This window comes from Cupriavidus sp. MPR-AND1C (assembly GCF_058809705.1).
The window spans coordinates 1-57,671 of record NZ_JBXASU010000031.1 but is presented as its reverse complement, the minus strand read 5'-3'; the positions used below and the strand labels follow the sequence as shown (position 1 = coordinate 57,671).

The window sequence follows — 57,671 nt, the reverse complement described above, 5'->3', positions numbered from 1 at the left end:
CACGCCGGCGCCCAGCATCAGGATCACCTGCTCGATCAGCGCGTCGTGGAATGCCACCGCCTGCTCCGGGCTCAGCGCCACGTCGTTCAGGCGCGGCGCGGCATTGCCTTGGGCATCCACCACCAGCTCCATCAGCAGCACGCCCTCGAAGCACAGATGCGGCGTGGGCACGCGCACGCCGGCGGCGGCAAGGCGGTACAGCGCATCCACCTCCGCGTTGTGCCAGGCTTCTTCCGCCACCTTGCGCCCGTAGCGCGTGCCTTTTTCCATGGCGCGCGCCTGCCGGCTGTTCTTGACCTTGCGCCCTTCCTGGTAGGTCGAGGCCTGGCGGAAGCTGCGTTGCGCGGCATCCTTGTAGACCTTGGCGCAACGGATCTCGCCACCGCTGCGCACCACATAGACGGTGGCTTCCTTGCCACTCACCAACTGGCGCAACACCTCATCGACCAGGCCGTCTTCGACCAGCGGCTGCAGCCGCTTCGGCGTTTTCATCGGGCAGCACCAAGCGGGCAGGGCGAGCGCGCCATGCGCGGGGACAGCAGCGTCGCGGCCACCGTTATTCCGTCAGCATGCGCACTTTCACGCGCTTGCCCTTCACTGTGCCGTCATTCAGCTTGCGCATCGCCTCGCGCCCGATCGAACGCTCGACCGCCACGTAGGTGGACATGTCCATCACGTTGATCTTGCCGATCTGGTGCTTGGCGTAGCCTGCGTCGCCGGTGAGCGCGCCGAGGATGTCGCCGGGGCGCATCTTTTCCTTGCGCCCGCCAAGGATCTGCAGCGTGACCATGGGGGGCAGCAGGCGCTCGTTGCTGGCGGGAGTCAGGTCGGACAAGGGCTGCCACTCCATCTCGGCGCCCATGGCCTGCTCGATATTGCCCACGCGGCCCATCTCGTTCATGCTCGCCAGGCTAAGCGCCCAGCCATCCTGGTCCGCGCGTCCGGTGCGGCCGATGCGGTGGACATAGACCTCGGGGTCGGGCGTGACGTCGACGTTGATCACCGCTTCGAGCTGGGCAATGTCCAGCCCGCGCGCGGCCACGTCGGTGGCGACCAGCACCGAGCAGCTGCGGTTGGCGAACTGCACCAGCACCTGGTCGCGCTCGCGCTGGTCCAGCTCGCCGTGCAGCGCCAGGGCTTCGAAGCCTTGCGCGCGCAGCAGGTCGACCAGGTCGCGGCAGCGGGCCTTGGTGTTGCAGAAGGCCAGCGTGCTGACCGGGCGGAAATGGTTGAGCAGCAGGCCCACGGCGTTCAGGCGGTCGCTGTCGGCCACCTCGAAGAAGCGCTGGCGGATCTTGCTGTCGTCGTGCTGCTCTTCCAGCTTGACCTCGCGCGGCTTGCGCAGGAACTGCTGGCTGAGCTTGGCGATGCCTTCGGGATAAGTGGCCGAGAACAGCAGCGTCTGGCGCTCCTTGGGGCAGTGGCTCGCCACATAGGCGATGTCGTCGAAGAAGCCCATGTCGAGCATGCGGTCGGCTTCGTCCAGCACCAGCGTGTTGAGCGCATCCAGGTTCAGCGTGCCGCGCTCCAGGTGATCCATGATGCGGCCGGGCGTGCCCACGGCGATATGTGCGCCATGCGCCAGGCTGTCGGCCTGGGGGCGCATCGGCGAGCCGCCGCACAGCGTCAGGATCTTGATGTTTTCTTCCGCGCGCGCCAGGCGGCGGATTTCCTGCGTGACCTGGTCGGCCAGTTCACGCGTGGGGCACAGCACCAGCGCCTGCACGTCGAAACGGCGCGCATCGAGCCGGTTGAGCAGCGCCAGCGCGAAGGCGGCGGTCTTGCCGCTGCCGGTCTTGGCCTGCGCGATCAGGTCCTGGCCGGCCAGCGCGATCGGCAGGCTGGCCGCCTGGATCGGGGTCATGGTCTGGTAGCCGAGCTGCTCCAGCGTCGCCAGCGTGGCGGGCGAAAGGGGCAGTTTGGAGAAAGAGGCGCCGGCAGCGGCGGGCGCTGCGGATTGGGTAGGGCTTGAGGTCATGCCGGATTATACCGGGCTGGCTGCCGCGCTTCTGTCGTCAATTTGTCGCCTCCCGGCCTCTATTTACCCCTGGCGCGGACAACTCAAACAAAGCGCACGCAGTAAATCGGCGGCAGATGTGCCGAGAACAGCTTCCAGCGCTCCCCGCCGCTCTCCGATATCCACAGGCTGCCGGTGGTGGACCCCATGGCAAGCCGCTCGCCGGTATGGTCCACCGCCAGCCCGTGCCGGTAGATCAGGTCATACGACGGCGCCGCGGGCAGCCCCTCGGAGAATGCCTCGAAACTCACCCCTCCGTCGCGTGTGCGGGTGACCACCAGCTTGCCGTCCACCGGCACGCGGCATGCATCCTTGTCTGCCGGCACGAACCACGCGGTATTGGGCCTGCGCGGATGCGCCGCCACCGCAAAGCCAAAGCTCGACGGCTTGGCTTGCAAGCGTTGCCAGTGCATGCCCGCATCGCCGGAGCGAAAGATCCCGCCATGGTGCTGCACCCACATCGCATGCGGATGGCCGGCACATTGCGCCAGCCGGTGCGGATCCTGGATATTGCCGTCCTCCCGCCGCTCCGGTGGCATGTAGTCGGCCACCATGCCGCTCGCCGTGCAGGCCCAGTTCCCGCCACCATCGCGCGTCTGCCACACACCGCCGCACGACACGGCCACGGTGACGTGGCGGCTATCGTGCGGATCCACGCAGATGGAGTGGATGCCCGGCACATCGTAGCCGCCGCCGAACCACTCGCTGCGCTCGGGGCGGTCCCACAGCGGCCGGTTCAGCGCCCAGCTGGCGCCGCCGTCGCCAGAGCGGAACAAGCCACCCGGCAAGGTGCCGGCCCACAGCACGCCGGGCTCATCAGCCCCGCCGGTTTCCATCGACCAGATCTGCTGCAAAGACCACGGCACCGGCGGCGCGGCAACCGCGGGATCGCCGGTTTGCGCAGGGATGGGTACGCCCGGCACGGCCGCTTCCCTGGACGGATCCGGCTCTGGCTGGGGCGGATAAACCGGCACCGCGCAAGCCTCCCACGGCACGCCGCGCGCCCTGCGCCGCCATAGCTTAACGCCAAAATGCCCAAGGTTAAGTGCCGCATACAAGGCACCGTCACGCGGATCGGCCAGCGTCATGCTGACGGGCTCGCCCAGAAAATGCACCGACTCCTGATGCCAGCCGAGCGCGCTGTCGCGCCGCAGCATCAACAAGCCCTTGCGCGTGCCAATGAGCAGTTGATCGTTCATGCTGACCTCCACGCTTGAACGCCGAGCCTTCAGCGGCAAGCCGTCAACCGCCTGACAGCGCCTGCACCACAAAGATCTGGCTGCTGGCGCCCACGCGATCGCTCATGCGCCGGCGGTCGCGAATGGCCGAGCCATCCACAAACACCGCCAGGTGCCGGCGCAACTGGCCCTGATCATCGAGGATATAGCCGCGCAACTCCGGCTGCTCCCGAAACGCCATCTCCAGCGCGGCGCAGACGGTAGCCGCGGGCACTTCCCGCTCCGGGCTCGGGATATGGCGCTGGATCGCAGAAGCAAAGACAAGGCGCGGCATGGCGGAAGCGCCAGCGCGGGAGCGCCGGCCGTAATGGCGAGTGTCTTGCAGTTTAGGAAATACTGCGGGGGAATGGGTGTGCGGTTGCGCGCAGTGGCGGTGATTCGGCTGGTGGCGCGCCAGATCAGCAGATACCTCGCGGGCTGGCGCGCTGCACCCCGCTCCTTGCCTCCGCCCCCCACCGACCCGCGACGTGCCGAGCAAGAATCATCCAGGCCCCGCATACTGTCGGCTCCATGGAATCCGTAGCGATCACGTAAGGACGAAAAATGGCAAGCACCTTGTACGACATCCCCCTGAAACGCATCGACGGTACCGACAGCCGGCTCGCGGATTTTCGCGCTCGTGTGCTGCTGGTTGTGAACGTGGCATCGAAGTGCGGCCTGACGCCCCAGTACGAAGGGCTCGAAGCGCTGTACCAGGCCAAGCGCGCCGAGGGCCTGGAAGTGCTGGGATTCCCGGCCAACAACTTCAAGGGCCAGGAACCGGGCGACGAGGCGCAGATCCAGGAATTCTGCAAGCTGACCTACGACGTGCACTTCCCGATGTTCTCGAAGGTGTCGGTGCTCGGGCCGGACCAGCATCCGCTGTACGCGGCGTTGACGCAAGCCCAGCCGGCCGCCATCGGCGACGGCCCTTTCCGTGAGCGCCTGAAGGGCTACGGCGTGAACCCGGAGAACGCCACCGATGTGCTGTGGAACTTCGAAAAGTTCCTGATCGACCGGGAAGGCAAGGTGGTAGCGCGCTTCGCGCCGGACGTCGCGGCGAACGATCCGCGCCTGCTGGAGGCGATCGATGCGGCGCTGGGCAAGGGCCACTGACCTGTAGCCGTTTGCCAGCGGCGGCACAAGGAGGGCATCAGGACTTGCCCACTCCGGCCGCCGCGCGTTAGCTACGCGCCCAAGGTCACGTCCGCCTCCAGCGGATACACCGGCCGCGTCAGACGCGCAAACGGGAACTGCGCGTAGCGCGAACTCGTCACGCCACCGCCATCGCACTCCACCACCGCCTTTGCGATCGGCACGAACACCGGCCGGCAGTACATGCGCGACTTCAGCAACAGGAAACGCTGCGCCAGGGGATCCACGCCGATATGGGTAAAGATGCCCAGGTCCCAGTGCTCCTGCGGGGTCTCGGTCACCACCACCTGCGCCGCGCCGATATCGAGCAGCACGGTGCGGCCCATGCGGATGCGCGCGCCGGTGTAGGTCGGGCCGCTGATCACGTATTCACCATTGCTGATGGCGGCCACCCGGCCGCTCAGGCTCAGCGGCGTCGGGAAGATGCCAAGCTGGGTCAGCGGCACCTTGTTGCCCACCGGCAACGTCACGCTGGCATCCACGCCTGCCTCGATCATCGCGGCTACAGCCTGCGGGTCGCATACCGGCCCCACGGCGATGCCGGACAATCCCTGCCGCAAGGCTTCGCGCAGGACCTGCATATCGTCGCAGGTGCCGCCCGACATGCAGTTGTCGCCATGGTCCAGCAACAGCACCGGCCCGCTGCCGCCCTGCGCGGCCAGCTGCGCGGCGCGCGCAATCGATTCCGCCAGCGGCTCGCTCTCATAGACAAAGCCCGCGCGCTCCGCCCAGATCTGCGCGGCAAGCTTGTCGGCCGCCGCCTGCGCCGCAGCCTGGCCGCCGTCGGCCACCACCAGCACGCTCAGGCAAGGCGCCGCGATATCCGCCAGCCCGAAGCCGGCCAGCACCGACACCGCCAGCATGCCGTCGGCCTCGGCCTGCCTGGCCGCCGCCACCGCGCGCTGCATCGCGCCTTCGCCGGTATTGCTGCGCAGTGTGTGCGTGACCATCGGCAGGCGCCGCCAGGCCAGCGCGGGCCGCGCCTTTTGCTCGAGCATGCGCATCAGCAGGCGGCCGGCGTGCTCGCCGGTCTCGTACATGTCCACGTGCGGATAGGTCTTGAAGCTGACCGCGATATCCGCGTGATCGATCATGGCCTGCGTCACGTTGCCGTGCAGGTCCAGCGCAACGGCAATCGGCGCGTGCGGCAGCACGTCGCGCAGGCGCGCCAGCAGCTCACCCTCGCCGTCGTCGCTGTTCTGCGCGACCATGGCGCCGTGCAGGTCGAGCATCACGGCATCGCACCCGGGCGCTGCCGACACGATGGCATCGCACAAGGCCGCATACGCATCGGCCGCCACGCGCCCGCTCGGGTTGGCGCTGGCCGTGACCGGCACCACCAGCTCCGCGCCAGCCGCCTCGGCCAGGTCGATAAAGGCACCGATGGCCGTGCGCGTGCCCTTGCTCGCCCGATACGCGTCCTCGCCGTATTGCGGCTGAAAGGACGACAGCGGCGTCGCCACCGGCGAGAAGGTATTGGTTTCGTGGTTCAGTCGTGCGATCAGGATCTTCATGGCGGTGCGGGGGCTCCAGCATGGAAGCGGCCGGGAATGTCCGGCCGGAACGGGGGATGGGGACCAGCGATGCGGCATCGGCGGCGAATGACTGGCATGGCCCCGATGCAACGACCAAAGTCTACCGGCATGTGGCCCGGGATGGAACGGTGAGAAAGAGGGGCACCGGAATTGCATCGCGCGGCGCGTGGCGGGCAGAAGGCCTCCCGGGCGGCGCCACGGCCCCGGCGCCGCTGCCCTGGCGCCCCTCACCTCAATCCGTGCCGCCCGTCTTCGCCGGATACTTCACCGCATTCATCTCCATCTTGGCCTTCACCGCCGCGTTCAGGTCAACATCGAGCGCGGTCAGCAACTGCGCCAGGTAGATCGTGATGTCCGCCAGCTCCTGCTCCACGTGCGCGCGCTCGTCCGTGGACATGATGCCGCGCGCCTCCTCCTCCGTCTTCCACTGGAAGATCTCGACCAGTTCGGCCACTTCCACGCTCAGCGCCATGGCCAGGTTCTTGGGGCTGTGATACTTGCCCCAGCCGCGGGCCTCGCCAAATGCGGCGGCCGCTTGCTGGAGCGTCTTGATGTCGATCAGGGTCATGATGGTTCACTGCAAAAAAATAAGCACGGGGACTATTGAACCACGATTGCAAGCAGCCCTGACCGGTTCTGGCTGGCAAGGCAACACAAAGGCCTAGCGGGCGAGCCACGCCGGCAGCTGCGCGATCAGGTACAGCGCCGCGCCGATCAGCCCGCCGACCACCGTGCCGTTCATGCGGATGTACTGCAGGTCCTTGCCCACGTTCAGCTCGATCTGCCTGGACATGTCGCGCGCATCCCAACCGCGGATGGTGCTGCTGATATGCCGCGTGATGAACTCCGCAAAGTCCGGCGCCATGTTGCGCGCCGCATCGCGCAGGTGATCGTTGAGCGATGCGCGCAGGGACGCGTTGCGCGCCAGCTCCGCGCCGATCCACTGGCCCGCCGCCGCCACCTTGCGGTGCGTGGCGGAATCCTCGCGCGCCAGGTCGCGCTTGAACCCATCGCGCCACCCGGCCCAAAGCCCGCCGACATAGGCGTTCAGCGTCCCATCCTGCTTCAGGTGCGCCTTCAGCGCCTCGGCCTTGGCGTGGAATGTGGCATCGTGCTTCAGCCGTTGAATCAAACGCCGCACGGCCGCATCGAAGCGCTTGCGCAGCGCGTGATCGGCATCGCCCTCGATCTGGGTCAGCACACGGCTCAGCGCCGCGGAAATCATGTCAGCGCCATTGCTCCCGATCCACTCGGTGGGAAGCAGCCGCTCCTTCCTGGGGTGATCGCTCTTCAGCCACGCCACGATCCGCTCCGAGATAAAGGCACGGGCCGGGGGCTCGTTGAGCAAGGCGATCAACTGCGCGATAGTCTCATCGAGCAGCGCCTGGTGCCGATCGTTCGCGGTCAGGCTGTCGAGGATGGCCGCCGCGGACTCCGACAGATCGACCTTGTCGATCATCGCATCCACCGCCCGCTTCAGCAGCGACTGGATATTGCGCTCATCCATCACATCGAGCATGCCGCTCGCGAACTTCACCACCACATCACCGATCTGCCGCGCGTTGGCGGGCGACTCCAGCCAGCGGGTGACCACCAGCGCCGGATTGTGCCGCTCGATCAGCGCAACCACGGACTGCACGTCCAGGAACTTCTCCTTCACGAACACCGCAAGGCCATCCGCGATATCGTCGCGCTTGCGGATGATGATGTTGGTGTGGCGCGCAAAGCCCGGCAACGGAATCCGCCGGAACAGCGCCGCCACGGCAAACCAGTCCGCCAGCCCGCCAACCAGCGCCGCCTCCGCCGCCGCCCGCACGCCATCCGTCAAAGGCGCGCGCGGCAGCAGGACCGTGGTGACGAAAACGGCAAACGCGAACAGCAGCAAGGCCAATGCCTTGCGCTTTGCAACCCTGAGTTCTTCTTCCTGATGCATGGGATACCGGGCCCCGCTGCCGGGCTTGGAGATGGGAGCGCCATCATGGATTGCATTCCGGACAAGGCAATGTCCGGTCCCGCTTTCGGCTGTAGGCTTTCGGCTATCAAACTGCGCCGCCGTGGCGCCCAACATTCAAAGCCCAGGATACTTCGTCCAGATGCGCTGAACCAGCGCCTCGTCTGCCGGGTCGATGCCCAAGTTCCACTCCGGGAACACGCTCAGGTCGTCAGCCAGCTCGGTGATCACTTCACGCAGCTCCAGAGGCGCCAGCCACTCGGGCGGAATCGCCTCCACGCCAAGCAACGTGCCCAGCAGGTTTCCCGTGATGGCGCCCGTTGAATCCGAGTCGCCATCGTGATTCACCGCCAGCACAACCCCGTGGCGAAAATCACGCGCGACCAGCGCGCAGTAAATGGAGATGGCCAACGCCTCTTCCGCCACCCAGCCCTCGCCCAGGCGCGCGATGGCGTCATCGGCGGCCACGCCGGAGTCGGCCAACGCCTGCGCATGCAGGATCGCCAGCAGCGTCTGCTCGTGACCCGGCCGCGTGGACAAGCACGCCTTGGCGCTCGCCAAGGCATCAGGCAGCGCAGCACCGTCGGCCAGCTCGCGGATCAACACCGCCAGCACGCCGCCCGTCAGCGATCCGCTTGGATGTCCATGGGTAAGCGCAGCCAGCTCCGCTCCCAGGGCAAAGGCATCCTGAGGCGATCGCTGCCCGGCGCGCCGCCACACAAACAGGCCAGCCGGCGCCACACGCATCACGCCGCCGCAGCCCTTGCTGTCGTTGCGTGCGGGCTCGCCCAGCTTGAGCATCGCCTCCAGCGCCGACAAACAAGTGTTTCCCGGCGCGCGCCGGCTATGCAGTGCCGCCTGCTGGTAAAGCCATCCCGGCTGGTCCGACAGCACATCGCGATGAAACGCCGGCTGGATCCCCTGCGTCAGCAACCAGCGCAGATAAGCGCGCGAGGCCACGCCAGGCACATTGCCGATGCCCCCGCTCGCCTCGCCCACCCACGCCCGCAGCAAGCCCTCCGCCGTGAACAACGTCATCTGCGTGTCATCGGTGATGGTGCCGACGCCCCCGTAGGCCGGGGCGTAGCTGGTGATGCCATCCTTGCCGAAGCGCTCGCGGATCTGCGCGAGCGACAGGAACTCCACCGGAGCGCCCAGTGCGTCGCCAACAGCGCCGCCCAGCAGGCAGCCCTGGAAGCGGCTGCGTGTGATCTCGTGATCAATGACCGAAGCAGAAAACAAAAAACCCTCCGTGCAAGGAGGGTCGACGCATGGCCCGTTTGGTTGCTCCTCAAGGAGCCACATCCGCTTTCGCGATCCACCTTGCCCGGGAAGGCAGGTTGGCTTGGGCGTCGACCCAAATCAGAATGTGGGCGGATTGGAACATGGGGGGTTGGGGGGTGTCAAGATCAGAAGGTCGCCGGTGAATTGACCCACAACACCCGCGCCACGCCGGTGCCGGCATTGCGGTAACCGTGCGGCACGCTGCTCGGGAAGGTGAACGCATCGCCCACGCCAACTGTGTAGTTCATGTCGCCCAGCGTCAACTCAAGCGTACCCTCAAGCACATAGCCGACTTCCTCGCCGACGTGCTCGATCTGCCCATCGCTGGCTTCGCCCGGTGACACGATGTGGATATTGGCCTGCAGCAAACCGCCACGCTTGGCCAGCACAATGCGCTCCAGCGCGATGCCGCCCGCCTTGATGACCGGACGCTCGCCCTGGCGCTTGATGGGACTTTCGCTGGGGTTGTCCTCGCTCGTCAGCGCGGCGATGTTGGTGTCGAGCGCAACCGCGAGCCGGTGCAGCATGGCGAACGACGGGGAGGCCAGGCCGCGCTCCAGCTTGGAGATCAGGCTTTCCGAGCAGCCAGCCTTCTGCGCCAGCTGCAGCAGCGTGTAGCCCGACACCAGGCGCGCATGGCGCAACCGCACGCCCAGGCTGGAGGCGGGCGTCTTCTTGTCGTTCGGGTCGCTTTTATCTTTTGCGTCGATCGGGTCGACCGCCAGGGCGCATTTGGCTTTCAATTCACGTTCCGTGCAAGACAAGCTGAAGATGAAGAACCCTGGCTGAAGCCGGGTTATTGGTTTGCCAGCGCGGCCACCGTATAGGCCAGCGCCTGCGCCCCAAGAAATAGTTCGTGCGGCGCTGTTTCCTCTGCTGCGTTATGGCTGATCCCACCTTTGCTGGGCACAAAAATCATGGCCGTGGGGCAATGCTCCGCCAGGTACATGGCATCGTGGAACGCGCCGGATGTGAGGTGCAGCGGCTTGCCCTGCGATGCCTGCTCGCTGGCCCGCGCACAGGCCCGCTCGATCAGGCTCAGCATGGCAGCGGGAAAGTGCGTTGGCGGGCGCCGGAAAAAGCATTGGTACGTGATGCCGCCCTGGCGCGGCCGAGCCTGCGCCATCATGGCATCCAGCGTTGCCTCGAAACGCGCCAGCACTGCCTCGTCCACGCAGCGCACATCCATCGTGAATTCTACCTTGCCCGGAATCGTGTTGACGGAGTTGGGGCTGACCTGCCAGCGGCCCAGCGTCAGCCGCAACTGGCTGGCGGCCTCGGCAGCGGCGTAGGCGTACAACTGGTGGGCAATGCCAACGGCGGTAGCCATGGCATCGCTGCGCTCGTCCATGGGCGTGGTGCCCGCATGCGCCATCACGCCAGTGCATTCCACGCGGTACCACCGCACGCTCTGGATGCCGGTGACCACGCCCAGCGGCACGGCCGCGCGCTCCAGCACCGGGCCCTGCTCGATGTGCAGCTCCACGCAGGCCGACATCGGCCGCTGCATCGGGCGGCGCGGCACGTCGTCCGTGGCGGCAAGCGCGGCGTCCAGCGCATCGCCGAAGCGGATGTTGGCGCCGTCCACCGACGCACGATACGCGGGCAGGCAAGTCGGATCCACAAACGCGCTCGACCCCATGGCCCCGGGCCCGAAGCGGCTGCCCTCCTCGTTGGTCCAGGCCACCACCTCGATCGGGCGCAGCGTCTCGATGCCGGCTTCATTGAGGGCCGCGATGACTTCGAGCCCGGCCAGCACGCCATAGGCGCCGTCCAGCTTGCCCCCGACCGGCTGCGTGTCGGCATGGCTGCCGGTCAGCACGGGCGGAAGGTCCGCCTTGCCAGCGCGGCGGAAAAACAGGTTGGCGCAATCGTCCGTGCTCACCTCGCAACCCAGCGCGCGCGCCTGCTCGATCAGGTAGCGCCGCGCGGCAAGGTCGATATCGGTCAGCGTCTCGCGGGAGACGCCGCCATCGTCCCGACCGCCAAACGCCGCCAGCGCGGCAATGGCCGCCTGCAAGCGGCCGCTATTGACATGGTCCTGCGCCAGTTCTGCCGCGTGCCGCGCCAGTGAATCTTGCTGAGTCAATGGATTCCCCTCGTATTCGGATCGGTCATATCACCGCACGTCAAGCCACGCAGCGCTCAAGCGCCTGCGCAGCCGCAAGCACGCGCGCATCGCCCCGGCACGGGCCAATCAGCGTCACGCCCACCGGCATGCCGTGCGCACCCGTGCTGGTAGGCACATGGACGCAGGGATTGCCAAGCAGCGTCCACATGCGGTTGAACATGGGATCGCCCGTCGCGCCCAGGCCGGCCGGCGCCTCCCCCGGCGCGCTCGGCGCGAGGACGATGTCGACGGAATCGAACATCTGCCCGAAGGCCCTGCGTGCGGAACCGGCAAGCGCCTGCGCGGCAAAGAAGCGGCTGCCGTCGATGCCGCGGCCGGCCGCCAGCAACGCGGCAAAGCCACTGCTGAAACCATCGGGCCGCGCGCGCATTTCCGGCGCGAAGGCGGCTGCGGCTTCATACGCCATGATGTCGATCTGGGCCTGCGTCAGTTCGTCGAATTGCGCGGGCAGGATCAGGTCGCTCAACACGGCGCCACGGCCCTCGAGCCAGCGCGCGGCCGTGTCCAGCGCACGCCGGCTGTCATCCCCCGCGCGCTCCCAATGCGGGGTGCGGCAAATGCCAACGCGCAGCCGCGTCGCCTGCCCGGCCTGCGGCGGCGTGAGCGGCAGGCGCGCCATCGCGCCGATGAAGAAGGCCGCATCGTCGACGCAGCGCGCCAGCACGCCCACGGTATCCAGGCTGGGCGAGAGTGACTTGATGCCGGCCGACGGCAGCGTGCCAAAGGTCGGCTTGTAGCCGACCACGCCGCAATAGGCGGCAGGACGGATGATGGAGCCGGCAGTCTGCGTGCCGAAGGCGATCGGCACCATGCCGGCAGCCACCGCCGCCGCCGATCCGCTGGACGAGCCGCCCGGCGTGCGCGGGGCATCGGCGGGAGCGCGCGGGTTGCGCGTGGGACCCGGCTGGAACGTAGCGAACTCCGTGGTCACGGTCTTGCCCATGACCACCGCACCCGCGGCGCGCGCCATTGCCACGCAGGCGGCATCCATGACGGGCCGATGGCCGGCGTAGATCGGCGAGCCATAGGTGGTGGGCATGTCGGCGGTGTCCATCAGGTCCTTCACGCCGATGGGCAAGCCGTGCAACGCGCCCGAGGCAGGCCCCGCATCCAGCAGCCGTGCCTGCTGCAATGCCTGCGCCCCATCGAAATGCTGCCAGGCCAGAATGCCGGCCTCGGCGGCGTCGATGCGCGCGATGTACGCCCGTACCAATGCCTGCACGCTGAGTTCGCGCCGCGCCATGCGCGCCGCCAGCTCACGCGCCGGCAGTGCCAGGAAATCGTTCATGCCTGTTCTCCGTCAGCCGAAATACGCCGAGCGCACTTCGTCGTTGCCGGCCAGCGCTTCGGCCGTGCCCTGGGCCACCACGCGCCCTTGCGACAGCACGTAGCCGTAATGCGAAATGGCCAGCGTCTGCCGCGCATTTTGCTCGACCAGCAGCACGGTGATGCCCAGTGCGTTGATCTGCTTGATGACCTTGAAGTTCTCTTTCACATACAGCGGCGATAGCCCGAGCGACGGCTCATCGATCACCAGCAGCTTAGGTTCCGCCATCAAGCCCCGGCCGATCGACACCATCGCCTGCTCACCGCCCGACATCGTCCCCGCCAGCTGCGTCGCCCGCTCCTTCAGGCGCGGAAAGATATCGTAGACCTTGGCCAGGCGATCGCGCACCCGCGCCGCATCGGTCTCCAGGTACGCACCCAGCGCCAGGTTCTCCGCCACCGTCATGCGCGGAAAGATCTTGCGCCCCTCCGGGATGCAGGCGATGCCGGTAGCGATGATGTTGTGCGTTTTCTCGCCAGCCAGGTCCTTGCCATCCCACAAGACCTGGCCCTGGCGCGGCGGCGTGAGGCCCAGGATGGCGCGAATCAGCGTGCTCTTGCCCGCGCCATTGGCGCCGAGGATGCAGGTGATCTTGCCAGGGGCCACGTCGATGGAAACGTCATGCAGCACGTTGACCTTGTCATACCCGGTGGTGAGCCCTTTCACGCTGAGCGTGCCGGGGGAATCGAGCGTGCTCATGCGGCTTCCTCTCCAAGGTAGGCGGTCTGCACATTGGCGTCGGCGGTGATTTCCGTGTAGGTGCCCTCGGCGATCTTCTTGCCATAGTTCAGCACCACGCAGCGGTCGGTAATGCGCTCGATCACGTTCATCTCGTGCTCGATCAGCACCACCGACAGGTTCGGCAGCTTGCCGCGCACATCCAGGATGTCGCTCATCAGGGCATGCGTTTCGTCATGCGTCATGCCGGCGGAAGGCTCATCGAGCAACAGCAGGCGCGGCTGGCTCATCAGCGCGCGGCACACCTCGATGCGGCGGCGGTCGATCATGGTGAAGGTATCCACGGGCTCGAACAACCGCGCCACCAACGGCGGGCTGAAGATATTCAGCAGCCCCTTTACCTTCTCCACATAGGCGTCGTACTCCGCGCGAAACGCCTTGCGCCGGAACAGGTTGAACACCAGCCCGTGCTGCATGTGCTGGTAGTCGCCGATGACGATGTTGTCGAATACCGTGAGCGGCAACGACAAGCGCGAGCGCTGGAAGGTCCGCGCCACACCGCTGCGGTAGATGTCCTGCGGCGTCTTGCCGATGACGTTCTCGCCGTTGTAGCTGATGGTGCCGCTGCTCGCCTTGTACAGGCCGGTCAGCACATTGAAGAAGGTCGTCTTGCCGGACCCGTTGGGGCCCAGCAGCCCGAGGATCTCGCCCTCGCGGATAGTCATGTCCAGGCTGTCCAGCGCGGTCAGGCCGCCGAAGCGCATGGTCAGGCCCTTGACTTCAATCATGGTCTTGTCACTCATCGCGAAGTCTCCCGGCCAAAGAACAAGCGCGTCTTGCGCGGCAGCAGCCCGTCGGGGCGGAACAGCAGGATGGCGATCACCAGCGCCGCGTAGAAGAGAAAGCGGTATTCCTGGATGAACTGCAGCTTCTCCGGCAACACCAGCACGATGATGGCCGCCGGAATCAGGCCGACCGCATTGCCCAGCCCGCCCAGGATCACGATCGACAGCATCAGCAGCGAATCCGAGAACGTGAAGTTGTTCGGCGCCACGAAGCCGGTGATCATCCCGTACATGCTGCCCGCGATGCCCGCGAAGAAATTGCCCAGCATGAAGGCCACAACCTTCCAGCGCGCGATATGCAAGCCGAAGGTGGCGGCGGCCGTCTCGTCCGTGCGCACCACGTCCATGCTCAATCCCACCCACGAGCGCTCCAGCGCCTTCACCGTCGCAAAGACGCCGGCACAGATGCCCAGGCTGATCAAGGCATAGCTCACGTAGAACGACACGTCGACACCCGCCACCGTGAAGCCATCGTTAAGCGCGTAACCAAAGATGCTCATGCCCGGCACCTGCAGGCCTTGCGGCCCGCCCAGCACGTCGTTGACCTCGATGAAGGTCTTGAACAGGATGCCGAAGGCGATGGTCACCAAGGCCGCATAGTGCCCGCGCGTGCGCAACACCGGCGTGATCAGCATCGAGCCGACCAGCGCCGCGATCACGCCCGAGATGACGATGATCAGCAAGTGCGGAATACCGGTGTGCATCGCCATCACGGCGGTGGCATAGCTGCCGATGCCAAAGAACGCCGCGCCCGCGAAGTTGGCCACGCCGGAGAAGCCAAACTGCAGCGTCAGGCCGAGGCAGGCCGTGGTGTACAGCAGCACGGAGCAGATCATCAACAGCGCGAAGTGCGCATCGTAGAACGCGGCGATCAGCGCCAGCGTGCCGCCCACCGCCCACACGCGGGCCAGGCCAGGGCGGCTGGCGCCGGCCTGCTCGAGCGCGCGGTTGGCGCCCAGCTTCCGGCCGGCAATGACCGCCACGATGGCAACGACCAGCAAGATGGCCACGCTGAGCTGCGACTCCGCATGCAGGAACAACCACATGTAGACGGTCAGCGCGATGCCGGCCAGCGCCAGCACCACGGCGGGATTACGCTTGCTGGTGGTGTGACTCTTCGGGGTATTCAAGGTGTTCATGGTGTCAGACCCGCTCACTGGATTTTTCTGCGATCAGGCCGGTCGGCTTCCAGGCCATCAGCACGATGACGACGGCGAAAGCGAAGACGTCCTTGTACGCGCTCGGGATATCCGGAATCAGCGCAGGCAATGTGGCGCTGCCAAGCACCTGCAGCGCGGCAAACAGGAAGCCGCCGAGGATGGCGCCGTAGATGTTCCCAAGCCCGCCGAGAATGGCCGCGGCAAAGCCGATCACGCCAAGCAACAGCCCCACATTGAAATTGATCTCGTTGTAGTACAGCCCGTTCATCACGCCCGCCAGCGCGGCCATGCCCGAGCCCAGCGCGAACGTCAGCAGCACCACCGCCTCGAAGTTGATGCCCATCAGCCGTGCCGTTTCGCCATTCTGCGCCACCGCGCGGATCGCCATGCCGAAACGGGTACGCGTAATCAGCAGATGCACGCCGACGATGATGGCGATGCCGGTAGCCAGCAGGATCAGGTTATCGGCACGCAGCGACAAGCTGCCCAGCTCGATGGAAGCCGTTGGCAGCAGCGCCGGGAACGGCTTGGGGTTGGAGCCATCGGGATAGAACAGCCGCACGGATTCGCGCATCACCGTGCCCAGCATCAGCGTGGCCAGCAGTGTATTGAGCGGTGCCGCCTTGCGCAGCGGCAGGATCAAGAATTTGGCAATCGCCGCGCCCAGCAGGCCCGTCACGCAGATCGCGCACAGCACCACCGCCAGCAATCGGATCCAGGGCGACTGGATGTCGAGCATCAGCACACCGGTAGACGCCGCCAGGCCAGCAAACGCGCCAACCATCAGCGTATCGCCGTGCGAGAACTTGATCACATCCAGCACGCCGAAAAACAGCGTAAATCCCACGGCGACCATGGCATAGATCATGCCGAGCATCAAACCGTTGAAGACGTATTGGCCAATCACACTCATCGAGTTCCCCTTTCCCCCATCCAGACCAGAAGCCAGACGCCACGCGCACTCGGCCACGGGCCGCCGCGCCGTGCGGTCGCGGGCCCGTGGGATCGTGGAATCGTGCCTTCCTGGTTTAACGCTTCGGTGATTTACAAGCCGGCGAGCTTCTTCTTGCCCTTGCCGTAGGTGCTGTCCTCCCAGATCACCCACTTGCCATCCTCGACCACATACTTGGTCACCAGCGGCACGATGTTCTGGCGATGGTCGTCGAACGTCACCTTGCCGATGATGGTGTCGGCATCCTTGGTCGCATTGAGCGTGTCACGCACCTTCTTGCGATCCGGCCCCACCTTCTCCACCGCATCCATGATCAGGTTGGCCGCGGCAAACGCAAACGGGCCATACGCCTCAGGCGGATCGCTGTACTTCTGCTGCGAGTACTTGCCCGCGAAGAACAAGCCGCCGGGCAGCTTCTCCCACGGCGCGCCCTCGATAAAGGCCAGCGAGCCCTCGGCCTGCTCCTTGCCCGTACCCTGGATATACGCATCGGACTTGATGCCCGAGGTCCCCTCGAACTGCGCCTTGATGCCCAGCTTCTCCATCTGCGTGCGGATACGCACGCCCAGCGGCGTGAGGCCGCCAAAGTAGACAACGTCAGGCTTCAGCTCGCGGATCTTGGTCAGCTCCGTCGTGAAATCCTGCTGGTCGGCCGTCACGCCGAACGTACCCAGCACCGTGCCGCCATCCTTTTTCAGGAACTCGCTGAAGTACTTGTTATGGCCTTTGCCGTAATCGGTGGTGTCATGGATGATCGCCCACTTCTTGTAGCCCAGGCCCGTCATGAACTTCGCCGCAACCTCGCTCTGGTTGATCATCGTGCCGTTGACGCGATGGATCTCCTTGAAGTTATTGCCGTAAGTGACATCCGGCAACACGGCGCCCCACACCACGGCCGGCATGCCAAAGCGGTTGTACACGCCAACCGTACCCATCGCCACGGCCGAACAGAAATGCGTCACCCCCGCCACGATGCTCTTGTCGGCAGCGATCTTGGTCGCCACCTGCACGCCCACGTTGGGGCGGCACTCATCATCCTGCGTGACCAGCTCATAGGTGTACTTCGACTTCGGGTCAGCATTGCGCAAGCGAACCGCCAGGTCGGCGGAGTTGCGCCCGCCCAGGCCGATGGACGACACGCCGCCAGTCAGCGGGCCCACGAAGGCAATCTTGACGACATCCTTGGCGGCAGCCGGCGCGGACATCCCGGCCAACCCGGCCGAGGCCAGCAACAAGGCAGCGGCAACTACGGTGTTCTTCTTGCGCACTCTCATCCCCTTCGACACGTGGACAAACGGTGGGTATTCAAGTAACTCGAGCAAAACTACATGCGACTTTCTCTAAATTCAAGTTACTTGAATTTTGCGTCGCAACAACCGTGCCAGTGACTTTGGGGGTACCCAGGGATGGAAAGCGCCGCGCTGGCGGCCGAAAACGCCCATGGCAGGCGGCAGTTACGTGCGCCCGGCACGGTTCTGGTGCGCTGCCGCACCAGAAGTATGGAAAGTTGGGGAATACAGGGATGTCGGTGCTGCGCGAAGGGGAACCTCACCATCACGGTCCACATTGGTCGTGGCGCCTAGCGCCCTGCCAACTAGCGGAGCGACGACCGCGCTTGTGGCCCCGCCAATGGCACCATATCCGGCACCCGACGTACCCGCCGTTGGCGACACCCCGCAACCCTAAACGCAGCATGGCCTAGCGGGCAGTCACCGCCCCGACGCGGGGGCGGCCGGTGGTTTTTTGCCCCAAACGCGGTTTTTGGCCCGCGCAAGTGCGGGTACGCTCGCCCGCCACGTTCCAACCTAGTCTTCGACTATATTTCCCACATCGTCTTGAAACGCGTAAAAGCCTTCGAACAAATCCTCCGGCCATTGATCGTCCGTCAACGGGCACGCTTCCAGTTGTCGAATCCTGCCGTCAGGCCCCAGCCACACAATGAAGCTAACGAGACCTTCTGTTGGGCTACGACGTCGAGCATTGACCGCCGGCGGATATTCCCTTACAGGTAGGCCGTCTGCCGCACGCGGGACGACAACCGGCACAGCTGCACGGGCGCAGCAGAAATCGGTTGTGAAGCCACTACCAGTCGACTTGCGCTCAGCGATTGTCAGGTACGGCAGCTGATCTCGCATTCCCATAATCCAAGCCGCATCCCCTCGCAGAGCAAGCTTCATCACTTTCAGCTCGAACGGTTCTGGCAAAAGTCCCATATCTTCCTCATGGCAGTGGGTATTTCGGGTTCGCTGTGTTCCCCGAGAATGCACCAATTCTGAATGATCCATTGACGGTCACCCCACGCACCCAAACTGGGGTCCCACCCACGTTGATCCACTTGGTTACTACTCCTGGTTGTCCCGCCAATTGCTGTGCGACGGCATCTACTGCAGCAAACGCAGCTTCATTGCTCCCATACTGCGTGACCAAGGACCCCAGATCGTGAGTAGGATCATCAAAAATATGGGTCAGCTTTGCTCCTGAGTTCCCATACTTCGCAAGCGCTGTGGTGCCTGCTGCTGCTCCTTCGATGGCATCTCCAGCTGCGTTACGCACAGCGCCGCCACTGCCACCCAGCCCGCCACCCATGTCGCCGGCAATCGCCACCATCGCGCTGGTTAGCTGACCTTCCGGCGTCGCAAACCAGCTTGCAACGGCCGACCCGACACTCGTCAGCTTGTCCTTCACACCGTTCCAGCACTCATGCATGGAACAGTTGTTCAGCGCTTCGTTCTGCGCCGCGCTGGCTGCCGCCAGTGGATCCTGACCGATTGCAGAGGCGATGCCGCCACCAGCCAGCATCGACAGCGCCGTGATCATCGCATTCTGCTCGGGCGATGCCGCTCCGCTGCCCACTACCGCCGCACCGATGAATGGCGCCAGGGCCGCAGATGACGCTCCGCCAATAGCACCGGCGCTACATCCTGTACCCAATGCTGCCGAACTCGCACAACCCAAGGCAGCATGAGCTATCACATTGACGAGTGAACCCGCTGGCGTCAGATCGCTGCTACCAATCGCATTGGCACCCAACGCCGCCGCCTGCGCCACCAGGCTGCCCTTGAGCGCATTCCCAAAGCTGCCCCCGTTGAACACCGTGCTGACCCCGGCATTGATCAAGCCCGTGCCAACGAAGCCAACAGCTTGCTGTGCCAGCGTGCCGGTCGCGCCATTCTGGGCTGCCTGCAACACGCCACCGACGCTGTTCGTGCCCGCCAGGTTTGCCAGGGTATTCGTTCCCTGCAGGGACTTACCCCATTCACTCACCCCGAAGCTACTGCCATCAAAGGTGATGCCCTTGGTCAAGCCCGCCGTGATCGCGCCAATCGCACCGGCCGTCGCCAGCTTGCCGAAGTTCAACCCTTGGCCGGAAGCGAGTTGGGTGAAAGCGCTACTGGCCATGCTGGAGAGGGCGGCCACGATCATGGCCTGCGCCAGCGTCATCTGCGCCAGCGCCACGCCCATGACCGCCGCAGCGGCACCCGCGGTCACGATCGAGATCGCCACCGCGGCCACCATCATCACAATCTGACCAAGCGGTCCGAACCCCTTCTTCTCCTTGATGAACTGCGTATGAATATCGTCAGCGACCGTGCCTTCGGTGTAGTTCAACCCCAGGTTGGCCTTCAGCTGGTTCACCAGCGCCACGGTGGCGGCCTCGTCGACCGTGCCGTCAGCGTTGCGGATCAGGAATGCGTCGTTGACCGCGTGGACGCTGTCGGCCTCGATGTTCATGCGCATGGCGCTCATGAACCCGCCGGGCTGCACCACCGTGCCGGTGATCACGTTCCAGCCGCCCTGGGCCTTGTAGGCCGAGGTGCCGATGTCCACCACGTTGGGGCCGGCGTCGATGCTGCCGGCTTTTACGTTGAGCGTGTCGGCGGCGGTGATGGCGCCGCTGTTGCGCAGCTGCCCGGCGATGTCCAGGCTCACGTTGTCGCCGGCGATGGTGCCGCCGGTCGGCTTGGTGAGCGCCTGTGCGTAGCCTTCGGGCAGGTACACCTGCGGCACCAGCGCGTTCACCGTGGGGCATGCGGTGCTGGCTACGGTGTTGCAGCTCGGGTCGGGCACGGCTTGCTGCACGTACCAGAGCAGGGGCTTGTCGAGCTCGTTGACCTGCGTCTGCGTCAGCGCCGTGCCCAGCGCGATGTGGTGCGCCTTGGCGTAGTCCGCCGCGTTCTTGTAGAGGCTCAGTTTTTCCTGGTCGGTGACCGAGAGCTGGTTCTGGCTGTCCCAGGCCAGGCCACTCACGAAGCTGGCTTGGCCGGTCTGTTGCAGCGCGGCTTGCTGCAGCTTTTGTCCTTCGGTGTAGGGGTCGTAGTAGAAGCTGACCTTGCCCGGGCGCAGCTCGGCCGGCAGCTGCGCGAGCAGGCTGTCGGGCGTGACGCCGGCCAGCACGGCGGTGGCCGGGCTGTTGTTCAGGTACTGCGCGCGGTCCGTGGTGCCGTTGGGCGCGGTGACCGGGTTGCCGCCGAGCTTGGCGCTGAAGTGCCAGTCGATGGTCTGGCTGCTGCCGGTGGTGGGCGCCGCCGGCGTGGCCACGATGACCGGGTTGAACTGCCAGGGAGGGGTCGGGTTGTTCACCGGCGTGGCGGCCGGTACCGCGCCGCCGGGGGTGACCACCGGGCCCAGCGGGATGACTTGCTGCGTGCCGGTTGCGGGTGGCGTGGGTTGCGTCGGGCTGGTGTAGCCGTTCACCAGGGCGGCTCCGGTCAGGTCGACGGTGCTGCCCATCAGGTTGCCGGTGTTGAGCACCTGGCCGCCGAGGAACGTGCCGCCGCCGGTGGTGCTGTTGTTGAGGATCAGGCCGATCGGATCGACCACGAAGGCGCGCTACTGGTTGAGCGAGATACCCGCCGCGTTGGGCGTGGTGATGTCCACCACGGGCACGCCGCCCACCGGCGCGCAGGGTCCGCTGGTGGTGCCGATCGACGGGGTGAAGCGCACCGGCGCGTTCGGGTCGGTGACCGGCGCGGCATGGGCCGCCGCAGGGCCAAAGCTGAGCGTCACCGGCAGGTGCGCGAGCGCCCAGCGCCACCAACCCGCACCGCAAACGCGGCCTCCGGCCTCGCGGAAAACCGGCCGATACGGTCACCGTTGCCCCCAACCCGGTTGCGGAGGATTTTGGTCGCAAGAACGCGCCAATGTTCGTAGAATGTTGCCACCCGCCAGCCTCAACCAGGGAGCGCAGCAATGACAGAAAACCCGGCGCCAGCCGCTTCCGGCAATGCCGCAGCGCTACCCACCAGTCGCCCTCCCTCCGACCTGGCCGACGAGATGCTGGCATTCGAGCAAACGGTACTGCGGCTGATCACGCGCAATATGCCGCTTCCCGCGCTGCTCGCCGAGGTATGCCGCCGCGCCGAGGCGATGTTTGGCGAAGGGCCGTCATGTTCCATCCTCCTGCTCGACGGCGATGGCATGCACACGAAATTCGGCGCGGCGCCTTCGTTGCCGGACGCGTTCAGCGCGGCGATTGACGGACTCCAGATCGGCCCCGGCGCCGGTTCATGCGGCACGGCCATGTTCGAGCGGCGCATGGTGGTGGTGGAGGATATCGCGACGGATCCCTTGTGGGACGACTATCGGCAACTTGCGTTGCCGATCGGGCTGCGCGCCTGCTGGTCGATCCCGTTCCTGGACGATGCAGGCAAGGTGCTCGGGGCGTTTGCGGTCTATTACCGCGTCCCGCGGCAACCAACCGCCAAGGAAGAGACGATCCTGCGCAACATAGGGCAGAGCGTGGGCCTTGCCGTGCATCAGGATGCGATTGCGCAACGCCTTGCGCACAGCGAAGAACATCATCGCTTCGTTGTCGATCTCCTGAGCGAAGGCATCCTCGTGCTCGCGCCAAGCGGTATCGTGCTGGCATGCAACCCAAGTGCGCAGCGCATGTTCCGCTCGGCGACGTCGCTGGTCGGCAGCAATATCTACGGCAACGTCGCGCGATCCTTTCATGACGACGGATCTCCGCTTCAGCTGATTGAGTATTCGAGTACCGCGGCAAGGACATGGCTATACCATCCGATCAATCGCTATAACGCTTCCTGAGCGCGGTTGCATCGTCAGTGGCTTCAACAAAGCTTAGGCGAAAAAAAGCCAACCCTAAGGCTGGCTTCATGGTCATGCAATGTGCGTACAGTTGGAGGGTATCATGCATTTCTCCTCAATTCCTGTCGTAGGGCGCCACAAAAGGCGCTCCTGCTATTCTTGAGAAATCAATCACTTGCAAAGCACGGCGCCACAGGGCCACCGCATATCTCGACTAACTTGCCGCGACTGCCCTAAATTACGCCACAGTTAGTGACATACCGTAATAAGCACTTTTGTGAACGTCACTATTTCACCTCTTACGGATTGCTTATGAGCCGCAAAAGTAACTCAGCTAACGACCGGATCCAAAAGTAGGGCTAGCGCGTCACGGGACCGCTCTGCACAGCCAACAAGTTACCCTTTCGTCCCTTTCCACTTGAAGCCAATCGGTTCGCGCCGCCGCGGCAGATTCATACTGCTCCGATCCTTGGAGCGAGCCATGAATGCGATCCGGCGGTGCGCCGCCTGCGGCCAATCTTTCCTTCCACGTCCCCAGGTACCGAGGCAGTGCTATTGCCCGGCTGCCGCATGCCAGCGCGAACGCCGACGCCGATGGCAAAACCAGCACCTGCGGACCGACGCCGACTATCGCGACAACCAGACGCGTGCGCGCACCGCTTGGCACCAGCGCAATCGTGATTACTGGTCCCACTACCGCGCCGCGCACCCGGCGTACGTCCAGCACAATCGCGAGCTGCAGCGCACCCGAAACCAGCGGCGAAGACGGATTGCAAAGATGAACGTGACATCCCTCCAAACGCCGCTCCCGTCGGGCGTCTACACCCTGCAGCGCCAGACGTCCGCCGGCATTGCAAAGATGGACGTGTGGACCGTGGAGATCGTTGTGCTGCCGCCGGTGAGGGGCCCATCAGCCCATGATTGCAAAGAGATGACTTGAGGCCGAACGCGTCGCGCCCTGCTACTGTGGATTCGTGCGCTCTCCCCAGGCAACGAACAGGTCCCAGACAAAGCCATTCGCACCTGCGTATAGGTCCACTAGGTATCGAGCATTGCGCGAGCACAGTGGATTCATGAGCGTGAGAGCGGGTTCGCACATTGGCTCGTGATCATCATGTCAATCGATCAGTTCAATACGGGGGCGCCAACCACGCCGCCAGCCCTTCGTGCAGTCGAATACGTACGGATGTCGACAGAGCATCAGCAGTACTCGACGGAGAACCAGCGCGACAAGATCCGGGAGTACGCCGCTAGGCGTGGTCTCGACGTCATCCGGACTTATGCAGACGAAGGAAAGAGCGGGCTAAGGATCGACGGGCGCGAGGCATTGCAGCGGCTCATCCGCGACGTCACCGGCGGCAACGCCGACTTCCAGGCGATTCTCGTCTATGACGTCAGCCGCTGGGGTCGGTTTCAGGATGCCGATGAAAGCGCGTACTACGAGTACGTTTGCCGGCGCGCCGGCATCCAGGTCGCATACTGCGCAGAACAGTTCGAGAACGACGGCTCGCCAGTGTCAACCATCGTCAAGGGGGTAAAGCGTGCAATGGCCGGCGAGTACAGCCGCGAGCTTTCGGCCAAGGTGTTCGCGGGCCAATGCCGGCTGATCGAACTTGGATTTCGGCAAGGCGGGCCCGCCGGCTACGGTCTGCGGCGGGTGTTGGTCGACGAGCATGGGCTCATGAAGGCGAATCTTCACCGCGGGGAACACAAGAGCCTGCAGACAGACCGCGTCATCCTTATGCCCGGACCAGATAGCGAGGTCCGGATCGTCAACCTGATCTACAACTGGTTCATCGATGAGTCGCTGAATGAGTATGAAATCGCTGCGCGCCTGAATGGCATGAGGGTGCGCACGGATCTGGATCGCGAATGGACTCGTGCAACTGTCAGGGAGGCGCTCACCAACGAGAAGTACATTGGAAATAATGTCTATAACCGCGTCTCCTTCAAGCTGAAGAAAATGCGCGTGATGAACTCGCCGGACATGTGGATTCGCAAGGACGGCGCATTCAAGCCGATCGTGCCACCCGATATCTTTTACACCGCGCAAGGCATCATGCGGGCCCGGGCGCGCCGATACAGCTGCGAGGAGCTGACCGAGCGGCTGCGGAATCTGTACAGGAATCGCGGCTTCCTGTCAGGCCTGATCATCGACGAGACGGAGGGCATGCCATCGTCTGCGGTATACGCATACCGCTTCGGCAGTCTCATCCGCGCCTACCAAGCCGTGGGCTTCACGCCCGACAGGGATTACCGGTACCTCGAGATCAATCGGTTCCTGCGCCAGCTACATCCTGCGATCGTCAAACAGACGGAGCAGGCCATCGCCGATCTAGGTGGGGCCGTCATCCGCGACCCTGCTACCGACCTTCTGGACGTGAACGACGAGTTCACTGCGTCGCTCGTGTTGTCGCGGTGCCAGCCACATGAGAACGGTCGAAACCACTGGAAGGTGCGATTCGATACAAGCCTGCTGCCAGATATCACGGTGGCTGTCCGGCTAAATAGTCAGAACGACGCACCTCTCGACTACTACCTGCTGCCTCGGCTTGATTTCGCGCAGCCCGGTATTCGCCTGGCAGAGCGTAACTCGATCGAGTACGAGAGCTATCGCTTCGACACGCTGGACTATCTCTATCACATGGCAGAGCGCGCCAAACTGCGGAGAGCGGCATGAACGCGAAGCGCCAGGCCGGCGAAATTCGAATGGTCCCGATTGATCATATCGAGGTGATCAATCCACGCGAGCGCAACAGTCGGGTGTTCGAGGAGATCGTAGGCAACATCAAGACTATCGGTCTCAAGAAGCCAATCACCGTGACGCCTCGAGCCGGCTCAAATGGAACAGAGAAGTATCTTCTAGTATGTGGCGAAGGTCGGCTGAGGGCATTTCGCTCGCTCGGTGAAACGACTATCCCGGCGATGGTGGTTCATGTCAGTGACGAGGACGCGTTCATCATGAGTCTCGCCGAAAACATCGCTCGCCGGCAGTGTCGCCCGCTCGAGTTGCTCGCCGGTATTCGGCAGTTGCAAGATCAGGGATACGCTCCCAAAACCATCGCCGAGAAAACCGGACTGACGCAAGCGTACGTCCAGGGCATACTGATGCTGCTTCAGCACGGAGAGGAGCGCCTCTTGATCGCCGTCGAGAAGGGCAAGATTCCCCTAACCGCGGCGCTAGCAATTGCTGGCGCAGGCGATGACGACAAGGCCATTCAAGCAGCATTGCAAGAGGCATATGAGTCGGGGAAGCTTCGCGGTAAGCAGTTGATGACCGCCCGGCGAATCATCGAGCGTCGGCAGACGTTGGGAAGGTCGGCTGCCAGATACATGACAAGCAAGAAGGCTGATGTCACGACATCAAGCCTGGTTCGGACGTACGAGAGCGAGGTGGACCGCCAGAAGGCCATCGTTCGCAAAGCTGAGTTCGCGCAGCAACGGTTGCTGTTCGTCATCGGGGCTCTTCGTCAGCTGTTTGCCGACGAAAATTTCGTTAATCTGTTACGTGCCGAGGCTCTGACCACGCTGCCTCAATACCTCGCTGAGCGAGTCTGGCCAACCGGGAGTTCGCCATGACAGGCGTAACGCTCGGATTTGTGCCAGAACCCATCTCTGTGCCGGTGATCTGCATTCTCCCTTCGCGCAGGACGCCAGCTGGTGTCGTCAACACGCGCAAATACAAACAGATCCGATCCTCCATCGGAGAAGTGGGCCTGATCGAACCCCTATCAGTGACTGCAGTCGATCCTCAGTCCGGCCATCACATGCTGCTCGATGGCCATATTCGGCTAGTGGTCATGCGAGAACTAGGCTTTGTCGAGGCGCCGTGCCTCGTAGCGACAGACGATGAGACATATACTTACAACAATCGAATCAATCGTCTCGCCACCATCCAGGAACACTACATGATTCGCCGTGCGATCGACCGAGGCGTATCGCCGGAGCGACTGGCGAAGGCTCTTTCGGTCGACGTCACTCAAATCATGAAGAAGGTCAATTTGCTCGACGGAATCTGCCCGGAAGCCGTAGAGTTGCTTAAGGATCGGCAGTTCTCGCCGGAACTCACAAGAGCCATCCGGAAGATGAAGCCCACGCGCCAGGTCGAGTGCGTGGAACTAATGGTGGCTGCGAACAATATAACAGTGGCCTACGCAGAGGCTCTCCTAGTTGCAACACCCGCCGCCCGGCTCGTCGACGGGAGGAAGCCGAAAAAGTTGACTGGAGTCAGCCAGGAGCAGATAGCAAAGATGGAGCGCGAGATGAGCAACTTGCAGGAGCAGTACAAGATTGTTGAACAGACCTATGGGCAGGATGTGCTGAACCTCGTACTAGCGCGAGGCTTCTTGACGAAGTTGCTGGAAAACGAATCTGTACTCAAGTACCTGAATCAGCGGCAGCCGGAGCTAATTCAAGAGTTCGAATCGATCTTGGAGATTACGTCACTTGACCAGTAGGGGCTTTCTACCATGATGCTCAATGCGAGCGCCTGGCGTGGTTGACTCGATTACGTGGAAGCGATGAAATGCTAATGCTGCGGGCACCGGAGAGACCCTGTTCTTCGACGGTGCAAGCCCTGACGTCGCGGAGAACCCAGACAAATAGCTGGGCACCGCGGCGCCGCGATGATTCAGATCGACCCGGTGCAGTTGCACCCTGTGTTGACCATGTACGAGGTAATGCGGAGCTGATAGGGTGCGTCAGGATCAAGATGATGGGCGAAGTTTTATGGTATTCCGGCAACCACCCTCATTGGAGGAATAGCGGGTGCAGCCCATGAAGGGACCATACGGGCCACTGCGCCAAATCATGAACCCCTTTCCGCAGCGGTCACAGCGATTCGGTAACGGCCCTCCACGGTATGTTATGCGATCGCGGTATCGGGTGTCCATCAGCTCAAGAACAAACGGCGATGGGTTGAACTGACGGAACAGGACAGTCGCCCGTTTCTTCGCCCGAGTCAGGGCCACGTAGAACAAGCGGCGCTCCTCCGCATACGGGAATGGATCGCCGTTAGCCAATAGCATGTCCACAAGAGGGTCATTTTCCAGAGTTGACGGGAAGGTCAACCCCCAGCCAGCATTCAGTCCGAGCACGTATACATAGTCCGCCTCAAGCCCTTTCGAGCTGTGCACGGTCATGAACTCGATCTCCAGTGCGTGGCCATGACGTGTCTTCGCAGCATCAAACCACCAACTATTGATTCCCGCGGTTTTGCTCATGCTGTAGCGGCTAAGGAGAAACACGCTAGTCTTCTTCCCTGTTGGCTCATTCGCCTCCCTGATGCGGTGGGCTGCCGCTAGTTCAGAGAGCAGGCGATCAAGCTCACCAGAGATTTTCTCATCTTTTTCGATATTCACCAGATCAACTGCGCCATTGATCGTCTTATCAATCTCCGACGTAACTTCCTTCGTCTTCTGGCCTTTCTCATTGCGCTGGACGAAGAATGCTCCTACATCTGCGATTCCTTGCGCGCAGCGGAACGTCTTCGTAAGTCTACCCTCGTGGGTCGGGCCAAACATCTGCTGAAAGTCCATGAAAAGACGAAGATCCGATCCGGCAAAGCCGTTGATCGCTTGCCAATCGTCCCCTACGCCAAACAGGACGCTATCAGGGTGCTGAGCGAGCAGCGCCTTCACCAACCTAGCCCGACCGGGGGACAAATCCTGAAACTCGTCAACCAGTACCAGCTTGTATGGTGTTGCAAGGGATCCATGCTCCAGATGATCGGCCGCCTGGCCGATCATATCGTCGAAGTCGATTTTTCCTTCCTGTCGCAAGCGATTGTTGTACCTGCTGTACAGTGGCCAGAAGACGCTGGAGAAGCGGCGCCCACGGTACTGATCGTCGAGAGTTTCCAGTAAACTAGCGAATTGTGAAGGGGAAATTCCATTGCCCTTGACCAGGTGCAACACGCGGAGCACCAGATCTAGTGCATCCGTTTGGCCGAGTTGGCGGATGCGACTCAATACTTCATCACCCGTTTTTGGTCGAAAGGTCTGGCCCAATCGCTGTAGCGAGGCTTCGAGGTAAGCGAAAAGGCTCCCATCGCGGTGCTGATGGCTGCGGGTCTCGAACCAGCGCTCTGGTGCTTGCCTGCTGAGCCATTGGCGCTTGTTAGTCGCATTTCTCGCGTAATTCGGGAAGTGTGAGGGCGCTTCACCTTTGGCATTGAGCGCGAAGTGTTCGTGCCAGGCGTTGATGTCCGGGTAAAAGAAGTCGGGCTGATACTTATCCCAGCCATCCGGAAGTGACTCAAAAGGCCTTTCATAGACAAAAGGCACACCGTGGATATACAACCAGTTCGCTATCGCTAGTTCTTCTGCGGAACGAACCACATCTCCTGTTAGCGCCTGGAATGCCACGGGCTCTCCATTGCGTCGGGCTTTGCGCTGCCCGTCCACATAACGAGCGTAGTCCTCGTGCGAGTTGAACGCATCTTCTGCTGGCACCGGTTCGCGGCAGAGGGATAGGAACAATACCCAGTCGGTCAGGAAGTCAGTCGACGCCTGACACTCATTCAGCACAGCCTGCAGCCGGGGCTTTTCCTCGTGTTCAAGAGAGACGCGGGCCTTTCGCCGTTGATTGCGGGCGACCGCGCGGACGATGCCGGCTCCCAGGGCGTGAAATGTATGTGCCTTGACTACCTGTCCCTTGAGCCACGGCTTCACGCGAGCGTTGATACGTTCGTTGAGTTCTTCGGCCGCATCTCGATTGAAGGCGAGGGCGATGATCTCTTTTGGTTTGAATAGTCCACGCTGGATGGCGTATCCCGCTTTCCCCACTAAGGCTGAACTCTTGCCGGACCCGGCGGCAGCAACGAGTAGATTTCGGTCCTCAAGCACAACGGCGGCTCGACGCTGCTCGTCGGTCAGTGGCGTTTTCTCTACTGCATCGAAGAAGTCCTTGTAAGCCTCCAGTTCTTTGGCGATGAACTCTTCGTTTCGCCGACGAATAAGCGGCGAACCCGGGCGCAGCCCTTCGGAGACTCGTGCTGCTAGTTTGCGGAGTGTTGGCGCGTTGGGCGAACGCTGTGAGTAAGGATGATCCAGCAAATCGAATACGCCATCGGTAGCTGGATCTGCGAGACCGGATGCAACGTTTCGGAAACGTTGAGTATCACTGTGACGCAGGTATCGGTCTTGAGCAAGAAAACCTTCGACGTGCCGCGCAATACGCTCCAAGGCCGGCAATGCGTCGCTCAGGCGGCGCTCGATGTCGCGCACAATTAGACGTTCAATCGTATCGGACAGCTTCCGGGCCTCTCTGGGCCACAGCCCCGGCAAGCGTATTGACTCGTGGCGTCCTAGCAAATCAACTTTCGACCAGAGCCATCCCTTTCGGATAATCACGTGGTGCACATCAAACAACGCAATCGCCTGCTTGCCGTGTCGTGATACTGTCACAAGCTGTGAGTTGCCTGACGGCCCGGAAATTCGCGCTTCCCATTGTGGTGCCACGGCCGCTAGACACCCAAGCCAATACCCCTTCCAGCTCATCTTTTTGTTTGCTAGCTCTAGTTATGTTGTTGAGCCCCAAACGACCATCGGACATATAACTGGGTGGAATGGAGTGCCCCTACTTGGATGAGAATAGCATCGTCGGCCATGGGTAGCTCCTGTTTTGTGATCGGGGGGCGATCTCAGACATCGGTATGGCGATGCGCGGCTTTGGCGACCATCGTCCCAGCACGAGGCTGCGGCGGGGACTTGCCTCGATAGGCGTGTGCCCGCTTCGGAAGTTCGCAGACTGGCGGAGTGGATGATCGACGATCCGGCGGCCTATGAGAACAAGGAGGAGTTTCACATTCTCGTTTACGAGGCCCCCACCGTTGGTGTCAGCAATGCTCTCGCACGCAAGCGCGTATCTCACCTGGAGCATTGGCTGACGACTTTTGGTGTGCCGGTGAGCATGATTTCCATGGGGATCCCCCGCTACAAACCTGGCAAGTCGGCGGAACCGCCGAACTTTGCGCATATCAATTTCATGCCGGGGTGTCCGCACCCTTGCTGCCCAGGTCCGGAACCGACCTCGCAAATTCGCTAGGCGTGCGCTGGATGACGTCTCTCTGTCCGGCAGCCTGTTGTCAAACGGCAGGCTGCGGCAAAGAACCCGCAGTGCATCGAGAATGCTGATGGCGTGGCTGCCTAAGGTCTGGCGCCCATGTTCTTCATCTGCCTTTTTTCCCGCACCTGTCGATGTGAACCTGCCTCAGTTTCGCTGGCGATATCTGCGGCATGTCGTATGCAATGTTGGTCGCCTCGGTGGCCGTGGAGAGAAAGATCGGGTCGCCCCCGCCAACCTGGCTCAGTTGTTTCAGTACATCTTGCCTGCGCACCCCCGTATCGCGTTGTTGAGCGGCCATGAAAAGGAGGTCGGCTACGCACTGGCAGACCGACATCCTTTGCGCCTTGCTGACGTCGCCTTGCCTCGCTGGCGTTTGCCCATAGGCAGCGGCAGCGGCAGCGGCAGCGGCAGCGGCAAACAGGGCAACGGCCGCCATCATTGCGGCTCGTACAGCTTGGTGATGCATATTGTTTTGCCCCCTCTTCTGTTGAGGTGGTCTGGGTCTGCCACGCTGGCTCGGCGCTTGTGAACATTATTCACTTGTGGGGGAGGCGATCTGTGTGGCGCCGAACCTTCGGCGTCGCTTTCTACGCTCAAGCCCCATGCAAGGCTGGGCTATTCGATTCCGCCAGGCAGGACCTGGCTTTACAGCGCACGTTGCGACGGCGCGTGCCATGTGGTCACGGGCGAGAAAACCTGGATCTCCAGCGGCGCCCTCGACAATGTCGATCACCACCAGCTCGACGCAAGCTGGCGCCGCCTGGTCGCCGAGCCTGGCAAGGCTGGCCTACTGCGCGCACGCGTGCCGGCGGCCGGCTATCCATGCCGAAAAATGCCGAAACGCCGGGAGTTCGATGGGAAAACGAATGCCTGTGAGCATGTCTGTCGTAAAGCACCAGGCGCCCTGAGTGCCGCTATCGGGCTGAGGGGCAATTACACTTTAAGTGCTGTATTCGACATATTTGGCGCTTTTTCATGGTTAGCTGTACAGCAAAACAATAAAAAATAGCTAAATCAAGTACGAGCTCCACCATTTAGCTGCACAGCAAATTCACATGAATTCCGATTCCACCGCGTCGTTGACAGCGCGGTTTGTCGAAGCGTTCGAAGGCGCCACCGAAAAACAGCGCTCTGGGCATCGGCGTACAGAAGTACCGTTTCAGGCGCCATGGGCGCCTTGGTCGGCTGGACCTGCTCGTGAGTGTGGAGGGCGCTGCCCTTCGCCTCGCTGTCGAGATCCTGCGGGCAGGCCATCCACACCAGACAACGCTGCAAACGCCCGATCTCGAGCCGTCTGGCTGGGTTGGCCAGCCAGCGGCAGCGAGCGTCGAACGATGCTTGAGGCGCCCAGTGCCGCACGGCGATGGCTCGCGGCCCGGGAGTACAGCGGCCTTCCGTGTTACCTCGCGCCGTCGTGATCGCCATGTTCAGACGGCTTGTTTCCCGTCACCAGTTCCGCACCAACGCCGATCATGACGCCGCCGGTCCCAACCGTTGTGGAGATTGCCGTTTCGGTGATGGTCTTCGATACGGCTCGCGTGTAGGCGTCAACCTGCACGCCAGCGCGGACGTGTGCCTGGACGGTCTGAGGCATCTGGATGGCCCGGGACGTTGATGTGAGCGATTGCCTGAACAGATTTTGCAGTCCCGACCGGATCGATGCGATAAGCAGAGCCACCGTCGCATAGATTCCGAGAAACTCATTCATGCTACGTGACGCATCAACAAGGGGAGCCTGCGTGTCGCGTTCGTACTCCCGCCTTTTCACCGCCGCAAAGCAGCGTCGTCCCTGTTTCCCCAAAGGGGACAGTGATCAGAATGTCGAGCGAGTTCAATGGATCAGTCGGATAGTCGCCAACTAGCGACCACTCTCGTGGGCTCCACTTGCTTATGGCTCTGCCACCGTCGTTCTCGCCCTGATTGGCCGCCGTGGGCCGGAAGAAGTAATCAAGGCCGCATCCGAAAGCGGACGCCGGTGGCCGCATACTTCCGTTGGAGCATGAATTGTCGCGTTGGCGCGTTTATGGCATAACATCCGAGTTCGTCTGAGATCGGACATGCGCCCGAGTGCGAACCGATGCATATTGTGCGGGGCACAAATATCCATTTTTCGATAGTGTTCTCCCTGATTTAGTTATGATATTTGATCCACGTAAGCTTTCCCCAGATCACCTAGACACATATGGTTGGATCTTCATGCGAACGCGCTGTGAGCCTTTGTCGGCTGAGGAATACCTCTCTTTTTCTGAACAAGATCTCTCTGAGGGGGCTACGGTTCGTCATCTAATAAACGCTGTCGCGAATGCCAAAAGGGCTCTGCACATCAGGATGGAAGATATTTGTGTTGGCTTCGGTTCGGAATCGCAGAGGAATATTAAGCGCTTCCCGTCCATGGTCGATTACATCTCAAAATGTGGGATAACTGCTCCGCGGATTCTAAATCGTTTGAATCAAATTCGAAACCAGATGGAGCATGAGTACTCCACGCCCACGCTAAATGACGCAGAAACGTTCGTCGATGTAACCAGTCTATTCATCGCTGCGACTCAAAAGTGGATAAATCGGCAGCCCGCTGATATTGAAGGATCTCAGGAAATTTTCACTGAGGAGGGGACAACCTATCTTAGGAAACTATCGTTCGACTGGAAAAAGGGTATTGCTATATTGGAATCTAGCAGTAGTCAATATGGCAGCTTACCATGTGAGGTTCTTGCGCGTTTCGAGTGCCCTTCCGAGGAGTTCTTCATTTGCGTGAATTTTGCGGTTGCACACGACAGATAACCTATCATTGCACGCCGGCATCGGAAGACGAGAAAAGCTGATTGATAAGGTCGCATACGATGTCGAAAGTTCGTAGTACCGTTGGATGTAGCATCGTGGAACCATGCGCATACTCGTTGCGAATCTTAGGTAGGCTATCGATAAATGCACTGATCCAGTCATACCTCATGTCCTCCTCAGTGGGCCGTACTGTGGCGGGGTCAATCGTTATGGTGGTGATTCCGAGCTTGGACATTTTTTGTATTTGATCAAACTCAAAACGCGCTCGAGCCCGTTCGCGGGCCAACTGATCCCCGATTCGCAGCTTACTGTTGGCGATTAGACCGAGCCTCTGGGCCTCTCTCAACCGATCGCTCAGGCCTGTAGATTTTTTACTTCTTCGCGCTATTGGACTGTCACTTTTTGATTCAAGGCGGCTCCGAAGTGCAAATTCTAGGGAACTCAACGCCTGTTGCTCGGCCACCGCGTGAAAACGATAGACGAACCACGCGTAGGCGTAGAGGTTCTTGGCAGTCTCAAAGTGAAGCCTGACTGATCCGGGTACGGTACTCTCCAGCACGTACGGTTGGATGGCCTCAAGATGATCACTCAATTCCTGCGGCCTAACCTGACCAGCGCTATCGACAAGTCTGAAGAAGGCGTTGCGAGGATCGGGATGCGTTATGTCATTCTCATCGCGCAAGGCATCGCTTGGATCAATCATCTTGATTGCTCATCATTAGTAGTCATCTAATGCCATAACAGTAGCATCACGGAAGCGCGCCTGGTTCTCGACTTCTCCTTGCATCCACACCGGTCAAACGCCCCATTTGAGCATGCGAGCGTCACGCATGGCATGATGTTCGGGACGCAAAGCGCTGTAGTTGAGGGCGTCATTGGTCGACTTACCATGCGCAAAGAATTGCAATGCGGACATTGCGTCATGGGTTCACCCTAACTGGCACCGCTCTTCCTAGTGCACATCGGCTGCGGAGAGGGCCGAGCTGAATGTCAATCCGGAGGCAAAGCCGTCAGTCATTCCCGGCACCTTTTTCAGGGGTTCTTTTCAAGTAACGCGGAAATCAACGGCACCGCAATATCATATCCCGCAAGCTGAATTCGGACAGACCCTTGGTAGTAAGGGTGTACATATCATCGACCCGTTTGTGGGGACTGGCACATTCGTTACGCGGCTACTGCAAAGCGGGCTGATCAAACCGGAAGAACTGCCGCACAAGTACAAGCATGAAATCCATGCCAATGAACTTGTACTGCTGGCCTACTACATTGCAGCGATCAACATCGAGGCGGTGTACCACGGCATCGTTGGTGGCAAGTAGAACGTCGTGCATCAAGGTCGTAACGTAACGATATCGACGACTGCGGGAAACACCTCGCCTGGTGGCTGTGGTCAGAACGGCAAGGCTTCCTCTCACCGTTTTCTTTTGTAGCTCCACTTTGCCGTGTCTGGGAGTCAAACTGGACCACTACACACCGTCTCGCCGATTCTCAGGATTGCCTAGGGAAGTGCGATCTTGGGAGGTGCCATGCTTTTCCCTTATTTTATGGGCCGCATTCCGGCACCATTGGCCGCTTTCGTGTCAAACGTCATCGTGTATTCACACTGCGCGTCGTGACACATCCGTTCGATAAGGCAGTCGGCGAAATCGGCCGATGATCCGCCGTAAAGGCGCAATGCCTTCCAGACTGTTTCCGCGGATTCGACTACCAATTCTTTCGTCCGTAGCAGCGTCTCGACCACCTGCGTGATTTCATCGCGGTCCGCACCATAGGCCCGTCCCAATACCCACACGACTTCGACAAGGGCTACTTGGGTGACATAACCCGGGGAGTCAGCAGTCAGCGCCTCGATCAGTTCGGTTGCCTGCTTAGCCTGCACAGGATCATCTTGCGCGAAGTACCGGACGAGCACATTCGTGTCGAGACCAATCATCGGGCGGAGGCCCCCTGTTCCGCTATCGCTGCGTTCATGTCGTCGATCGAGACCGGCTTCGCGGGCTTGCGAATAATGCCCTTGAGAGCGGTTACCGAGCGGGTGGCAGGGACCACTTCATAGCGTCCCGTTTGTTCATTGAGCACGAATTCGATCCGGTCCCCGGTGGACAGGCCCAGATGGGTCCGCACATCCACAGGAATCGTGACCTGCCCTTTTGATGTCATGGTTGCAGAAGCCACAGCACCTCCCTTTATTTGCATTCCTTACTTTATGGTAAGGAACACAGAAGGGCAAGCGCATTCTCTCTCATCCTTGTATCGACACCACCAAGGCGTAGTTGGAGCGACCTCCGGGTCACACGCAGCGCTAGTTGCTACAAACCGATGAAACCGCCGCCGATGCTGCTGACTGCCGCAAGGAACGTCACATAGTCGGTGCGGATTCAACCGGTACAGTGACCCATCGTTCGAACCATGACCTCGTGTAGGGGTCAATCAGTTGTAACGCACTGGCCGCGAGGAGAGCCGCCGGCGCGTCGTACAGCGTCGTTGCGCCGATACTCAGCAGCGAGCGCTGCGTCATCAAATTGCGTCGCAAGCAGCCGCTTCCCCCGATAGCTGCGTACCGCAACCCGGAATCTCAGGGAGTTCAGACCTTGCCGTATCACCAGAATGCGGGAAAACGGGCGAAATGAAAAAATAGCGAAGCTCGCTTCGGCGACGTTGGCTAAGGAGATGCATCGATGTTCGTCTTGGGGACTCGATGACGTGCCCTCCTCGAGTCGCCTGTGACGGTACGGAAATCAATGGCAATGCGGTGTCAACGCATTGCCGATGCCAGGCGCGGGACGATTCCGGCGCCTGGCACCGACGGGTGGGGCGGTCGGCCGACTCATGCGGTGGCTGCTACCGGGCCGGAGTCGCCAGCCTCCATGTTGTAGTAGGAGATATCCACTTGGGTGCCGTTGTCTGACACGTCCTTTCCGCGAAGATGGACCATCGTCATCGGGATGCCTTGCGCGTCAAATTTTCGTCGCAGAAACTGGGCTTGGGCCAGGTCGTGTGTCGACAGCAGGATTTGGTACTGCTGGGATCTGACGAGGTTGCACACCGTGTCCGCGAATGCGGCCGACCGAATCACGTCGTTATGCTGCAGCGGATCGTCTAGCACGAGTCCCCGCCACCGGGACCACGGGAAGGTGAGGCTTGCCGCGCAGAGCATGCTGACCGCCAGGGCCGCCATCTGGCCCTCACTATGTACGAGGTGCGGATCCAGTGCGACTTCCTTCAGTCCGTTGCTCGTGGCGGCTCGCCGCGAGATCTGGTTGACCTTGTTTTTCGCCACTTTCAGGTCGAAACCGATGCTCTGGTCACTCAGAATGGCCTTGTTGAACTTACCCATGACCTGGCTCAGGGGGCGAAGGTACTCTTCATTGAATTCCTGGACCTGGCTGGAAACCCTCGCGAACGACGCACGGGCGATGGTCTTGGCGCGCAGCACGGCTTCGGCCTTCCTGGTCAGCTCAGATTGAAGGCGAAGTGCCGCCGCCCTGACGTCGTCGCGTGTTCCGGTCGGTTGCTTGGCCCGCTGCCGCAACTGGGCGAGCGCAGCCCGGTGACTCTGGTTGCGTGCCCAGGCGATACGGCCCTCCCGCAACTGGTCGATGCGCAGGCGGATCTGGTCGTAGTGGGCGTCCAAGGCAGCTAACTCCTCCTCCATTCTTCGCACCGCGTCGCCGTCGCCGACCGCTACGCCTGGGAGGGCCAGTCGTTCCCAGGCTTCGACGTGGCTCGCCTCGGTCTGTACGAGGTCGTCGTGATGTCGTTGCCGCTCCATCGTACGCGCCGACTGTTCCGCTAACAGGACGCCAGCTCTGGAGACGGTGTCGGCCGCGTGTTGGCGCGCTTCTTGTGCGGCCTGCCGGATGGTCCTTGCCTGCCCGAGGCGCAGGTCCTCTTCCTTGATGGCCTCGCGCAGCGTCGCGGGGTCGGGCAAGGGTGTATTCAAGAGACTCGTCATCTCGAGGCGAATCGCCGCCGTGACACTGGCCGCATCGCTGCGCAATTGATCTCGACGACGCATGGCCTCGCGCTGATCCAGTTCCAGTGTGTTGCGATGGTTGAGTGACTGACCCCACGCCTGGCCGTCTGCTGCGGCAAGGATGGCATGCTGACGCCAACGCCGCTTCCGTGCCTGACGCTGCAGGGTAGCTGTGCGCCAACTTTCCATGGCCACGCGATGGGTAATCAGTTCGTTCTCTTCGGCATTTTCCGTCTCGTGCCCAAGGCCGCGTGTCAGTGCTTGGCGCAATGCGCCCCGGAGTTGTGCGATCGTTTCGCGCGCCTCATTGTTGATCTGCTGCCTGAGGCGCAGATTCTCGCCGTCCGCGATCAATGTCCGCTCGGACTCCTTCGCACTCTGCAGGGCTTGCTCGTACACGGAGAGTGATGGGGCAAGACGGGAAGCTGCCGCCAACGCTTTTGACTGCAACTCGCCGGCCTTCTTGATGTGCGTGTCACACACCGGGCATACGCAGGTCTCTGGCGACAACAACGCCGCCACCTGTGCCACGGCGGCGGAAAGGTCGTCGACACTTTGGCGGGCCGATGTGAGCTCATTGGTGCAGTTGTTGATGTCGGATTTTGCCTGGTGAATTTCGCGACGGTTGCCTTCGATCAGGCGGGCAACTTCGGAGTGCACTTCATCGATCTGTGCGATCTCCCCGTGGCGTTGCTGAAATTCCTGGGTCAGCCGGATCGCTTCCTGAAGGGCGTCGATCGTCTCGGAGGTATGGCCGACGTCACGAGCAATCTCGACAAGTTCTCGGTCGAGACGCAACGCGATATCTTTCCGGTGCTCTTCTTTTGCCACGGCGCGAGCGGCTGCGTCGAGTTCGGCTTCGGCATTGCCGAGCCGCGTGTCGAGCAGGTCGATTTCCTCGTGCATGCGCAGCGTCTGTTCATGGCGCTCGAGCAGGTTGTTTAGACGTGCTACGCGGTCGGCGCAGGCCTGTTCCGCGGCTCGGGCCGCACTGGCGGCGACGTCGGCCGTATCCGCCTGCTCCTTGAGGTTGCCGAGCGTGGATTGGCTCGTGGACAGTTCGTCCCGAGCGGCCGCCAATGCCGCTGCCGCGGACGCTTGTTCCCGGTGCAACGGTGCCAGCTTCTGCGTGACCTTCCCGGCTTGCTCGAGGACAGCGCGACGCGCCAAGATTGCGCTTGGCACGGAATGGGTCAGCCTTTGGAGGGTGTCCTGGGCCTGTTCAACGGAGAGATCGATCGCTTGAGTGGCCGAGATCCCCAGCCACGCGAGGCTGGGCTCGAGGTCATGCAGGAGGGCAAGGCTGGCTTCCCTGGCGGCGTTGTCGTCGATCGCGCCCGAAATGCGGGATTCACCAAAGGCGAGGGCCTCTTGTAACAGCAACTGTTCCAGGACGGCGGCCTCTTCGACGTAGACGGCTTGCCGCCTGTCGTAGGCTTTTGCAGCCGTTGAGGAGCCATGTCCGTGCAAGGCCTGGGCGATCTTGGTGGCCCAATCGCTTTGCGCCGGCTCCTGCAGGAACTCCCAGCGGTCTTCCGGCTTGCGATGGGTCATCCGCGACATCGTCGACTGGCCAAGGAAGTGCGTGAGTAGCAGGTATCGCTGGAGATTGCTGATACTTTGCTGCCAATCTGCGGACCTCAGGTAGGTCGCGACGTCGGACTCCCCGTCTGCCTCATCGCGACCGAGGGTGCGTCGGATAAATCTGTCGTCTGAAAACGCGAGGGTGATGGCCGTCGGCCGATCGTCGCGCGCGTGCCAGCGTCGCAAATAATGCGTCTCCTTTGCGCCGCGAGCGGACTGCGCGAAGTGTTCGATCTTTCCCGTCAGCGCCCACTCGATGCCATCGAACAGGGAGGATTTTCCGAGACCGTTCGTGCCGTGCACGAGCATGACGCCGGGCTTGGATGGAAGCTTGACTGTCAGACTCGCAAAGTTGCGAAACTCCGTGACATCGAGCGAGTTGAGATAGATCTGCGTCATCTTAGTGATCCATCGCTTCGACCAGCAGGTCGATCAATTCCTGCGGATCCTGAACGTCAGATTCCGCCAATTCAATCCATCGTTGCGCGGCCGCTGCGCTGAGGCCTTGGTCCTGTAGCACCTGGCTGACAAGATTGGCATTCTGATCCAGCGGTGCGTCATCCACGGTTGTAGCAAGCCGCCACGGTTGCGCCAGGAACGTGCGTTCCGCGAAGTCCTCGAAGGAGGTCGCAGGCTGCGCGCCCGGGCTCCAAACGAGCTTGCGGCAGACCTGTTCGTCGCGCTCGATCGTGTCGATCAAGGCCAAGGCCTCATCATCGATATCTGCCTCGCAGACAAGGAAGACGTGCGCATTGATGACTTCCGACTTGTTCATGTAGGAGCGGGCAAGGAGCATCTGGTTGTGAAGCGCTCGGATTTGCACGCTCACCGGTGACGTCAGATCCAGACCGATGACGAGCACTGGATAGGATCCAAGGCGCAGTCCTCGCACGGATTCTGGCAATGCCGCCTCCGTATCGTCTTCGCGGCCGCGGAACCGCTTCTGCGCGAAATCGGCCACCTCGCCGGCCTTCCAGTCAAGATGTTCCGCTGCCGTGGTCAGTCTTTCGCAGAAGTCATCGAGCATCATTCTTCTTTCTCCGTGAACTGCTTATCCTGGCGCGCTCGCCATGCGGCAAATTCCAACTCGACGCAGTCCCGCCATGCCGGCAATCCGGCGGTCAACCTCGATCGCCATCGCCGCGACGCTTGGATGACGGCAGGCCTGACACGCTCCGCTCGATCCACGGACGTTGGCGCGCTGCCGGCATCGCTGAGGGAATCATCCTCGAAGTCCATGGCCTCTTGAGCGCCGGACAGAATCAGTGCGTCGGCGCCCCAGTCGCTGGGCGCGCAATAGTCTACGATTGGTTTGTTTTGAAGAGACTCGGCTCCGGAGGCAAGGCCGACAGCGTTGTTGGCGCCAAAATGAAAATTGCCGGAATCGGACTGCGCTGGTCGAAGGGGTTGTTGGAGCTCCGTGGCGAGCATCAATACCAGCGCGGCCGAAAGCGCCTCGATCTTCTCCGCGCTCGCGAACGCTACTGCGGCCGTTGCATGTTCCAGATGAGACAGGAAATGCCGCATGGCGGCTGGGTCAGACTGGAGTGTGTTGTCCCAGCCCGTCCACAATGCACCGAGCTGGCTTGCGATGCTCACGTGAATCGCCCCCAGTTTTGGGCAGGTGCCGGCCGCGCACGTGGCACGGAGTCGCGCGCCGAGTTGACGCATCAGACTGCGGTCGCACGCTGCGCGAAGGGCGTCGAGCGCAGGGAGCGCTTGAATCGGGAATGGGCTGAAGAAGGGGCCCATGCTGGCCATTCCCTCCCAGTCCTTAGCAACGTCACTGGACGCTTGCAGCACAAGCTGACCGTTGCTGAGCCGGGCGAGCTGGCGAAGTACTGTAGCGTATCCCTCAATCTGTACAGGACGCAGATCCAGTTGGATGACACACGGGGCGAGTAGCTGCTCGCATTGCGCCGCAATCTCCAGTAGCTCGAAGCGGCCCTGCTGGATCGGCTGGTGGGTTGCTTGATCCCAGTTGATCTGCACGGTCTGTTGCCGGCGGGCGCGCAAGCCCTCGATGCTGTCCTGGACGTGATGCTCAAGGAGTTTGGAGTGGCGTGGCTCGAAGAATGCAAACGTTTCGGCAGCGAGCACCGGCGGCACAAACATATGCCCCTGCGTCTTGCGAAGGTCCTCAATATGGCGGCGATACGAGTCATAAAACGCGGCGCACGCCGCATACCGCTTCTGTCTGGCTGGCCCGTGCCGGAGGATGACTCTATCAAACGCCGTCTGGCATGGGGCGCCGTCCGACGTGGGGCCGGTGACGATATAGCCTTGACCCCGTTTCGTGACCGTTGAAATGTGGCCCTGTGTGAACGCCACCGGATTTCCTGCTTCGCTGGCTGCCTTCAGGACGGCAAAGGTCATGACCTGATTCAGCGGTGCGGCCCTTCCGTTGGCGAAGAGGGCACCGGAGCAATTCAGCGTTAGGGTGCGATCCTTCCGGATGTCCAGAGCGAGGCGCGCTGCGACACCGCGCCGCTCGAGCAAGGGGGCCAGGTCGCGTTCGAATGCGGGCGCAAGATCGTCGTCCAAAGTGTGCCGGTCGACAATATCGGCCGCCTTGCGGGCGAAGTCGGGATTCTTGACGCGCTCTAGGAATTGCTGCGTGAATCCGACATGATCGAACTCTCTGATCAGCAAGGCCATCGCGTCGGCCAGGCCGCCATCCCCGTTGCCGCTAAGTAGGTGGGATGTTTTAACTGCCTCGGTCGCCATGCTGATGGCGGGATGTTTCCAGTAGTCGTGGGCGGGCGCATCACCCAGGCCCTCCTCGTCGCCAAAGCCCAGCGCGAGAATCACGATGTCGTATTCCTGCTCGACGGTCTTGCCTGCTGTCTCGACGGCGACCGTCCAGCCACTGGCGCCCAGTTTCAGATCCTGCAAGGTCCGTCCACCCTGGAAACGCAGGTGCGGGTACCGCTGTAGCGCGGCCGCAAAGGCCACGCGCATGTCACTGCAGACGTCCCCGCCCGACTGGTACTTCCAATCCAAAAAGGGAAGCACTGCATCGCTTCGCAGCGAGCCGCATCGCGGCCAGTCGTAAATATGGGGATGCAACAGTCTGGTGGAAGCGCTCTGCAAGTGCAGCACGTCCTCGGACCGTTCGATCAGGTCGACTTCGATGTCCAGCGTCGCCAGTGCCAGGGCGGCCGTGACGCCAGCGGCGCCAGCGCCGACCACCGCAACTAGCGGCTTGTTCTGCAGTCGTTCCCGTTCGCTTAGGGCATGAATCAGATGCAGCGCGCGCACCTGCTGCGAATACAGTGTGATGCGCTGATCGGCCGTGCCAAGAAAAAAGAGCTTTTGAAACTCGGGATGCTGGGCCGTCGCGATCCAGTCGTCGAAAGGAGGGGCAGGGATAGCCATAGGGATGAGCACTCGCTGACAACAAGCAGGACCGTCACCCCGCGTGACTGTCATGTGTGGTCTGGGGCGCAGTTTACCAGTGCAGCATTATCCCGATTGGCTGCACGGTGCCAACCCCCCGCTTGGGGGTCATAGTCGTTGCGACGACGCGGGTCGTGTCGCATGGATGATGGCGGTCGCGCTTGAGATCTGACGGTGCTTTCCACTCAGAGGCGATCGTTGCTGCTAAGCGGTTCGGCCCGGTAGATTGACCAGAAAAAGTTCGAATGGCGGTGGTACTTGGCCGTTTCCCGCTCTGTAAAGAAGCGGCCGCGTCCGGCGGCACCGGCATCCAGGTCGATTTCCAGATGCTCCGCGGTCGAGGTGGCCGTGGGCGGCAGGTGCCGCACGGCCGCTGCGACGTATTCGCCCTGGATACCGCCAAGCCTAGAACGCTACGCCACGTCCTTAATGACGTGGTTTTTTCTCCCGCTTCTAGCAGATGAGCAAGCTAACGGCTCGTTCAGGCCAAGCAACGGCCGGTTGAATCCGCAGCCGATTACTGCCATTTGCGCTTGCCGCATGACAGAAAAGCAGCGACCCCTCCTAAGGTGGGGTTTATTTTCACCGGTATTCGTCCGTTTATCGTTGCGGGCGCGCATACCGTCAAGGCCCCTTTAACCTATCTGGAAGAAGAACATGAAGCAAAGCAACCTACGCCGTACTTTCCCTCTATTTCGGCTTGGGCACTATCGACGAGAACCGCTTTGAAGGTGGTGACGCATACCACCTAGTGCTTTGGCCGACGCCGTCTGCACAGCCCTTGACCATCCTGAAAGCCTGGGCGGAATAGGATGAGCTGAACGCCCCCGATTCGAGGGGGGCGGCTGAAGCAGACACATCTGATAAGCCAGTCGCCCGCGCAGATTGCGCGTGGAACATTGGGCTTCATTCAGGCTCGTAGCCTATCGATGATAGCGTCCGCAGAACTTGTGTCCGAGCACGAGCGGGACTGACAAGCTTCTGCCAAGTTAGACGCCCAGGTGCGCAGGGTACCATTCACACGGCCTAGCGTCAGAAGACCAAGCCGAGCTGCGTCTGTGCAGACGATGCCGCCCTTCTCCAGAGCCAGGCGTCAAATTCCCGCCTCGGGAGCGCAAGCAGGTCCGCTGCACAACAGAACGACTTTCGCAAGAAGTGGTAGTCGTCGTTCTCGACACCGACTTTCCTGGCGAATGTGCGCACGTGCCGATCGATCGCTATCGACTCAATGCCAACCAGGCAAGCCATATAGTCGACGGTCTTCGGGCCGATGCCGTTGATGGTCTGCATGGCATCACGAAAGTCTTCGACTGTCAGTTTTGACCGCAGATCGTGAACGTCCTCGATGCCCCATGCCTTCAGGAAGGCAACCAATGCCTCGAAGCGCGCCACCTTCTCGTGATGACGCCAGTTCAGGAACACGCCGGTCCTGCGTTCTTCGATCAGCCCCAGCAAGGCCGATACCGTGCCGAGATCGGGATGCGCGCGCAGAATAGCGAGCACCCGCGGGCGGACAACCGTGGCGTAATTGAGGCCCGCCTGCAAGACAGAATCCGCAAGCACCGCGCCCAAGTGTGTGCAGGTGGCGCGCGGAATATTCTGCTCGGCGAGCGCGCCCTCGTCCCTAGCGTGATCCGCAATGCGGCGCGCTGCCTGAAGAATCGCCATGGCAGAATTCTGCGCCCCCACGCCACTCATATCAGCCCCGCCACTTTCAAGGCGTTCAGTCGCTCCACGCAGTTGGGACATGCCCCACACGGGAACGTTGCCGAAGCCTGACATGAGTAGGTCCGTCCGATCGGCACGCCGAGTTCGACAGCCGCGCGCGCCACATCGGCCTTGGACGCGTAGCGGAACGGCGAATGGAAGTGAACGGGACCAATGGTGGAGGTCAGTGCGTCGAGGCTGTTCATAAACGCAGCGGTGCAGTCAATTTCTTTGGCATGGTTGCTATTGATGAACCCGGTGTACACATCAAGGATCCCGACGGTCTGTGCCCTGGCAGCAGCGGCCGCAAAGAACAGCATCGTCCGGTACGGGATGTACAGCTCATCATCCTTGACCTCTTCCTTCCAGAGGTCCGCTTCGCGGATCAATCGCGATGGCGAGCCCCTGAAGATGTCGGAGATGTCGAACCGTTCCGGTCGGCGCATCTCCGCAGGCAGCACTTCGTTCACGCGGCTCCACTCGATTTCAACGCAATGCTGACCGTAGTCGAAAAATACCGGGACGACGTCGACGCCCGCTGACAGGAGCTGGTAGCCAACAGTGGTGGAGTCCAGTCCGCCCGAAGCCAGGAGAAGCGCCTTCTTCATGCCGATTGCGCCCTCAGTTTGGCCAGCGCGTCGAAAGTGCCGTTCAGGCACGCATCAAGGTCCGCAGAGTATACAGAACTTCCGACCACCACCATCGTATTATTGTTTTCTTTGCGCGGGTCAAATGTGATGACGGGCTTGCCCAGCGCGATGGCCATACCGATTTCGACCAGTGTCCCCGGATCGCGCTCCAACGGAATCGCGAAGACCGCATCGCATTCCTTCAGTAACTGGTAGTCCATGTGATACGTCCGAACCAGATCGGCCTGGCTCGCAGGCCGCGCCAGCTCGCCGTTTTCCTGGATAGGGCGCCGCACCCTGAAATTGTGATACTTGAGGCTCTCCACCGCCCGGTCCAGTTCCGGCTTCCTGACATACGAAAAGTCGGGTCCCGCCAGATAGATGGAGAATCGCTGGCGATCGTGCCATGGGAGGATCGTGCCACCCAATTCGCGCAGTGCCTCCACCGACAGCGTGAAGCTGCGCTGCACATCGCGCCAGAGATCGTCCGGGTACGTGGTCTGCGCATAGGCCGTGGCGGCCTGGCACCCGCGCCACGCCGCTTCGACCCAGCCCTTGCCCGAGAAGGCGAGCATGACAGCGGAATAGACGTCGCCCACGCCGACCGAGTTGATCGTCTTTCCCAGTGATGCCGGAATTTCTTGGACGCTGCCGTCCAGCAGGTTGAAGAGGCGGCTTCCTCCGCGGTTCTCCTTCAACAGAAAGACCTCGGGTAACAGTGTTTTCACCTCGGCAATGAGATCGTCAACCTTGTCCTGCCCTAGCTCTGCAAAGAGCGGAGACGACGTCGAGAGGATGATGGCTTGCGTGCGCGCCCGGAAAGACCGCAGGGACGCCAGGCCGTCGACGTCATAAGCCACGTCGAACGTAAACTTCGCGTCGGGCGAGAACCTGTTCAGCAGCGCGCTGACGTCAAACTTCCCTGGGAAGACGGCCACCTTCCGGTAGCCTTGCAGATCGGGGGCGGGTTCGCGAAGTCTGACATGCTTGCAGTCGCGCAGCAAGTCTTCATAGCCTTGATGAGAAACCTCGGTCGGGTCACCGATCACAATGACATTCGGCGCCCCGACCACATCCCCCACCCAGATAAACTCCTTGCAGCCGTGCGCAGCGAGGTAGCGACGGGCTTCGTCTGCCAGATACTGGGGACAGAAGGCCGCCACCGCGTATTCCACGCCTGCGGCCCAGAGGCCTCTTGCGGCATGGACAATGCCGCCCAACCGGAGCTTGCACTCCGCACCATGTTGAGGAAGTGTGTAATCGACGACGATCTCCCCAACAATCAGGACTGCGTCTGCGTCGGCCACGATTATTGAGGAATGAAGTCAGCTTCTACGGTCGGCACCGGCGCGAGCGCCGACGACTTGACTACGCCGGCGTACGTGACGCCACTTTGCAAGCATCCGGCGAGGTAATTGAACGAAGTCGGCAGTGCACCGACCTTGATGCCACGGGCATTGACGGCGAAGATCCGCCTGTCAAATACGATGCTCAACGGTTCACCGGCGGCCGGGACGGCCCGAGATTGCGTGAAGCAATCGCATTGCGCCACTTCTTCCAGCAACGTGGAAAACGCCTGCTGACATCTGTCGACGCCGCTCGTACCGCCACCCCCCGCACCCTGGCCTGCCTTATCCTTCGTCGCGGTTGCGCCGGAATAGTCGGAAAAATTACCGGAACCTGAGCTTCCCATATGATCTCTCTTTGCGTTTGGCAAGTTCTATACAGTGCAGATCAGCGGCATGCGCGCTGGCAACGCGTGCCAGTGGCTTCGCCTTGTTGTTCGCTTCCGGGAGCGCTACCTTCGCATCGGCCGGGCGCTCGGGTCGCTTCGCCAGAGCACGGCCCTGCTCCGTCCGGAGACGGAGTGAGGTTATGTCCTAGCGTTAAGGCTGGATATTGAATTCTTCCTTTTCCAGAATATCAGGAAATTGATTACCAAATTCAAATTACCGATTCGCGACTATCCACTAGAAGGTGGGGTTGCGTCCATATAAAATTACGTATAGGCCGCAACCAGCTTCCATATCGAATTTGTCATCCGCTGGCTTCACCGGACAGGCTAGATGCGTATCACCGTCCAATGGATACCCTCCTAACCTTCGCCCACTGTCGCGGTAGGTAAGGGCGCGCACCACCGTCAGCACCAGCTGAGTTCGAACCGAAAGCCGTCATCGATGACCTGCTATCCGGGCAACTACAATGGGGTCGGGCACAGCCGTTGCCGCTGCCTACCTCGAATGGCTGCTCACCTGAATCTCGGCTGTAGGGATGGTCGTGAGCGCCGCCGTTCCAGAATTGTAAGCGTGCTGCGAACGCACGCATCCAACGAGAAGAATTTGACGTCCAGGCTTGGCCTCGCGGTGCATTCACGCTTGCCGAGATACTGAGCAACGCAGACTTCCGATCAGGCTCCGTCCGTCGCGTTGCGGACAGCATACAGTGTAGATTTGGATGGAAGAAGGAGGTTGACGATGACTCGTGCTGAATTAATTGCCGTGGTGCCAATACACGACTACAAGGGACGCCCATTTTTCGTCAGGCTTTCTGAAGTGCCCGAACCGTGGCGGACTCAGTTCCGGAACGCTCTCGCTGGCTCCGCGGCACCTGCTTTCGAGGGTGAAGGGCATCTTGCTTACGCGTGGGATTGGAAGGACTGGGTCAGTGATCGTTGGTTTGCCCGCCCGGGCCCGACCGGGCTCGATCAGCCTGCGGCAGAATGACTGCGTAATGGCGGGAACCCTTGCCCGGGGAGAACTGCCAGAAGGCGACACGCGCGTCACCTCCACGTACCGGCTGCGTCAACAGCACAGCGCGCCGCTGCCGAAGTCCTTCAGAGCATGGCTGGACCAGCAAACGCCGCAGGTATTGCCGGAAAGCCAGCTTGGCAAGGCCACCGTCTACGCGCGCAACCAGTGGGAAGATCTGAGCCGATACGTCACTGATGTACGGGCGCCGGTCGAGCGCGACATCCGGCTATTCTGCACAGGGAGGCATGGCTCTTTGTAGACACCGTCGCTAGCGACAAGGCGAGCGCCTTATGCTCACGTGCGGCGCCTGTAAGGTCGAGCCGTATGCTTATCCGCTCTGCGTGGTCACCGAGTGGCGGCAGCACGCGCCCGACGCTGAGATCAGCAACCTGATGCCATTCAACTTCGCGGAGCGGCAAGCCCAGGCGAACGCCACCTGATGCCACGACCGCGCGCCGCTGCGGCGCCGGCACGCAGCGCTGCACGCACGTCTACGGACGCTGCCGATCGCCCATGATCGCTGCCGTGCGAGCATGCTCGCCCCTAATCGCGAACGACGATCGGTCCCGCGCGGTAAATTGACCGCTTAGCATCGTCTGCCCTACCGCTTACCAATCGTCCTATGTATGCAACGATCCGTTGTACCCTTCGGTCGACTCGGAGCGTTATCTCTTCCGGCATTATCGCGAGGTGCTCAATGTCACTATCCAAGGCCGTAAGCGCTGAAACTGTCTGAGGTGCGATCTCATCGGACTCCTCACAGTCGACGAGCCGCGGCACCCGGTCTACGAGAATCCTGCGAATATGGGTGCCGCCCCCAAATTGCCCGAGCCAGTCATGAAGTGCCCAGTGGAGGCGCCAGCGCGAAAACAACCGATCCGGATATTGGCCGAGCTGTGGAAGCACCGCCTCGCGAACTAATGCGCTGCACGTGTGGCGATCAAAGTCGGCCCGCTCTGCATAGAATGCGCGACCATCGTCGGCTACCAAAGCAATACTGAGTAGGTCGCGGTCTGTGCAATCGGTGAATTCGGTATCGAAAAAAAATTCGCATCGTAGTGGTGTTAGTGTCCAGTGATGGACAGCGGCTCATACCTCGATCAGCAGGCGAGGATTGAAGCCCGCGTTCAGATGCCGGGGCGAATACCCGCGCGGGTTGCAGACCACACGTGTACCACGCTCATTGGAATCGCCATTGGCCGGAACGATGTAGTCGAAGCTCGTATGCATGTGACCGTGAATCCACAATGAAACTGCGGATCCCATAAGATTTTCAAGATCCGACGCGTAAGCTGGCGTCAAAGAATCTCCCTCATACTCCGCCTCGACCGAGCCCGGAGATGGCGCGTGATGCGTGACAACCACGGTCTTGCCATCAAATGGCTCACTCAATGTATTGGCTAGCCACGCGCGCGACAACTCATGTCGGCGGACCGTATCTGACGGGTACAGTTTTCGATACGATGGCGTCGCGCGAATCAGCCGGAAGTCGTTCATGACGCTTTGCGCATCTCGCATGCACATCACAGCGGTGATATCAGTGTCGTATAGTTTGAAGTCCGTCCAGAGCGTGCATCCAAGAAAACGAACGTCGCCCAGCACCAGGACGTCGTTTTCCAGAACATGAATGTTGGTGCCGTGCGCACGTTCGCGAAGCTTGTCCAGAGTGAAGTCAAAGTGCCCCCGGTAGAATTCGTGATTCCCTGCCACCAGGATGACTGGCTTTGCTGGATCGTTCACGAATGCCTGAGCCCACTCAACGCTTCGACCCTTCGTGTGGATGTCACCAGCTAGCACGACGACATCGGCGCGAGCGACGGCCTCCGCATCAGCTACGGTTGGCTCGAATTCGTTGTGCAGATCGGACAGGACAAGCAGCTTCATGGCTTCACAATCAAAGGTATGGTTGCTTACCTGACTGGCCGGCGGCAAGTCAGGGCGTTCGATAGCGTCAGGTCACTGCGGCATCATTACCATTCTGCGCTGCGTGCTCCGTCGGCGTCACGAGGCAAGCCCCGCTCAAGTTGATTGAGCCGATGCTCTACTGCGCACACAAGATCGACGAACTCGGACCGATTCTCGATCCTGTCGAAGTCCGGGAGGCGCAAGTAACCCTGTCGCACGCCCCTGGCAAACAGCAATTCCGCCATGTCCTCCGGATCCTGCGCCTCGACGGAATGACCAGTTGCCGGAACTTTGGCACTCAGGCGCCCCCGCCCGCCGTCGTAAAACAGATAGGCAATGAAAGGCGCGACAGGTCGCTGGGAAGCGATTTCCGGTTGTTCGTACTCGGACGAGACATCCGTCGAAGTCGTACCAGCCTGAGCACAGGTGACAGCCCACAGATGGTTGGCTTCCGTGTCGACGCCGCTTTCCCCGACCAGTTCGTAGATTCTCCCAGACCCGGCCCCCCCCCGGCGTGTCTCCGGGTCAAATTTCACGATACGTATGCTTGCCCGCCCGCTCATGGTTTCCACGTTGTGCCCGATGAAATAGCGGGAGCCCTCGTCCGTCTCCATGACTTGCCAGCAGGACAGAAAGATGATGGGTTGCAACTCAACAGGCGGAGATTTCCTGATTTCCATATACGCTCCTGGCAGCAGGATAGGGCTCACACGATTCACGAAGACCAACCTTTCATGCTTCACGTCCTACGCTGCAGTGAATTTCCACGCCTTCCTGCGGATCCAGTACTGCCGTCCGCCGTCGACTGATGGTCCTGTGACGATATCAATGCCATGCTGCCTGGCCCAGCCAGGCGCTTCGCGAGCGGAGATTCCCATTGCCTTCGCCACCGTGAACAGCGGCAGAAATTGCTCGGTGAATTTTTGGAGGTCATCAACATCGACGACTCGCGCTGCCCGGCGCCGCAGTTTGCCCGTTCGAGTCCTGACCAGGCCCATGTTGATCAGGTGGTACATCACTTCCTGTTTGACGCCAAGCCGACGGGCAGCTTCCACAATAGACATCTGGGAGCCCGATTCGGCCAGCGCCTGTGCGGCGGAGATCACCTCGCCACGCTCGGCGAAAATATCCCGCAATGCTGGTACCTTGTCCGACTCGAAGACAAGGCGTACGGCACCGTTCATGAGCCGGTTGAAGAATACCGCTGACGCTTCAACAGGAACGTACAGACGCAGGGCGTCTGCTACGCTGACCGGATCCTCAAACGTCGGTACGTCCCGGACACAGGCTGCCACGATGCTGTCGAGCAGACGATCGATGGACCTCGTATCGATCCGGACCTCGGTTGAAGCAATCAGCGCTGCCTTCGCCAGTGCCTGGATACGTCTGGTCGACATCCCGGCGTATCGGGCAGCTGTTTTCAACGCGACCAGCGAACTTTGGGTTTTCCGGAAGCATTGCAGGTCCGCCTGACTTATCACGAACTTCTGCCGTCCTGCCCGGGTTCGTCTCACGGGGACCGTGACGCCCGTCTGCGCAAGCATAGTGGCAATGGCAGGTTTTCTTGCCTTCTGCCGGGAAATTAGCTCCTTGTCCGCCCGCCCGGCAACACCTTTCCGTTCCCAAAGCACTGCAGATCCATGGCGCAATGAATGCGCAACGTACGCTTCCAACACGTCGAGCATCCAACGACGCGCAGCCTCGTTCAACTGCTTGCGCAGCATGGTAAGCAAATGCGGAAGAATCTCCGACAGCAGGGGGACGCTATTCACACTGGACTGGGGAACGCGAAGGCGATCAAACAATTCCAAACAAGCCGACTGATCAACGATCAGTGATGCGCCGGCAGTCACGAGTACCTGTTCAACGTTTTCCGTTTGACGCGAGGCCTTCTTCAACGGCTTTCCATGAAGTCCAAACTGCGACAGCGCCCCCAGGAATCTGGCCAGGCTCCAGCGCTCTCCAACAGCTAGCCTTGCCATATTTGAGCGTGATCGATCAGCAATTAGCTGCTGAAGCTCGGCCGAAAAAGTATTTACGGGTACATCCCGCAATGGTGCGCCACACGTGCAGTTTGCGAAGCGCACACGCTTCCAACGCAGCATGCGGCTACATCCATTGCATGATGACGTGAGCCAGCAGCGATGCTTAAAGCACGCCGCAGGCCCCGAGTGCCAGCTTTCGAGCCAGTAACAGTCGGATTCGCCCAGGCAACGAGGACACCAACGGGCAATGCCGTGAGACTTAGGGAGATCGGGGGCCACACAGTCCAGCCAACTAGGGCTGGACAGTCCGTTGGCGAATGCGACCCGCAGGCGATAGCCAACGAAGCTTTCATCGGGAAGTACCGATGGGCGTACCAGAAATCGTCCCGCGAACAGGGCCATTCCCTCGGCGCGCCAATCGGTACTGTGGGTCTGTTCGCTGATCACACGGCTAGCAATGAAAGTTGGTGAGACGAGCTGAGATTTCTACGACGAAACCTGTGGGCGCACCAAAGCTTGTGTATCCGTTCGAGCGCTGTGCGATCAACGTAATAGGCTGAAAGACCCGGCTTTCCAAGTTGACGGAAGACAGGGAGCTTGCCGCAAAAGATCTCTTTCACCAGTTCGTGCGATACCGCTCGTGGCCGCGCCGCTACAAACAACCACTCGCCGAACAGTGGATAAAGTTCGTTTGCATTTGTAGAATAAGGCTGAGACACCTTTTCGAGGTCTCGGCAAAGATCTGTCAGCTCGGATCGGTGATGCCAGTTGATTGAATCTGTCTTGGCTATCGGCCGAAGCAATTTTGCGTCCAGCAACACACGGTAGCTTCTTAGATCAATGTGCATCTCTTTCGTTATTTTTTCAGGTGCTGCAACCGATTCATACCATCTGCGGCATGCTTCTACTGAATGAGACGGAAGAAATGTATAGCGTTTTATCCCATTCTGTACAAAACTGGCCCCCTGGCAGATGTTGTTATGAACGAGATGCTTCAACAGCGTTAGTGGGCATCCAACGAGAGATGCGGCCTTACTGAGACTTACATATTCGACAGGCCGAGCATGACTTTGCTGGGGTAGCCGATGATCTGGCGTGGTAGCATCTTTCTGGGTCCCTATCCGAAATTGTCCTCGCAAATTTCCTATTTTTAGCTTAGAAAAGCATGTGGGCCTGTGCCCTTCATCGATCAACATGCGACGCAACCGCGCGAGCACCACATTGCGATGCGACGGCTCATTAATCTGGCTCAGAAAATTTCGAATTCCGTCAAAATTTGGTGCTAGGGAAAACTCGTATTTATTGACAAGCGCAGCCAAGTAGGTTGATCGTTGAACCCCCATAGGTGAGCAATCTAATTCCTGTGTCGTAGTCGCCAAGGCGTCGAGCAGCGCCTCCAGAAACAAGATATAAGTGAGCTGCTCGAAACCGCCCGGAAGGTCGTTATCAAGGATGGATCGTTCGAAGCCCGACCACAATCGTTCAATGTGTCGCCGCTCGCTCGGCATTGGGCACACCGCGCCAGCCCAGAGCTGTTCATCCGTAACCTCCGTGATGAAATATTTATTTTCTTGTTTGTAGCCTTTCGTCATCACGGGTTCGGCTAAGTCGTCTTTCAGCCGGATATTGTGGATAGTACAAACCTCAAACACTGTGAGGCGCCAGCGCGAACGAATATGTCTGGACTGAGTCATGCACTCAGGGCAATACCGGATTTTGTTAACACGGGTGACCACGCTCCATCGTGGCAACGTGGAGTCATTCCAGATTGGATAGCCATCAGGCTTGCTTGATGCGGTGGCTGGCAACGTCGGGCGAATACGTTCGGCGTCGCTCAGCCGCGGATGGCGAATGCCATTTGCTCTCGCAACGCGGAAAAGATAAGTTTCGACCCACTCGTCCGGGAGCATCTTCGGACGGCACAGCGGTAGTTCAGAAAAGGGGTAAGTATTCATATCAGCGCTCCACAGGTGCAAATGGTTCATCACCGTTCACAAGTGGCATCTCATTGAATGCCTTGTGGAAAGGATTCCGTTTATCTGGCGATCCCGGGTAGATGACTGTCCGGAAGGCCTCGGCCAGAACCGCGTCTGTCAATCGGGGATCGGGCTGTTCGCACGCCCGTTCGACAGCTCGTACCAAAAGCCTCCGGATGTCACGCAGACGCCCGTCGGTTGCAAAGGCAAACAGTCGCGCGATGGCCGCTCCCGAGAGATCTATAGTGGGGAGTTCCCGCAGATACCCCTTGAAGACCCTGAGGGCGCTGCGGAACTCGTGTTCCGCGGACTTGTTTGCCACTGAAAACCGGTCGATCTCGATGACCTCCCGGAACCGCTCGCGCAATTGATCATTGGTCGCGAGCAAGCGCCTGGTCCGGGGTATGCCGGCTAGCACAAACGACACCCGTGTCGCATCGACAAGGCGCTTGAGCCAGTCAGCAGCGGTGTGCAGTGTTTTCTCGCCACCGCGATCAATCAGGTGGTTGGCCTCGTCGATGATCACAAGCCTGACGCGACACTGCTTGATCAGGAAGACGAGCCGGGCAGTCAACTCGACCTCCTTTCCCACATGCCATTTGGGGTCTCCCAGCGCCTTCAGGAGCGTGTGCGCCAGAATCTTCGGGGTTGGCGATTGACCAAGTGCCACGTACAACACTGGGACCTCGGTGAGCTCTTCGTGCTCTATGGCAGGGTGCTTCGCGACGTACTTGGCAAGCAAAGTCGATTTGCCGACCCCGGATTCGCCGAGCAGCATAACGTGCTCGGCCTCTTCATTGCCACACCGGTATTCGTGCAAGCGATCCAATGCAACCAGTATCCTCTTGACATGAGGGAAATTGATGAAGCTTAATCTGATATCCTTAACAATTTCCGTGCAGATGATTTTATTTTTCACGGTTCACCTCGGCGCTGATGGATTCCACTTCAAATTCGGAAAGCTCATCTGAATCCGAAGTGAACATGGCAGGCGGAACGGCGATCTGCGGTTCGGATGCAGCAGGTTGGGGGCGATTGGCAGATTTCGACGTAATATGCGCTTGACGGGCCCCCTGTTTTCGCACTTTCAATTTCTTTGATTGCATCGCCTCATTGGCTTTCTCACGGATAATTTCCTGACCCTTTGCTCTGGTTCGTTGGTAAGGATCGGAGTCCGCGTATTCGCGATGGAGAGCCTTGGCTTGCTCTACCGTCAAGTTGTTGAAGCGCTCGTCCGTGTTATCAGCACGAATGTATTTATTGTCGATCTGGGTCCATACCCAGACCAATCCGGCATTTTCATAAGGAGCCTTGATTTGCACGCGTTGATTGGTCGGCAACATCCGTCGCAAGGCAAGCAGTTCTGGGGATACGTATCTGAAGGTATTGAAGTCGATGCCGTAGTGCTGTACCGCGCGCTCGGCAAATTCCCCGAATTCGATGCTGAGGTCCTCCGCGTCGCATTTCAGCATTGGCGGATGACTGGCTGCACTTTCTTTCCACACATCGATCGGTGCGCGCCCAGATAGGCCCTTATGCGGTCGCACGTGATAGACGGTTGTGATCCAGATGTGGATCATCTCATTGAGTTGTTCAAACGTGAGGCAAGCCTCATCCTCGGCCTTGAATCCGATGCGCTGATGAACCTTGGCGAGCGTGGTGCCGGGGAGTTTGTGGATGAAGGAGTAATTGAACGTTTTGAGAAAGCGCTCAACAAACGGCTTATCGTTGGGATCGCGCGACGAGGCGTATTCGCATATTACGCCCAGGTTCGTCATGGCATCGACTACTGCATGGGAATGAAATTCTCGCCCGTTGTCCATGAGTAAGCGTTCCGGCCAACCGTGGCATGGCCATTCCAAATCTAGCTCGGGAAATCGCTCTCGCAGATAGCTCTTTGGCATCATGGCATGCCGCAGCGCTTCGAATACCGCGTGAACGCCATGTCCCGCGGAACTGATGCAGTACCCCATTACACATTTGGAATGTCGATCGAATGCGACGGTCAAGTCTGGGCGATCGATAGCTATGCCGTTGGTATCGGTGTACATCAGATCCACCGGGGTGTGGTCGATTTCGACGATCTCAAGAATTCTGGATACTTGACGAGCACAAGATTGGTCGGCGAATCGGCGTTGTGCTTCGCGTTCACCATACCGTGCCACGGCTCGGTCAAATGCACCGATGCCTCGGATTCGTCGTTGAATGGTCCGGAGCCCAGGAATTTTTAGCCACTCAGGTTCGATACGGGTTGTGTTTAATCGTTGGATTTCGAAGAGCACCGCGTTATGGACATCCTCGGCCGTTCCGTGTTTGTTGCTGAGAAAGACCGTTTCGATTTTTTCTTGCACGACGCTTTCAACGATGGGGTCGAGTCGTGACTTCCCTTCGCCTCCCCGGTACCCTGTTCGATCAAGCAATGCACGGACATCACACTGTGCGCCCAAGTACCGTCGACGCCAGCGATATATGGTCGTTTCATGGGGCGGCTTTGCATCAGCCAGATCTACCGCTACATTATGAATCGCTTGACGCAACGCGGATCGAGGACCGTTGAACGCGCCTATGCGATCAAGTCTCACGAGGTAGTTTGCACGCCTGCGCGTCTCGAAATCACCTTGCTTGGCTGGTGACGTGGTAGCTTCCAGTGCTGATTGGAAAGCGGTACGGTTTGGTGGGCGTTGATACTGCTTGTTAATAGCCGTTCGAAGATATCCGCGCACATACTCTTCCAGAAGATCTGCTTCGCTGTGGCTGGAAAACTCGCCGGTTACCATGTTTTCCAGTTGAGCGATGTCACCTTGAACGCGAACGAGCCGGAACTTTCCCTCGCCGCGGAAGATGACCTGATCTTTGATGAAGTTGGCCATGATGGACGCCTCCGTTAGCGAGTCGAGATTGACAAGAGGTCGTCTGGATCTCGCCTCATGATCAGGCGAAGCAAATCGTCACATTGACGTTTTGCGTCTTCCCATTGCTGGAGCGTCTCAGCTGTAGGACGCGTGCCCTTTTCGGGATCCCATAGGGTCGCGTCGATGTCTGCCCGATACCTGGCGCGAAGTGGACGTGTTCTGAAAATGAGTGCGAGCTGTCGTTGGAGATCGTTTGCGACAAGGTCGGTCCGCAAGACGATGTATAACCGGTCGCCACATTGTCGGAGGTGCCGTATCGCGGCCCTGATCCGGTCGGCAGCTTCTGAGTTCGGGGTGAACGTTGCGTCGTCTTTGACCTCGAGGAACGCTGTTCCATTTGCAGTCGCGATCTCGATTTCCACGTCAGGCGTATAACGCCGCAGGCGTGTACCGTCGGTGTACTCGAATACTCGTGGTTGCGTTGCGATTGACTTGACTGACGGTGCCACTTCCAGGAATCGCAGCGCCATTTCTTCTACGAGGCTTTCGAACTGCGCGGGCTTGGCCGACTTGCGGCTCGGGAAGATCCCTCGCACACCACGGCCAGAGACGGTCACGATGCGGCGCGGCCGACGTGATGAGGGATGAATCGCTAAGGTTTTGGAAATTTCATGCACGAGTCTTCTCCGTCGCGTCTCGAGGAGACGCTCACGTATTGGAAATGCGCCCCCCTCCGACAACAATCAGTCGGAATAGGCCCGGACAAGGGGCGAGCGAGTCCGGAGAATCGATCACGAATGATCGAATCGCAAGGGAGCGCGAATCGGAGGAAAAAGAAGGGCTTGACGCTGAGGTCAGATGGGTAGAGACTCGGCTTTGTAGGGAGACGAATCTTTACTGGTTCTGATCCAAAGCGCTGCAGGCCTTCTGGTTTGTAGCGCTTTTTCTTTACATGGGGCCTCCTTTAATCGAAGGGGAGTTTTCTGCTCGTTCCGCGTGGCGACCCCGGGCGAGTGCGGCATGTATCGCCGCAAGCGCTCCCATATCTGCATCGGAGAGGCCTGTGTCCAACGCCAGTGCTTGGAGCACCTCGCGCTTTTGCGTTGATATTTCGGCAGGCAGTCGGAAGATGCGCTGAGATTTACGCGCAGCGGCGGCGAGTTCGCTCGCAAGCTCGTCCGTGAGCTCCAGCGCCACCGACATCATGTCTAAGAATTGTTCGCCGTCCGGAGTCCTCTTCCCGGTCTCCACCGCGCTTACGTACGTGTCGTCCACGCCGATACGAATCGCCAACGCAGCCTGGGTGAGGCCCAGACTTTTCCGTCTGGCTCGAATGAAGTCGCCGAGCGCACTCATAGAACCCGTCTCGCATTTGTTGACGATGAATGCAATGAGCGTAGCTGGATTCTGTCACATTCGCAAAGCCGTTACTCTGATATTTTTTTGATCAATTTTGATGCGAATTTAAAATTGAATGACACATTTTTTGAGATGAAAATTAATATATTTTTCTGATTCCCCATCGATGACGCGCTCAACGGCGCGGATCTCGCCGACATCATCTCGCGGCACGACGTGCGCGAGGGCAACATCGGCCTGCGCACCTACATCGAGAAACTTCTGAAGTGGCAGGCACCCTTCGACGATGCGGACGTTGAGCGCAAGGCGCAGAGCGTCGCGGGTGGGCCTGTCAGAGATTTTGTGTTTAGGGCATAACATGTCACCAAGGAGCATGTATGCCACGCAAGACCAAGACGAGC

50 protein-coding genes, 2 pseudogenes and 1 riboswitch (1 of these 53 running past the window's edge) are annotated in these 57,671 nt (G+C 60.8%); of the genes and pseudogenes, 10 read left to right on the top strand and 42 right to left on the bottom strand.

The window, feature by feature from the left end:
- The 4 genes from AC1RWI_RS18180 to AC1RWI_RS18165 all read right to left on the bottom strand — a co-directional run.
- Positions 1 to 492, bottom strand: partial view of a PA4780 family RIO1-like protein kinase gene (locus AC1RWI_RS18180; RefSeq protein WP_492867867.1) — the 5' portion only. The gene continues 357 nt to the left of window position 1, outside the view; 492 of the gene's 849 nt are visible here — the first part of the coding sequence; the start codon lies at positions 490 to 492; its stop codon lies off the left edge, out of view.
- A gap of 64 nt (positions 493 to 556) precedes the next feature.
- On the bottom strand, positions 557 to 1,978 hold the full coding sequence (gene dbpA / locus AC1RWI_RS18175; RefSeq protein WP_043342693.1) for an ATP-dependent RNA helicase DbpA: 1,422 nt from the start codon (positions 1,976 to 1,978) through the stop codon (positions 557 to 559).
- Positions 1,979 to 2,061: 83 nt separating this feature from the next.
- Positions 2,062 to 3,216, bottom strand: a complete 1,155-nt coding sequence (locus AC1RWI_RS18170) for a WD40/YVTN/BNR-like repeat-containing protein (RefSeq protein ID WP_492867865.1) — start codon at positions 3,214 to 3,216, stop codon at positions 2,062 to 2,064.
- Between the two features lie 43 nt (positions 3,217 to 3,259).
- Positions 3,260 to 3,529, bottom strand: coding sequence for a MoaD/ThiS family protein (locus AC1RWI_RS18165; protein WP_043342689.1), 270 nt, complete (start codon positions 3,527 to 3,529; stop codon positions 3,260 to 3,262).
- A 269-nt stretch (positions 3,530 to 3,798) separates the two neighbouring features.
- On the opposite strand from AC1RWI_RS18165, the gene AC1RWI_RS18160 reads away from it, so the two are divergent.
- Entirely contained in the window at positions 3,799 to 4,350 is a 552-nt protein-coding gene (locus AC1RWI_RS18160; RefSeq protein ID WP_492867863.1) for a glutathione peroxidase, read from the top strand.
- Between the two features lie 71 nt (positions 4,351 to 4,421).
- On the opposite strand, the gene AC1RWI_RS18155 is transcribed toward AC1RWI_RS18160, so the two are convergent.
- The 15 genes from AC1RWI_RS18155 to AC1RWI_RS18085 form a co-directional block, all read right to left on the bottom strand.
- A complete protein-coding gene (locus AC1RWI_RS18155) occupies positions 4,422 to 5,903 on the bottom strand; it encodes a M81 family metallopeptidase (protein ID WP_492867861.1) in 1,482 nt (493 codons plus the stop codon).
- 253 nt (positions 5,904 to 6,156) lie between these two features.
- Positions 6,157 to 6,492: a nucleotide pyrophosphohydrolase gene (locus tag AC1RWI_RS18150; protein WP_043342674.1), complete on the bottom strand. Its 336-nt coding sequence runs from the start codon at positions 6,490 to 6,492 to the stop codon at positions 6,157 to 6,159.
- Between the two features lie 93 nt (positions 6,493 to 6,585).
- Positions 6,586 to 7,857 carry a DUF445 domain-containing protein gene (locus AC1RWI_RS18145; RefSeq protein ID WP_492867859.1) on the bottom strand — a complete coding sequence of 424 codons (1,272 nt, stop codon included), beginning with the start codon at positions 7,855 to 7,857 and terminating at the stop codon, positions 6,586 to 6,588.
- A 135-nt stretch (positions 7,858 to 7,992) separates the two neighbouring features.
- Positions 7,993 to 9,117: an ADP-ribosylglycohydrolase family protein gene (locus tag AC1RWI_RS18140; protein ID WP_492867857.1), complete on the bottom strand. Its 1,125-nt coding sequence runs from the start codon at positions 9,115 to 9,117 to the stop codon at positions 7,993 to 7,995.
- 28 nt (positions 9,118 to 9,145) lie between these two features.
- Positions 9,146 to 9,251, bottom strand: a riboswitch (SAM-I-IV-variant riboswitch).
- A gap of 33 nt (positions 9,252 to 9,284) precedes the next feature.
- Positions 9,285 to 9,869, bottom strand: coding sequence for a helix-turn-helix domain-containing protein (locus AC1RWI_RS18135; protein ID WP_492867894.1), 585 nt, complete (start codon positions 9,867 to 9,869; stop codon positions 9,285 to 9,287).
- Between the two features lie 86 nt (positions 9,870 to 9,955).
- Entirely contained in the window at positions 9,956 to 11,248 is a 1,293-nt protein-coding gene (locus AC1RWI_RS18130) for a M20 family metallo-hydrolase (protein ID WP_492867855.1), read from the bottom strand.
- 40 nt (positions 11,249 to 11,288) lie between these two features.
- Complete coding sequence (locus tag AC1RWI_RS18125) at positions 11,289 to 12,578, bottom strand: amidase (protein ID WP_492867853.1); 1,290 nt, start codon at positions 12,576 to 12,578, stop codon at positions 11,289 to 11,291.
- A gap of 12 nt (positions 12,579 to 12,590) precedes the next feature.
- Positions 12,591 to 13,316 (bottom strand): ABC transporter ATP-binding protein, encoded by a 726-nt coding sequence (locus tag AC1RWI_RS18120; protein ID WP_492867851.1) that lies wholly within the window; start codon positions 13,314 to 13,316, stop codon positions 12,591 to 12,593.
- On the bottom strand, positions 13,313 to 14,098 hold the full coding sequence (locus AC1RWI_RS18115) for an ABC transporter ATP-binding protein (protein WP_492867849.1): 786 nt from the start codon (positions 14,096 to 14,098) through the stop codon (positions 13,313 to 13,315). Before AC1RWI_RS18115 ends, AC1RWI_RS18120 begins: the two co-directional genes overlap by 4 nt.
- Positions 14,095 to 15,225, bottom strand: a complete 1,131-nt coding sequence (locus AC1RWI_RS18110; RefSeq protein WP_492867892.1) for a branched-chain amino acid ABC transporter permease — start codon at positions 15,223 to 15,225, stop codon at positions 14,095 to 14,097. Before AC1RWI_RS18110 ends, AC1RWI_RS18115 begins: the two co-directional genes overlap by 4 nt.
- A gap of 58 nt (positions 15,226 to 15,283) precedes the next feature.
- Entirely contained in the window at positions 15,284 to 16,213 is a 930-nt protein-coding gene (locus AC1RWI_RS18105) for a branched-chain amino acid ABC transporter permease (protein ID WP_492867847.1), read from the bottom strand.
- Positions 16,214 to 16,344: 131 nt separating this feature from the next.
- Positions 16,345 to 17,520, bottom strand: coding sequence for a branched-chain amino acid ABC transporter substrate-binding protein (locus AC1RWI_RS18100; protein ID WP_150985396.1), 1,176 nt, complete (start codon positions 17,518 to 17,520; stop codon positions 16,345 to 16,347).
- Between the two features lie 537 nt (positions 17,521 to 18,057).
- Positions 18,058 to 18,465: a hypothetical protein gene (locus AC1RWI_RS18095; RefSeq protein WP_492867845.1), complete on the bottom strand. Its 408-nt coding sequence runs from the start codon at positions 18,463 to 18,465 to the stop codon at positions 18,058 to 18,060.
- 7 nt (positions 18,466 to 18,472) lie between these two features.
- Positions 18,473 to 21,073: a DUF637 domain-containing protein gene (locus tag AC1RWI_RS18090; RefSeq protein WP_492867843.1), complete on the bottom strand. Its 2,601-nt coding sequence runs from the start codon at positions 21,071 to 21,073 to the stop codon at positions 18,473 to 18,475.
- A 9-nt stretch (positions 21,074 to 21,082) separates the two neighbouring features.
- The gene (locus AC1RWI_RS18085) at positions 21,083 to 21,259 is read right to left on the bottom strand and encodes a hypothetical protein (RefSeq protein WP_492867841.1); all 177 of its coding nucleotides are present in this window, start codon (positions 21,257 to 21,259) and stop codon (positions 21,083 to 21,085) included.
- A gap of 183 nt (positions 21,260 to 21,442) precedes the next feature.
- Here AC1RWI_RS18085 and AC1RWI_RS18080 point away from each other — a divergent pair.
- From AC1RWI_RS18080 to AC1RWI_RS18060, 5 genes and pseudogenes are all read left to right on the top strand, one after another.
- Positions 21,443 to 22,231, top strand: a pseudogene (locus AC1RWI_RS18080) (GAF domain-containing protein); the annotation flags it as partial.
- A gap of 550 nt (positions 22,232 to 22,781) precedes the next feature.
- Positions 22,782 to 23,240, top strand: a complete 459-nt coding sequence (locus AC1RWI_RS18075; protein WP_492867839.1) for a hypothetical protein — start codon at positions 22,782 to 22,784, stop codon at positions 23,238 to 23,240.
- A gap of 174 nt (positions 23,241 to 23,414) precedes the next feature.
- On the top strand, positions 23,415 to 24,980 hold the full coding sequence (locus tag AC1RWI_RS18070) for a recombinase family protein (RefSeq protein ID WP_492867837.1): 1,566 nt from the start codon (positions 23,415 to 23,417) through the stop codon (positions 24,978 to 24,980).
- Complete coding sequence (locus tag AC1RWI_RS18065; protein WP_492867835.1) at positions 24,977 to 25,879, top strand: ParB/RepB/Spo0J family partition protein; 903 nt, start codon at positions 24,977 to 24,979, stop codon at positions 25,877 to 25,879. Before AC1RWI_RS18070 ends, AC1RWI_RS18065 begins: the two co-directional genes overlap by 4 nt.
- The gene (locus tag AC1RWI_RS18060; RefSeq protein WP_492867833.1) at positions 25,876 to 26,757 is read left to right on the top strand and encodes a plasmid partitioning protein RepB C-terminal domain-containing protein; all 882 of its coding nucleotides are present in this window, start codon (positions 25,876 to 25,878) and stop codon (positions 26,755 to 26,757) included. Before AC1RWI_RS18065 ends, AC1RWI_RS18060 begins: the two co-directional genes overlap by 4 nt.
- A 249-nt stretch (positions 26,758 to 27,006) precedes the next feature.
- Here AC1RWI_RS18060 and AC1RWI_RS18055 read toward each other — a convergent pair whose 3' ends face one another.
- Positions 27,007 to 29,799: a UvrD-helicase domain-containing protein gene (locus AC1RWI_RS18055; protein ID WP_492867831.1), complete on the bottom strand. Its 2,793-nt coding sequence runs from the start codon at positions 29,797 to 29,799 to the stop codon at positions 27,007 to 27,009.
- A 262-nt stretch (positions 29,800 to 30,061) separates the two neighbouring features.
- Between AC1RWI_RS18055 and AC1RWI_RS18050 the strand changes: the two genes are divergently transcribed.
- Complete coding sequence (locus tag AC1RWI_RS18050; RefSeq protein ID WP_492867829.1) at positions 30,062 to 30,346, top strand: hypothetical protein; 285 nt, start codon at positions 30,062 to 30,064, stop codon at positions 30,344 to 30,346.
- A gap of 124 nt (positions 30,347 to 30,470) precedes the next feature.
- Here AC1RWI_RS18050 and AC1RWI_RS18045 read toward each other — a convergent pair whose 3' ends face one another.
- The gene (locus AC1RWI_RS18045) at positions 30,471 to 30,806 is read right to left on the bottom strand and encodes a hypothetical protein (RefSeq protein ID WP_492867827.1); all 336 of its coding nucleotides are present in this window, start codon (positions 30,804 to 30,806) and stop codon (positions 30,471 to 30,473) included.
- Between the two features lie 237 nt (positions 30,807 to 31,043).
- On the opposite strand from AC1RWI_RS18045, the gene AC1RWI_RS18040 reads away from it, so the two are divergent.
- A complete protein-coding gene (locus AC1RWI_RS18040) occupies positions 31,044 to 31,376 on the top strand; it encodes a hypothetical protein (protein WP_492867825.1) in 333 nt (110 codons plus the stop codon).
- Positions 31,377 to 31,766: 390 nt separating this feature from the next.
- Here the strand turns inward: AC1RWI_RS18040 and AC1RWI_RS18035 are convergent, their stop codons facing one another.
- Both AC1RWI_RS18035 and AC1RWI_RS18030 read right to left on the bottom strand, forming a co-directional pair.
- Complete coding sequence (locus AC1RWI_RS18035) at positions 31,767 to 32,075, bottom strand: hypothetical protein (RefSeq protein ID WP_492867823.1); 309 nt, start codon at positions 32,073 to 32,075, stop codon at positions 31,767 to 31,769.
- Positions 32,076 to 33,152: 1,077 nt separating this feature from the next.
- On the bottom strand, positions 33,153 to 33,851 hold the full coding sequence (locus tag AC1RWI_RS18030; protein ID WP_492867821.1) for a hypothetical protein: 699 nt from the start codon (positions 33,849 to 33,851) through the stop codon (positions 33,153 to 33,155).
- 442 nt (positions 33,852 to 34,293) lie between these two features.
- Here AC1RWI_RS18030 and AC1RWI_RS18025 point away from each other — a divergent pair, with 442 nt between their 5' ends.
- Positions 34,294 to 34,467, top strand: a complete 174-nt coding sequence (locus AC1RWI_RS18025) for a hypothetical protein (protein ID WP_492867819.1) — start codon at positions 34,294 to 34,296, stop codon at positions 34,465 to 34,467.
- 218 nt (positions 34,468 to 34,685) lie between these two features.
- Here AC1RWI_RS18025 and AC1RWI_RS18020 read toward each other — a convergent pair whose 3' ends face one another.
- From AC1RWI_RS18020 to AC1RWI_RS17975, 10 genes are all read right to left on the bottom strand, one after another.
- The gene (locus AC1RWI_RS18020; protein ID WP_492867817.1) at positions 34,686 to 35,081 is read right to left on the bottom strand and encodes a type II toxin-antitoxin system VapC family toxin; all 396 of its coding nucleotides are present in this window, start codon (positions 35,079 to 35,081) and stop codon (positions 34,686 to 34,688) included.
- Positions 35,078 to 35,323, bottom strand: a complete 246-nt coding sequence (locus AC1RWI_RS18015; RefSeq protein WP_115214420.1) for an AbrB/MazE/SpoVT family DNA-binding domain-containing protein — start codon at positions 35,321 to 35,323, stop codon at positions 35,078 to 35,080. Before AC1RWI_RS18015 ends, AC1RWI_RS18020 begins: the two co-directional genes overlap by 4 nt.
- Positions 35,324 to 35,975: 652 nt before the next feature.
- On the bottom strand, positions 35,976 to 39,107 hold the full coding sequence (locus AC1RWI_RS18010) for an AAA family ATPase (protein ID WP_492867815.1): 3,132 nt from the start codon (positions 39,105 to 39,107) through the stop codon (positions 35,976 to 35,978).
- A 1-nt stretch (position 39,108) separates the two neighbouring features.
- Entirely contained in the window at positions 39,109 to 39,738 is a 630-nt protein-coding gene (locus tag AC1RWI_RS18005) for an ABC-three component system middle component 1 (protein WP_492867813.1), read from the bottom strand.
- On the bottom strand, positions 39,735 to 42,086 hold the full coding sequence (locus AC1RWI_RS18000) for an ABC-three component system protein (RefSeq protein WP_492867811.1): 2,352 nt from the start codon (positions 42,084 to 42,086) through the stop codon (positions 39,735 to 39,737). Before AC1RWI_RS18000 ends, AC1RWI_RS18005 begins: the two co-directional genes overlap by 4 nt.
- A 206-nt stretch (positions 42,087 to 42,292) precedes the next feature.
- Positions 42,293 to 42,475 (bottom strand): hypothetical protein, encoded by a 183-nt coding sequence (locus tag AC1RWI_RS17995; protein WP_492867809.1) that lies wholly within the window; start codon positions 42,473 to 42,475, stop codon positions 42,293 to 42,295.
- 664 nt (positions 42,476 to 43,139) lie between these two features.
- On the bottom strand, positions 43,140 to 43,775 hold the full coding sequence (locus AC1RWI_RS17990) for an HhH-GDP family DNA glycosylase (RefSeq protein ID WP_492867807.1): 636 nt from the start codon (positions 43,773 to 43,775) through the stop codon (positions 43,140 to 43,142).
- Positions 43,776 to 43,801: 26 nt separating this feature from the next.
- On the bottom strand, positions 43,802 to 44,422 hold the full coding sequence (locus tag AC1RWI_RS17985; protein WP_492867805.1) for a 7-cyano-7-deazaguanine synthase: 621 nt from the start codon (positions 44,420 to 44,422) through the stop codon (positions 43,802 to 43,804).
- Positions 44,419 to 45,750 carry a nucleoside 2-deoxyribosyltransferase gene (locus AC1RWI_RS17980; RefSeq protein WP_492867803.1) on the bottom strand — a complete coding sequence of 444 codons (1,332 nt, stop codon included), beginning with the start codon at positions 45,748 to 45,750 and terminating at the stop codon, positions 44,419 to 44,421. Before AC1RWI_RS17980 ends, AC1RWI_RS17985 begins: the two co-directional genes overlap by 4 nt.
- A gap of 2 nt (positions 45,751 to 45,752) precedes the next feature.
- Complete coding sequence (locus AC1RWI_RS17975; RefSeq protein ID WP_492867801.1) at positions 45,753 to 46,136, bottom strand: hypothetical protein; 384 nt, start codon at positions 46,134 to 46,136, stop codon at positions 45,753 to 45,755.
- 1,049 nt (positions 46,137 to 47,185) lie between these two features.
- Between AC1RWI_RS17975 and AC1RWI_RS17970 the strand changes: the two are divergent.
- Positions 47,186 to 47,633: pseudogene (locus AC1RWI_RS17970) on the top strand (IS66 family transposase); the annotation flags it as partial.
- Positions 47,634 to 48,282: 649 nt separating this feature from the next.
- Here the strand turns inward: AC1RWI_RS17970 and AC1RWI_RS17965 are convergent.
- The 9 genes from AC1RWI_RS17965 to AC1RWI_RS17925 form a co-directional block, all read right to left on the bottom strand.
- Complete coding sequence (locus tag AC1RWI_RS17965; RefSeq protein WP_492867799.1) at positions 48,283 to 49,077, bottom strand: metallophosphoesterase; 795 nt, start codon at positions 49,075 to 49,077, stop codon at positions 48,283 to 48,285.
- Positions 49,078 to 49,163: 86 nt separating this feature from the next.
- The gene (locus tag AC1RWI_RS17960; RefSeq protein ID WP_492867797.1) at positions 49,164 to 49,778 is read right to left on the bottom strand and encodes a hypothetical protein; all 615 of its coding nucleotides are present in this window, start codon (positions 49,776 to 49,778) and stop codon (positions 49,164 to 49,166) included.
- 66 nt (positions 49,779 to 49,844) lie between these two features.
- Positions 49,845 to 51,203, bottom strand: coding sequence for a hypothetical protein (locus tag AC1RWI_RS17955; RefSeq protein ID WP_492867795.1), 1,359 nt, complete (start codon positions 51,201 to 51,203; stop codon positions 49,845 to 49,847).
- A gap of 323 nt (positions 51,204 to 51,526) precedes the next feature.
- Positions 51,527 to 53,038: a TniQ family protein gene (locus tag AC1RWI_RS17950; RefSeq protein WP_492867793.1), complete on the bottom strand. Its 1,512-nt coding sequence runs from the start codon at positions 53,036 to 53,038 to the stop codon at positions 51,527 to 51,529.
- Position 53,039: 1 nt separating this feature from the next.
- On the bottom strand, positions 53,040 to 53,978 hold the full coding sequence (locus tag AC1RWI_RS17945; protein WP_492867791.1) for a TniB family NTP-binding protein: 939 nt from the start codon (positions 53,976 to 53,978) through the stop codon (positions 53,040 to 53,042).
- Positions 53,968 to 55,929 carry a TnsB C-terminal domain-containing protein gene (locus AC1RWI_RS17940; protein ID WP_492867789.1) on the bottom strand — a complete coding sequence of 654 codons (1,962 nt, stop codon included), beginning with the start codon at positions 55,927 to 55,929 and terminating at the stop codon, positions 53,968 to 53,970. Before AC1RWI_RS17940 ends, AC1RWI_RS17945 begins: the two co-directional genes overlap by 11 nt.
- Positions 55,930 to 55,943: 14 nt before the next feature.
- A complete protein-coding gene (locus AC1RWI_RS17935; RefSeq protein ID WP_492867787.1) occupies positions 55,944 to 56,588 on the bottom strand; it encodes a hypothetical protein in 645 nt (214 codons plus the stop codon).
- A 271-nt stretch (positions 56,589 to 56,859) separates the two neighbouring features.
- Positions 56,860 to 57,267: a helix-turn-helix domain-containing protein gene (locus AC1RWI_RS17930; protein WP_492867785.1), complete on the bottom strand. Its 408-nt coding sequence runs from the start codon at positions 57,265 to 57,267 to the stop codon at positions 56,860 to 56,862.
- A 108-nt stretch (positions 57,268 to 57,375) separates the two neighbouring features.
- Positions 57,376 to 57,671, bottom strand: a 296-nt coding sequence (locus AC1RWI_RS17925) for a hypothetical protein (protein WP_492867783.1), incomplete at its 5' end; no start/stop codon positions are given.

Excerpts from the sequence above, each read along its gene's own strand:
- AC1RWI_RS18065 (WP_492867835.1), top strand. The coding sequence starts at position 24,977 with ATGAACGCGAAGCGCCAGGCCGGCGAAATTCGAATGGTCCCGATTGAT.
- AC1RWI_RS18145 (WP_492867859.1), bottom strand. The coding sequence starts at position 7,857 with ATGCATCAGGAAGAAGAACTCAGGGTTGCAAAGCGCAAGGCATTGGCC.
- AC1RWI_RS17950 (WP_492867793.1), bottom strand. The coding sequence starts at position 53,038 with ATGAATACTTACCCCTTTTCTGAACTACCGCTGTGCCGTCCGAAGATG.
- AC1RWI_RS17940 (WP_492867789.1), bottom strand. The coding sequence starts at position 55,929 with ATGGCCAACTTCATCAAAGATCAGGTCATCTTCCGCGGCGAGGGAAAG.
- AC1RWI_RS18070 (WP_492867837.1), top strand. The coding sequence starts at position 23,415 with ATGTCAATCGATCAGTTCAATACGGGGGCGCCAACCACGCCGCCAGCC.
- AC1RWI_RS17990 (WP_492867807.1), bottom strand. The coding sequence starts at position 43,775 with ATGGCGATTCTTCAGGCAGCGCGCCGCATTGCGGATCACGCTAGGGAC.
- AC1RWI_RS17930 (WP_492867785.1), bottom strand. The coding sequence starts at position 57,267 with ATGAGTGCGCTCGGCGACTTCATTCGAGCCAGACGGAAAAGTCTGGGC.
- AC1RWI_RS18095 (WP_492867845.1), bottom strand. The coding sequence starts at position 18,465 with ATGGGACTTTTGCCAGAACCGTTCGAGCTGAAAGTGATGAAGCTTGCT.
- AC1RWI_RS18075 (WP_492867839.1), top strand. The coding sequence starts at position 22,782 with ATGAATGCGATCCGGCGGTGCGCCGCCTGCGGCCAATCTTTCCTTCCA.
- AC1RWI_RS18000 (WP_492867811.1), bottom strand. The coding sequence starts at position 42,086 with ATGGCTATCCCTGCCCCTCCTTTCGACGACTGGATCGCGACGGCCCAG.
- AC1RWI_RS18045 (WP_492867827.1), bottom strand. The coding sequence starts at position 30,806 with ATGATGGCGGCCGTTGCCCTGTTTGCCGCTGCCGCTGCCGCTGCCGCT.
- AC1RWI_RS18165 (WP_043342689.1), bottom strand. The coding sequence starts at position 3,529 with ATGCCGCGCCTTGTCTTTGCTTCTGCGATCCAGCGCCATATCCCGAGC.
- AC1RWI_RS18035 (WP_492867823.1), bottom strand. The coding sequence starts at position 32,075 with ATGAATGAGTTTCTCGGAATCTATGCGACGGTGGCTCTGCTTATCGCA.
- AC1RWI_RS18010 (WP_492867815.1), bottom strand. The coding sequence starts at position 39,107 with ATGACGCAGATCTATCTCAACTCGCTCGATGTCACGGAGTTTCGCAAC.
- AC1RWI_RS18005 (WP_492867813.1), bottom strand. The coding sequence starts at position 39,738 with ATGATGCTCGATGACTTCTGCGAAAGACTGACCACGGCAGCGGAACAT.
- AC1RWI_RS18120 (WP_492867851.1), bottom strand. The coding sequence starts at position 13,316 with ATGAGCACGCTCGATTCCCCCGGCACGCTCAGCGTGAAAGGGCTCACC.
- AC1RWI_RS18155 (WP_492867861.1), bottom strand. The coding sequence starts at position 5,903 with ATGAAGATCCTGATCGCACGACTGAACCACGAAACCAATACCTTCTCG.
- AC1RWI_RS18050 (WP_492867829.1), top strand. The coding sequence starts at position 30,062 with ATGATCGACGATCCGGCGGCCTATGAGAACAAGGAGGAGTTTCACATT.
- AC1RWI_RS18105 (WP_492867847.1), bottom strand. The coding sequence starts at position 16,213 with ATGAGTGTGATTGGCCAATACGTCTTCAACGGTTTGATGCTCGGCATG.
- AC1RWI_RS17975 (WP_492867801.1), bottom strand. The coding sequence starts at position 46,136 with ATGGGAAGCTCAGGTTCCGGTAATTTTTCCGACTATTCCGGCGCAACC.
- AC1RWI_RS18060 (WP_492867833.1), top strand. The coding sequence starts at position 25,876 with ATGACAGGCGTAACGCTCGGATTTGTGCCAGAACCCATCTCTGTGCCG.
- AC1RWI_RS18030 (WP_492867821.1), bottom strand. The coding sequence starts at position 33,851 with ATGATTGATCCAAGCGATGCCTTGCGCGATGAGAATGACATAACGCAT.
- dbpA (WP_043342693.1), bottom strand. The coding sequence starts at position 1,978 with ATGACCTCAAGCCCTACCCAATCCGCAGCGCCCGCCGCTGCCGGCGCC.
- AC1RWI_RS18125 (WP_492867853.1), bottom strand. The coding sequence starts at position 12,578 with ATGAACGATTTCCTGGCACTGCCGGCGCGTGAGCTGGCGGCGCGCATG.
- AC1RWI_RS18170 (WP_492867865.1), bottom strand. The coding sequence starts at position 3,216 with ATGAACGATCAACTGCTCATTGGCACGCGCAAGGGCTTGTTGATGCTG.
- AC1RWI_RS17955 (WP_492867795.1), bottom strand. The coding sequence starts at position 51,203 with ATGCTGCGTTGGAAGCGTGTGCGCTTCGCAAACTGCACGTGTGGCGCA.
- AC1RWI_RS18150 (WP_043342674.1), bottom strand. The coding sequence starts at position 6,492 with ATGACCCTGATCGACATCAAGACGCTCCAGCAAGCGGCCGCCGCATTT.
- AC1RWI_RS18055 (WP_492867831.1), bottom strand. The coding sequence starts at position 29,799 with ATGAGCTGGAAGGGGTATTGGCTTGGGTGTCTAGCGGCCGTGGCACCA.
- AC1RWI_RS18115 (WP_492867849.1), bottom strand. The coding sequence starts at position 14,098 with ATGAGTGACAAGACCATGATTGAAGTCAAGGGCCTGACCATGCGCTTC.
- AC1RWI_RS18020 (WP_492867817.1), bottom strand. The coding sequence starts at position 35,081 with ATGATTGGTCTCGACACGAATGTGCTCGTCCGGTACTTCGCGCAAGAT.
- AC1RWI_RS17965 (WP_492867799.1), bottom strand. The coding sequence starts at position 49,077 with ATGAAGCTGCTTGTCCTGTCCGATCTGCACAACGAATTCGAGCCAACC.
- AC1RWI_RS18160 (WP_492867863.1), top strand. The coding sequence starts at position 3,799 with ATGGCAAGCACCTTGTACGACATCCCCCTGAAACGCATCGACGGTACC.
- AC1RWI_RS17985 (WP_492867805.1), bottom strand. The coding sequence starts at position 44,422 with ATGAAGAAGGCGCTTCTCCTGGCTTCGGGCGGACTGGACTCCACCACT.
- AC1RWI_RS17960 (WP_492867797.1), bottom strand. The coding sequence starts at position 49,778 with ATGGAAATCAGGAAATCTCCGCCTGTTGAGTTGCAACCCATCATCTTT.